Genomic DNA, 57,046 nt, shown 5'->3' on the forward strand with positions numbered 1-57,046 from the left:
GACCATCTCGTGCCCGAGGACGGAGAGGCTGCCGCCGCTGGCCCTGGTCAGGCCCGCAATCGCGCGTCCGATCGTCGTCTTGCCCGACCCCGACTCACCGACGAGCCCGTAGACTTCGCCGGCCTTGATATCGAGGCTGACCTTCTTCACCGCGTGGAAGTCCGGCTTGCCGATCCCGCCCGGATAGACGATATCGAGCTCGCGCGCGGTCACGATCGATTCGCGTGCGTCCCCGTCCTTCGCCGAGGCGGCTCCCTCCTTCGCCGAGGCACCCCCGTCCGACGTCTCCCCCGCCGAGGCGACCCCACCCGAGGCCTCCCCCGTCGAGTCAGTGCGCGCTGAGGCGGCGGCCGCCTTGCGGCTTCCGGCCACGGTCGACCCGATCCGCGGCACCGCGGCGAGGAGTTCGCGCGTGTACTGCTCCTGCGGATCGTTGAAGAGCTGCTCGACGGTCGAGACTTCGACGAGGTCGCCGCGCAGCATCACGGCCACTCGATCGGCGAGGTCGGCGACGACGCCCATGTTGTGGGTGATGAGAACGATGGCAGTGCCCGTCTCGTCTCGCAGATCGCGCAGCAGGTCGAGGATCTCTGCCTGCACGGTGACGTCGAGTGCGGTGGTGGGCTCGTCGGCGACGATGAGCTTCGCCCCGAGAGCGAGGGCCATGGCGATGACGATGCGCTGCTTCTGCCCGCCCGAGAACTGGTGCGGGTAGTAGTCGAAACGGCTTTCGGCATCGGGGATCCCGACCTGCCGCATGGCCTTGACTACGCGCGCCTTGAGGTCGGCCTTGTTCGCCTTCCTATCGTGCGCGCGCAGACCTTCGGCAATCTGCCACCCGACCGTGAAGACGGGGTTGAGCGCCGTCGACGGCTCCTGGAAGACCATCGCCACATCCCGGCCGCGCATGGCCCGCAGCTCATCGGCGGAGACGCTGAGCACGTTCGCACCGGAGATGACGATGGCCCCGGTTCGCTGCGCCGTCTCGGGCAGCAGACCGAGGATGGATCGGGCGGTCACGGTCTTGCCGGACCCCGACTCACCCACAATCGCCAGCACCTCACCGGGCGAGACGCTCAGCGACACGTCCTTGACCGCGTGGACGTCCCCGCCGTCGGTGGAGAAGGTGACGTCGAGACTGTCGACATCGAGGATGCTGCCCGTCGCCGAGGCGGTCCGCTCGTGTTTCTGCTTGCTCATGCCGTGACCTCCGCGGGCTTGACGTTCTTGACCTTGGCTTTGCGTCGCACGCGCAGACGCGGGTCGTTGAGGTCGTTCATCGACTCACCGACCAAGGTGATTCCCAGCACCGTGAGCACGATGGCCACGCCCGGGAACACCGCCGTCCACCACACACCGGAGGTGACGTCCGGCAGTGCCTTGTTGAGGTCGTATCCCCATTCCGACGCCGAAGTGGGTTCGATTCCGAAGCCCAGGAACCCGAGTCCGGCCAAGGTCAGAATCGCCTCGGAGGAGTTGAGTGTGAAGATCAGCGGCAGGGTCCGAGTAGCATTGCGGAAGATGTGCTTGGAGATGATCCGCGTCTTCGAGGCGCCGAGGACGATCGCCGATTCGACGAACGGTTCGGCCTTCAGCCGCAGCGTCTCGGCACGGACGACGCGGAAGTACTGCGGGATGAAGACGACCGTGATCGAGAATGCGGCCGCGGCGATGCCGCCCCACGCACTCGACTGACCGCCGGAGATCGCAATCGACATGACCAGCGCCAGCAGCAGGGTCGGGAAGGCGTAGACGGCATCGGCGATGACGACGAGGATGCGGTCGAGCCATCCGCCGATGTAGCCGGAGACGAGACCGAGGATGACACCGGCGAAGATCGACATGACCACGGCCACGACGATGACGGCCACTGCGGTCTGGGCGCCCCAGACGACACGGGAGAAGACATCGTAGCCGCCGACGGTCGTGCCCCAGATATGGGTGCCGCCGGGTGGCAGCTTCGACCCGAAGTTGCCCTCGGAGGTGCCCAGCTGGTTGAAACCGTACGGGGCGATGAGCGGAGCGAAGATCGCGCAGATGAGCACGATTCCGCACAGCACGAGGCCGGTGATGAGCATTCCGCGCTGCAGCCCCACGGACTGGCGCAGATGCGAGATGATCGGCAGGCGGGAGAACCAGGACTTCTTGGCCCGGTCGTCGAACGCCACTGCCGGTACTCCGGAGCCGGGAGCCTCCTCGGCGAAGGTCTGGGCCCCTTCAGCCGGGCCCTGGTTCTGCGGGTTGTCTGGAGTAGACATCAGTACCTCACTCTCGGGTCGATGAACGCGGCGATGACGTCGACGAGGAAGTTCGTGACCGCGACGATGACGGCGAGGAACACGACGATTCCCTGCACTGCCACGAAGTCACGGGCGGTCAGGTACTCGGCGAGTTTGAAACCGAGTCCCTTCCACTCGAACGTCGTCTCGGTGAGCACGGCGCCGGCGAGCATGAGCGCGATCTGCATACCCATGACCGTGATGATCGGGATCAGCGCTGGACGGTACGCATGCTTGGTGACCAGGCGGTATTCGGAGATTCCGCGGGATCGACCGGAGTCGACGTACTGCTGCTCGAGCGTGCCGATGAGGTTCGTGCGCACGAGCCGGAGGAACACTCCGGCGGTGAGCACGCCGAGGGCGATCGCCGGCAGCACCGCATGGGCGAGCACATCGCCGAGGACCGAGAAGTTGCCGATGCGCAGGGCGTCGATGAGGTAGAACCTCGTCGGGCCGACGACACCGGACATGATGTATTCGGTCTCTGTGGTGCCGCGGCCGGCGACGGGCAGGATCGGCAGGAAGACGCCGAAGACGAGCTTGAGGATCATGCCCGCGAAGAACACCGGGGTCGCATAGCCGAGGATCGCGAGCACACGCAGTGCCGCGTCGGGCGCCTTGTCGCGGTGGTAGGCGGCGAGCATGCCCAGCGGGATGCCGAGGATGAACGCGACGATGAGCGCGTAGAAGACGAGTTCGACGGTCGCTGCTCCGTAGTTGAGCAGGATCGACGAGACCGGCTGCCCGTCGGAGACCGCTGTACCGAAGTCGCCCTTGAGCAGATTGCCCAAGTATTCGAAGTACTGGACGAGGATGGGCCGGTCGTAGCCGGCGGCGTGGACGCGCTCGGCCAGTTGGGCCTTCGTCAGGCGTCCTCCCAACGCTGCGGTGATCGGGTCACCGGTGATGCGCATGAGGAAGAACACCAGAGTGGTGAGAATGAAGATGGTGGGAATGATGAGCAGGAAGCGGATGAGGACATAACGTCCCAGACCGCCTCCCGAGGGCTTCTTGACCGCGACCGAAGTCTCGGCGGCCTCAGCCCCTGGTTCGCTGATGGCAGCAGACATGTGTTCCTTATGGGATGTGTTTCGATGCGCCAGCGGCAAGAGACAGCTCGGCGAGGGTCACTGCAGGTGTACGGACCTCGCCGCGGACGCGCCACGAGGTGCAGGCGGCCTGATCGGCTCACCTGCACCTCGTGTGGGTGATCACTTGCTCAGCAGTGCCAGACGGAACTGGAAAGCGGGGTCGAGGGTGTCGTCGACGCCCTTGACGTCCTTGCCGGACACGGCGATCTGGTTGCCCTGCAGCAGCGGCAGGGTCGGCAGTTCGTCGGCCAGCTCACCCTGGATCTTCTTCAGGGCATCTTCGCGCTTGCCCTTATCAGCGATCGAGGACTGAGCGTTGAGCTCCTTGTTCATCGCTTCGTCACGGTAGTGGTTGGCGAGGAACGACGGAGTCTCATCCGTGTCGTAGAAGAACGGCATGAGGTAGTTGTCGGCATCCGAGTAGTCCGGGAACCAACCCAGCTGGTACATCGGGTACACGTCGTCGGTGCGGTCCTTCGAGTACTGGACCCACTCGGTCGACTGCAGCTTGACGTTGAACAGCCCGGTCTTGTCCAGCTGGTCCTTCACCAGGGCGTACTCATCGCCTGAGGAGGGGCCGTAGTGGTCAGGGTTGTACTGGAGCTTGAGCTCGACCGGGGTTTTGACTCCGGCGTCCTTGAGTGCCTTCTTCGCTTTCTCGACGTCGGCGCCGCCCTTGCCGTCGCCATATTCGGACTTCAGCGGTTCATCGGAGCCGGGAAGTCCGTCGGGCACGTGCGAGTACAGCGGAGTGAAGGTGTCCTTGTAGACCTGGCTGGCGATCGCCTGACGGTCGACTGAGTCGGCCATGGCCTGGCGGACAGCGAGCGCCTTCTTCTCGTCGGCGTCATCGGTCTTCGCACCGAAGGGCATCGTGTCGTAGTTGAACACGATGTAGCGGATCTCGCCGCCGGGTCCCTTGTGGACCTTGAGGTCCTCGTTCTTGCCGAGGTCCTCGACGTCGGTGGCCGAGAGCGAACGCCACGCGACGTCGATGGTGTTCTCCTGGACGTCGAGCTTCATGTTGTTCGCGTCCGAGTAGTACTTCATCTGCACGGTCTCGGTCTTCGCCGGCTCGATGAAGCCCTTGTAGTCCGGGTTCGCCTTGTAGGTGATCAGCTCGTTGAACTTGAAGCCGTCGATCGTGTACGGGCCGGCGAAGGCCTTGCCGTCGACGATCTCCTGGTCCTTCGTGACCTTGTCGGCCGAGAATACGTCTTCATCGACGATCGGGCCGGCGGCGCTGGCCAGGACTCCGGGCCAGGTCTGGTCGTTCTTGCGCTTGAGGTTGAAGACGACGGTCTTCTCATCCGGGGTCTCCACGGACTTCAGGCCGCCGAGCAGCGAAGAGGGCCCGTTGGGATCCTGGATCTTCAGCTGACGATCGAAGGAGAACTTCACGTCCGAGGAGGTCAGTTCGTTGCCGTTGGCGTACTTGAGTCCGTCCTTGAGCTTGACCTCGTACTTCGTCGGCTCGGTGAAGTCAGCGGACTCGGCGATCGAAGGGTTGAGCTCGGCCGTACCCGGCTTGTAGGCGAGGATGTACGGGTAGATCTGCTGCTCGACGAGGGAGCTTCCGTTGTCGTACGCGGCGGCCGGATCCAACGCCACAACCTTGTCCGTGGTTCCGACCGTGAGCATTCCGCCTTTGTCGTCCCCGCCGCCGCCTCCGGTCGTCGAGGTCGAGCAGGCGGAGAGGAGCAGAGCGCCGGCCGCGGCGATGGCCACGGCCTTTGCGCCAGTTCGTCGTTTCATGGTGTTCCTGTCTTTCACAAGTGCTCTTCGTGTCTTCTTTGCTCGAAGAGATCCGCACCACATCTTACGGTTCCCGTCCCAAATAGTGAACTGACGCACATGAAGTGATCCAGTTCGCAACGACTTCGCAACAATTCGCCGAGGCGGCTCTGCTCGCCACAGCGAAACTTCCCTTGCCGGGACAGCCGGGGCACTCCCCGCCGTCACCCCACATCACGCCCACAACCGCCGCGAACCGCTCCCAGCCGTAGCCCATCCAACGGCCGCGACTTCGGCGGCGCAACGGGGAGCCGCCTCGGCGAATTCGATTTGCGTCACCGATGACAATCGGTTTGACTTATGAGGTGCATCACAGAGAAGACACAGGTCCTTCACTGTTTCGATGCTCAGAAACCCCTGCCCCCCTCTGATTGGAAAAGCGTGTCCGCAGTCCTTGATTGGCTCAACGGAATCATCTGGTCCTCCGCCCTCGTGTACCTCTGCCTCGGTGCCGGCGTGTACTTCACGATCCGCTCCCGAGCCGTCCAGATCCGACAGATCAAAGCGATCTTCACGCAGATGTTCCGCGGGAAGAGCTCGAACGAGGGCGTCTCCTCCTTCCAAGCTCTCGCGATGTCGTTGGCCGGTCGCGTCGGCGTGGGCAACATCGCCGGTGTCGCCACCGCAATCGGCTTCGGCGGACCTGGCGCGGTGGTGTGGATGTGGATCTCCGCGCTGCTCGGAGCCTCAACGTCTTATGTCGAGTCGACTCTCGGCCAGGTCTTCAAGGAACAGGACCCCAAGAGCGGCGAATACCGCGGCGGACCGGCTTTCTACATCGAGAAGGCCTACCGGCACACGAAGGCCAAGGGCCTGTTCAAGGTCTACGGTCTCGTCTTCGCCGCTGTCACGGTCCTCGCGATGAGCTTCATGCTCCCGGGCATCCAGTCGAACGCGATCTCCGGTGCGGTCGAGAACGCGTGGGGAACTCCGACATGGATCACCGCGGTCATCCTCGCGGTCATCATGGGCTTCATCGTCATCGGCGGAGTCAAGCGCATCGCCCACTTCGCCTCACTCGCGGTGCCCTTCATGGCCGTCATCTACATCATTGCGGCGATCGCTGTCACACTCGTCAACGCCGACCAGATCATCCCCGTCTTCCAGCTCGTCTTCACCTCCGCATTCGGCGTCGACGCAGGACCGGACGCGGCCTTCGGCGGCATTCTCGGCATGGCTGTTCAGTGGGGCGTCCAGCGCGGGATCTACTCGAACGAGGCCGGACAGGGCACCGGCCCGCACGCTGCCGCTGCCGCCGAGGTCTCGCACCCGTCGAAGCAGGGACTCGTGCAGGCCGGTTCGATCTACATCGACACCCTCTTCGTGTGCTCAGCGACTGCTTTCATGATCCTCTCCACCGGTATGTACAAGGTCTTCGATGCCGACGGCGAGACCATCATCGGCACAGGACGCGGTCAGATGGCCGAAGCCATCGCTGCAACACCCGGTGAGAAGTGGCCTCAGGCCGGACTCGACACGATGATCTCCGGCTTCGGTGCGGGCTTCATCGCGATCTCGATCTTCCTCTTCGCCCTGACGACGATCGTCGCCTACTACTACATGGCGGAGACGAACCTCGTCTACCTGCTCGGCAAGGCCAAGAGCACATTGGCCCTGACGATCGGCACTCGTGTGCTGCAGGTAGTCATCGTCATCGCGGTGGCCGTGGGCGCGATGTCGACCTCGGGCAGCGCCTGGGCGCTCGGCGACATCGGAGTGGGCCTCATGGCCTGGCTGAATGTGATCGCGATCCTCATCCTCCAGCAGCCGGCGTTCAAGCTCCTGCGCGACTTCGAACGCCAGACCAAGCTCGGCCTGGATCCGGTGTTCGAGCCCGAGAAGATCGGCGTGCGCAATGCCGACTTCTGGGATCAGCGCGTGGCTCGCCTCAAGGCCGGCGAGGCGGTGCCGGAAGGCTGATGCCCCACGCGGTCGGCTGCCTGCCACCCGGCAGGCCGCCGATCGGCAGGAAGGCCATTCGGCAGACTACTCGTCCGCCGATGCGAGGGACAGATTGCGAGGTCCGGGACAATGGCGTCCCGGGCCTCGTGCCATTCACAGTGGAATCTCGCCGAGAAACGGGCTGAGTGTCGAGACACGGGTGTGCGCGTGCGTTTCTCGACACTCAGCCCGTTTCTCGACGGTTCAGCATGCGCAGCACCCCCACAAAGCGGCCGCCGCCCTGAATCGGGCGACGGCCGCTGTCGGTTCACGGGGCAGACTCTGTTGCCCTCCGGCTCACCAGCCGAGCTGGCCGCGCTGGCTAAGCTGGCTAAGCCGACCGTGCTGGCCCAGCCGACTGAGCCGGCTCACTTCTTCAGGCTGGTGCCTGCCGAGCCGAGGTTCTGGCAGGCTTCGACGATGCGCTCGGCCATGCCCTTCTCTGCGGCCTTGCCGTAGGAGCGCGGGTCGTAGAGCTTCTTGTCGCCGACCTCGCCGTCGATCTTGAGCACTCCGTCGTAGTTGCGGAACATGTGCTCGACGACGGGGCGGGTGAAGGCGTACTGGGTATCCGTGTCGATGTTCATCTTCACGACTCCGTGGCGGACCGCCTCGGCGATCTCTTCTGCACTCGAACCCGAGCCGCCGTGGAAGACAAGGTCGAAGGGAGCCTTCTTGCCGACCTCGGCCCCGACCTTCTCCTGGATCTCACCGAGGAGTTCGGGACGCAGCTTCACATTGCCGGGCTTGTACACGCCGTGGACGTTTCCGAAGGTCAGAGCCGTGAGGTAGCGGCCCTTCTCGCCGGTACCCAGCGCTCGTGCGGTGGCCAGCCCGTCCTCGACGGTGGTGTAGAGCTTGTCGTTGATCTCGTTCTCGACGCCGTCCTCTTCGCCGCCGACGACGCCGACCTCGATCTCGAGGATCGAGTGCGCTGCCGTCGAGAGCTCGAGCAGCTCCTCAGCGAGAGTGAGGTTCTCGTCGAGCGGAACGGCGGAACCGTCCCACATATGCGACTGGAAGTAGGGATCGCCGCCGTTCTTCACGCGCTCGGTCGACGCGGCCAGCAGGGGCTTGACCCAGGCTTCGACGGCGTCCTTCGGGGCGTGGTCGGTGTGCAGCGCGATGTTGACGTCGTAGCTCTTGGCCACTTCGGCGGCGAAGACGGAGAACGCGATGGCGCCCCGCACGCGGTCCTTGACCGTCGGGCCGGACATGTATTCGGCACCGCCCGTGGAGATCTGCACGATGCCGTCGGATCCGGCCTCGGCGAACCCGCGGATGGCGGCGTTGATCGTCTGCGAGGAGGTGCAGTTGATCGCGGGGTAGGCGAAGCCCTGGGTCTTCGCGCGGTCGATCATCTCGGCATACACTTCGGGGCTGGCGATGGGCATACATGCTCCTTGGTCGGGGTCGGCCGTTTCTGCTGCCACCAGCCTACTCGTTCCGCCCCGCCCATGGCAGGAGGTCCCAACGGCGGCCTCACCGAGGATGCTCTCTCCTGGCACCGATCGTGGACGAATCCGGGAACGCAATTTCGGATCCTGCTGCCGAGGAGGCCCGACCCTAGCTCAGACCTCGCTTCGGACGCTGCATTCAGTACAGTGGCCTCATGGCCTCGACGCTGACTCCGCCCGGTTCGGACAATCGCCTGCGCATCTTCAATTGGGCTCTGTGGGACTGGGGCTCGGCGTCCTTCAACGCCGTGATCATCACCTTCGTCTTCGCCCCGTATCTGACGAAGTCCGTCGCCGCCACCGAGGAGGCCGGATCCTCGGCATTGGGCTGGTCGATGGCTGCGGCCGGTTTCGTCATCGCTGTCGTCGCCCCGGCCGCCGGCACCCGGGCCGACGCCGGGGGTCGGCATCGCCTGTGGCTGGGCGTGCACACCGCGATCGTCGTGCTCACGATGTTCGGACTGTTCTTCGTCCGCGACTCCCCCGACTATCTGTGGCTGGGCCTTCTGCTCTTGGCCGTCGGCAGCGTCTTCTTCGAATTCGCCGAGGTGTCCTACAACGGCATCATGGTCCGCATCACCACACCCGACAACGTCGGCAGGGTTTCCGGATTCGGCTGGGGAATGGGATACGTCGGAGGGCTGGTTCTCCTCGTCATCCTCCTCGTCCTCGTCATCCAACCCGCGGTCGGCTTCCTCGGCGCCAGCGACGAGGAGGGACTGCGGTTCCGCATCGTCGCGGTCCTGTCCGCCGTGTGGTTTGCGATCTTCGCGATCCCCGCTCTGTTCTCGGCACCAGGGGCGAAGGTCAAGGGCACTTCGGGTGGGCACCCGATCCGAGCATTCATCGCCGACTACGCCGCACTCGTGCGCCGTCTGATCCGGATGTGGTCGACCGAGCATCAGACGCTGCGGTTCTTCATCGCCTCGGCGGTCTTCCGGGACGGTCTGGCCGCGATCTTCTCGTTCGCGGGCGTCCTCGCCGCCGGCAGCTACGGGTTCTCCGCCTCCCAGATCATCATCCTCGGCGTGGCCGCGAACGTCGCCGCCGGTGCCGGGGCGATGATCGCCGGGTGGTTCGATGATCGGCTCGGACCGAAACCCGTCATCATCGCCGGTCTCATCGTCATCATCCTCGGCGGACTGCCGATCCTCTTCAGCGCCGAGGCGGCCGTGTTCTGGGTCTGTGCCCTGATCTTGAGCTTCTGCGTCGGTCCGGTTCAGGCGTCGAGTCGGTCGTTCCTGGCCCGCATCACTCCGCCGGAGTCGGCCGGGGAGAACTTCGGACTCTACGCCACGACAGGCCGGGCCGTGAGCTTCCTGGGCCCGGCGATGTTCGCCCTGGCGATCCAGATCTTCGGCTTCCAGCGGGCAGGAACGCTGGGCATCCTCATCGTCCTGGCGGTCGGCCTGGCGCTCATCATTCCCGTCCGACCCGACGCCCCGGCGCACTCCATGCAGGCCCGCGAGGAAAGCTGAAGCATTGCGGAGAGGCCGGGCGCCGGCCGCACCGGCTCACTGCCGGGCGAGCAGATCGTCGATCTGGTTGATCGCTCCGGTCGAGCCTTCGATGACACCCATCTCCAACACGGTGCGCAGTCCCTCAGCCGAGTCGAAGACCGATTCGTAGGTGGCACGAGTCCCGGTCTCGGTCGCTTCGAAGCGGTAGATGCAGCTGCTTCCCGGCATCGATTCGACGACGCTGAAGTCCTCATCGGCGAAGTAGTCGCGGAACTCCAGGCGCGTGGGACGGTCGACGGCGGTCAGTTCCCACAGTCCGCAGAACTTCTCGCCCTCCGGGCTCGTCATAAAGTATGTGACTCTGCCGCCGGGCTCGAGCGAATGGTCGACGACCGTGGCCGGATACGTCGGCGGACCCCAAATCTGCTCGAGCTGGCGGGGATCGGCATAAACTTCCCACACCCGTTCGCGCGGCGCCGCGAACTCGGCGACGATCGTCAGCGTCTGTGTCTCTTCGTCATGAAATGTGTCGATGACCGGCATGGCTGCTCCTTAAGCATTGCGGTGGTTTGCCTCACGACCCGGCCTGTTCGTCCCCGGACAGAAGGTCGTCGATTCTCTGCACTCGGTCGACCCACTGGTCTTCGAGTTCGGCGAGCATGCTCCTGATGGTGCGAAGCGGACCCACCTCTGCGTGAGCGATCTGCTGCTTTCCGACTCGTCGCTTCGTCACCAGTCCTGCACGTTCGAGGACCGCGACGTGCTTCTGCACTGCGGCGAAGCTCATGTCGTAGTCGGCGGCCAGATCGGTCACCGAAAGCCCTTCTCCTGCGACTCGGCGTACGATATCGCGCCGGGTGCGGTCGGCCAATGCTTGGAACAGCGCATCCGCCTCGTCATCGAGAAGTCCTTTCATGCGATCAATCATACAACCGAATGGTTGTATGTAAATAGGTGCAGGCAAAGATTCTCGCGACCCGTTGACATTCGACATTGAACACGCGTTTAATATTAAACATGCGTTCAACGAACCCCGATTCCAACTCGCGCCGCTCTCCCAACGCCTCCCCGGAGACTGCCGAGAAGATCCTCTCTGCCGCCGTCGCCGAGTTCGCCCGCCACGGGTTCACGAAGACGACTGTCCGCGGCATCGCCGCGGCCGCCGAGGTCTCCCCCGGCCTGGTCATCCACCATTTCGGTTCCAAGGACGGGCTGCGCAGCGCATGTGATGAACACGTATTCGAGCGAATCGCTGAGTCGAAGGCGGCGAACGCCGGCTACGCCACCATGGCAGTGCAGATGATGTTCGACGACCCCGAGATGTCCACTGCTGTGGACTACCTCGTCAAGTCCCTGCTCGACCCCAGCGAGCATGGCCAGCGCTACTTCGACCACTACGTCGACCTCGTCGAGTCCTATATCACCGAAGGATTCGCCGGCTACACCTTTCGACAGAGCGAGGATTCTCGTGGACAGGCGGCGACCATCGCGGTCATGGCCCTGGCCCCCTCCCTGCTCGAGCACCGCCTGCATTCGGTCCTCGGCACCGATGACACCACCGCAATGATGACCCGACTCGCCCCGCATCTGCTCGACCTCTACCTGCACGGTGCCCTCGAGTCAGTCCCCGACAACTCTCAACCAGGAGATGAGGAACCATGAGCACATTGACCCGTCCCCGCCGCACCGACGACGGCCGCGCATCCGCCTCGGCGGCGATCTCGATGCGGGAGGTCGTGAAGTCATACGGACGCGTCCGCGCCCTGGACAGCCTCGACCTCGAGGTCGCCCATGGTGAGGTCCACGGCTTCCTCGGCCCCAACGGCGCCGGCAAGTCGACGACGATCCGGATCCTGCTCGGAATCCTGCGACACAACTCGGGCACGGTGCGCCTCCTCGGCGAGGATCCCTGGGCGAAGGCGGTGCCCCTGCACCGCCGCCTGGCCTACGTCCCCGGCGATGTGGAGCTGTGGCCGGGGCTGACCGGTGGTGAGGCGATCGACCTGTTCGCCCGGTTGCGCGGAGGGGTGGACAGACGTCGTCGCGATGAGCTCATCGAGCGGTTCGACCTCGACCCGCGGAAGAAGGGCCGGACCTATTCGAAAGGCAACCGGCAGAAGGTCGCGCTCATCTCCGCCCTGGCCTCGGACGTCGAACTGCTGCTCCTCGACGAGCCGACGGCCGGACTCGACCCGCTCATGGAAGCGGTGTTCCAGGACTGCATCCGCGAGGCGAAGGACGCCGGTCGCACGGTGCTGCTCTCCAGTCACATCCTCGCCCAGGTCGAGGCCCTGGCCGATCGGGTGTCGATCATCCGCTCGGGTCGCATCGTCGAGACGGGGACCCTGTCCGAGCTGCGTCACCTGTCGCGGACGACGATCACCGTCGGACTCGAACACGATGTGCCCGCTCTGTCCGAGATGACCGGAGTCCACGACCTCGTCCGCGAAGGTTCGCGACTGCATTTCAGCGCCGATACGGCGCAGCTGCCCCTTATCATGCGGGCGCTCGGCGAACACGATGTCGAATCGCTCACCGCGACCCCGCCGACCCTCGAGCAGCTGCTGCTGCGTCACTACGGCAAGGAGGAGTCATGAATCTGCTGGCCGCATACACGGACGACGGGGATCGCACAGTCCACGGAGTTCCGGGGAGGGCACCGCGGACCGGGCATCATCATGGTGCACATGAACGTGTTCGGCGTGGCCGCCTCGGCGAGGGAAACCTGGCAGGGTTGGGTCACCTGCTGAAGTTCATGCTGCGGCGGGACCGCCTGTGGCTGCCGATCTGGGTGCTTGCTCTCTCTGCGCTCACCGCGTACTTCGCTAATGCGATCGCCGTGGTCATGGATTCGGATTCGCTGCAGGCGATGACGGCGTTCGCGAAGAATCCGGTGATGGCGCTCATCACGGGGCCAGGTTACGGGCTCGACCAGGTGACGATCCCGCGGTTCATCGTCGGCATGTACGGGGTGTTCCTCATGATCGGGGCGGCTCTGATGTCGATCCTCACCATCTCCCGCCACACGCGCGCCGAGGAGCAGACGGGGCGGGCCGAACTCGTTCGCGCCGGCGTCACCGGTCGGCACACTCAGCTCATCGCCGCCCTTGCGCTCACGGTGTTCATGAATCTCCTGCTCAGCGCGGGCATGGCTGCGGCGTTCGGATTCTCTCAGGCCGAACCGGATTCGTGGTCGGCGACGATGCTATTCACGGTTGGAATCGGCGCGGTGAGCTGTGTCTTCGCCGCCGTCACCGCGGTCACTGTGCAGCTGAGCGCGTTCGCCAGGGCCGCCTCGTCGATGGCCGGAGCGGTGCTCGCACTCAGCTTCGTCCTCCGCGGGATCGGTGATATGTCGCACGTGTCCGGGGGTGGCCTCGATTGGCTGTCGTGGCTCTCGCCCTTGGGGTGGGCGCAGCAGACGGCACCGTTCACCCTCGACCGCTGGTGGCCGCTGCTGTACTCGGCTGGTCTGTTCACGGTCCTCGTCGTCGCGGCCGCGATGCTGCAGTCTCGTCGTGACCTGGGTGCCGGAATCGTCGCAGAACGGCTGGGCCGGTCGCAGGCGGGACCGCTGCTGTCGACGCCGCTGGGTCTGGCGCTGCGCCTGCAGGCCTCGAGCCTGATCTGGTGGTCGATGAGCATGCTGGTCATGGGTGTGGTGTTCGGATCGTTCACCGGGCCAATGGACGAAGGAGCGGCGGGGATGCCGCCGGAGATCCTGACGATCATGGGCGGTCGGTCCGGAATCGTCGACGGCTACCTCGGATACATGGCCCTGTACTTCGCCATCATCGTCGCCGCGTATGCGGTCATCGCCGCTGGTGGGCTGCGGTCGGAGGAGTCCTCTTTCCACACCGAACCGGTGCTCGCGACCGCGGTCTCCCGCAGCGGATGGTTGGCTTCCTGGGCAATGGTGACTCTGGTCGGGGCCGGTTGGCTGATGGGCATGGCCGGCCTCGGTGAAGGGGTGGGTGCCGCGATGTCGATGGACGATTGGTCCCTGGTGTGGCCGACCTTGCTCGGGCATCTCGCGCAGGCGCCGTCGATCTGGGTGCTGCTCGGATTCGCCTACCTGCTCTACGGCCTCGCCCCGCGGCTGATGAGCCTGAGCTGGATCGTCTTCGGCGCCTCGGCGGTGCTCGCCCTCTTCGGCGGGCTGATGCAGCTCGACGACGCGGTCCTCGATCTGTCCTTGTTCACCCATATCGGCCAGTATCCGGCCCAGGATCTCTCCGCCGAGGCGGTGCTGTGGTTGGCAGGGATCGCTGTGGTCCTCGTCGGGGCTGGGATCCTCGGATTCCGAAGGCGGGACCTCGTCACGGCGTGAGGTACCCCAAGGACCGGGCGCGGCTGAGGACGTCCGCCCGGTTCGAAACTCCGAATTTGCGGTAGAGAGCGGAGAGACGGTTCTTCACGGTTCCGGTGACCTGCTGCAGTTCGCCGGCGATCTCAGCCACGGACAGGCCACGTGCCAGCAGGTCGATGAGTTGGGCTTCGCCGACGTTGAGCTGCGGCGCTTCTGCCAGGTCCACGGAGACCGAGCCGATATGGCGCAGCCGCTCCATCAGCTGCGCCGGTGAAGCGAAGGTCACGGAGAACTCATTCGCAGCTTCCGCCCATACGGGCGAGTCAGCCGTGAGGTCGACGAGTCGACTGCGATCGGTCAGCGGCAATAGTGCAAGCGGCAGAAGCGAGCCCACCCAGGTCGAAAGACTCACAGCCATCGTGAAATCAGTCTGCGCTGCAGCCTCGTCCCCAGTGCGCAGTTTGGCTGCTGCTCTGATGGCGGCGAGTTCTGCGCGGCTGCGCGGACTGAGCGAACGATGATAGAACCAGGTGTCGGCGCACGCGATCGCATCGTCGTTGCGCCCGGCCACGAGCTTTGAGCGGACGTCGAGGACGATGCGCGCATCACACGCCGGTGAGAGCCTCTCTCGGTCGAGCTCGGCCCATCGCAGCTGGCCGAGTGCGATGAAGGCCATGCTGCGTCCGAACGCAAGCAGATCCTTCTCGGCTGCGGATAGGACTCCGGAATCGCGATACCGCTCGGCATCATCGTTGACGAAGAGCAACCCGGATTCGGACTTTGCGGACAGCACTGCCAAGGTCCGAGCGATGAGAGGCAGATAGACCCACAGCGTTCGCAGCTCGGGATATGCGGACAACGCATCGAATTCCGTCTGAGCGCGTTGCAGGTCGAGACGGTCGAGGGCCCGCAGCGCCGCGGCGATACGCAGCGGCGGAGTGACGAGCTCGTCGATGATGACGCTCGGCCGTGTCGCTGAACGACCTGCGACAGAGCCGCTTCCGGCACCGACTCGGCTGAGCTCGGACGACTCTGTTGCCAACGCGAGATGGATATCGGCTCGTTCACAGTCGCCGCTGACGGCCGAGATGAGAGCCGTCCACGCGATGATTGCCGGCAGCAGGAAGTCGCCGTCGATGTGTCCGGCCCGAGCGGGCCCCTCGATCTCATTGAGCAGGGACAGTGCCCGGCGAGACTTGGCTGCATGGTGGAGTGCGATCGCAGTGAGGAGTCGGACGACGGAACGCCCACGCACACTGGGCATCTTCGCCGCGGCACGGATGCCCAATTCTGCGGCATCACCGTGTCGGCCGGAATCGCCGAGACCGATCAGCTGACGAACGGTGTCGATGACATCCACCGGCAATCCGTCCAGCAGGACTTCTCCGCTCTCATCTTCTCCCGGTGCCGAGGCGCCGAGGAACGCCGGCAGTCGTGGCCTCAGCAGTCCCGGGCCGGTATGCCTGATCGCGGCGGCACGGATGCGCGCCGGATCGGCGGCAGCGGAATCAGCGTCGATATCCTCGGCGAGTGTTCCGAAGAATTCAAGTCCGGGCCAGTTCGCACGAGTCTTGGGCGGCAGAAGACGAAACGCGGTGCAGGCGGTCCGAGGAGTGAGCAGGAACATCGGTATGCCCACCGCCTCGGTCACTCGCAGCAGCTGGGGCCAGTAGCCGCCGTGTCGGGCCAAGAGCAGCACGTCGCTGAGTAGTTCGGGCTCGACGGTGCCTGCCGATTCCATATGTTCGATGAGCACTTCGAGAAGTGAGACGACCACCGGCCCCGCACCGGGTGTGGCAGTGAGGTCATATCGCAGCTTGGCCGCGATGAGGGTTGGAACTCGCAGCAGCGATCCCCGCACCGAATCCTCAACGCGAGTGAGTATCCCGCTGGAGTGGAGTCGGTTCAGGACTCCTTCAGGATCGTTGACCCCAGTACCGCCGAGGAGGTCATCAGCCACCGCGGTCAGCGCCCGCACGGCGGTCGTCTCTGACACAGCACTGAGTTGAGCGAGCACCGAGGCTGCCGCCGTGTCACCGGGTCCCAGCTCTAGGGACAGCCGTGGACACAGTTCGACGACCCAATCGGCAAAGGAAACGGATTCGGGGACCACCGTGACCCCTGCGGTGGCTGCGGCACGGAGGACCGCCTCGGCGAAGTGAGCACGACCGGCGCATTCCGTCCACAGCAGGTGGCAGAGCTCGGTGTCGACCAGGCTTACGCCTGAGGATTCGAGTTCGACGATGAAGTCTCCCAGGCTGAGGCGAGGATCCTGCGTGGTCCCTTCAGCATTCGAGCTCATGGTCGCCCATCCTTCATCTCGGCGGATCACACCCGCGTCACGCTCATCGACGTACACGTGAGCTCCTCCTTCCCTGTCCGGTCTTCACCGGCCGACCCTGTCAGCACGCAGCTCTCGAGCCTGCCCGGACTCCCAATGTGCCCGTATACCGGGTGCTTTTGTGCTCCACCGCGAGTGGTCTGCGGTAGTCCGCCAAGGGAATGCGGATACACGAACGGACCGGAGGACAGCTCCTCCTCAGCGGGAGTTCGTCTGACCTGTTCACCCGCCCCGGATACTGGCCGTCGTTCAGCTCGCCGCGTCGATTTCCGACCGTCCTCGTGCAAACTGGCGGACAGCTGCAGGCGGGAGGCCAGCGTACAGAATCGGCAGAGAGACGAAGAAGATCGTGAAGAGTGTGCCCACGAGGCCGACAGTGAAGAAGGAGACGCTTTCGACGCAGGACAGACCCATGACCCCAACCGCCGAGGCGTAGAGGACATGTCGACGTCCGACGTCGAGGTGTGATTGGACGACCCTGCGCCAGGCCAACCCGAGGATCAGCAGCATCAGGATCAGCTCGACCAATCCTCCGCCGACCAACGATTCGACGAAGAAGCTGTGGAATTCCTCATAGGGCATTCCCCTCTCCTGAGCGATCATGACGCCGCGGAAGCTTCCGCTGCCGAGCAGGATCCCGCGCTCTCGCCAGATGTCGAGTCCGATCGACCAGACGACGTCGCGGCCCGCCAACGCGGCGTCCGGTCTCAGAATGAGTTCTTCGAGTTTGTCTCCGACTCCGGTGGTGACTACGACCGCGGCACCGATTCCGCCGACGGCGAGGAAAGAAGCGAAGTACTTCGGTTTGGTCCGGAGCCTGAGCACGGCGAAGACGGTGAGGAAGATGAGTGAGGCGGCAATCGATCCCCGCGACATGGTCAGAAGCAGCGAGGCGATCTGCAGGGCGAAGAGACCGATGTTGTGCGCGCGACAGCGTCGGCCATGGAGGTACAGCATATGGGCGACGAGGCCGAGGAACAGGAAGTATCCGAACTGATTGCGGTTGGCGAAGAAGCTGGCGAACTCGAACTGGTAACTCGAGTCGGCGCTGAACATCAGAGGAATGTCGGATGCGTGCTGCACGAAGTTGACGATGATGGCGATGAACGTGAGCCACAGAAATCCGCCGAGAAAGGTGTGCAAGTCGTGCTCACTCGGGTGCAGCGCCTGGACCAGGCCGGCGAAGACAAGGATTCCGATGATCCCAGCGGCCGCTCCGAGCAGGTCCAGAACGTCATAGGTTCCGTACCTCATGCCAACAGATACCAGGGTGGTCGCCTGCATGATTCCGTAGACGATGGCAATCGCGATCCACGGATCCCTTGGCTGAACTCGCCGGTGGAAGGCCGCGACGACGATGACCAGCAACTGCAGCATATAGCCGAAGCCCACCGCTACCATGAACGGCACCGGGACTCCGAATGCCACCACCACAGCCACCGGCACGATTGCGACCAGGAGAAGTATGAGCAGAAGCCCGCCGACTCCGCTTCGAGTCGAACTCATGCGGTGAGCAGCTGCTGACTCAGGTCGCATCGAGGACCACCCCGCCGAGGCGTTCATAGGTCACCGCCCGATCGAAGCGCTCCTCGGCCATCCGTCGTGACCCCATACCGCGTTCCACCAGATTTCGGTCTTGGGCCAGTTCCACCAGCGCTGCGGCGACGGCTTCCGCCGTCGGTTCACAACTGATTCCTGCTCCGTAGGCGACGAGCAGGTCCCGATACTCGGGGCATTCCTGAGAGTTGACGACCGGCAGCCCTGCCGCAGCGTAGTCGCCGATCTTGTTGGTGATGGACTGTGCGGCTCCCGCAACGATGGGATTGACCGCAATATCGCACCCCCGCAGACGTGCGACCATATCCGGATACTCGAGTCTGCCGTAGAAGATGACCTCTTCGAGCAGATCGGCAGTTTCCCCGCGCCATTGGTTCTCGAACGGTCCCGTGCCCATCACATGCAGGCGCATGCGCTTTCCTGCACGCTTCAGTATGCGAAGTGCTTCGAATACCGTCGGCAGGTCGTAGCTGTGCCCCAGGGTGCCGACGTATGCAAGTTCGATGTATCCGTCGTCGGTCGGTCGGTTCGCGCCGAAACTGTCGAAGCGCTGCAGGTCGGTGCCGAGATAGACGGTCGTCACCCCGGCCGCGTCCCCGCGAGCCTCAGCAACGCGATTCGAGTAGGTCTCGGAGACAGTGACCACTGAGTCTGCAGCACGATAGATCCGTTCCGCTGTTCTGCGCAGCGGTGCGAGCACGGAACGTCCGGCCCAATGTGGTCTGAGCACGAGTTCGAAGGCTTCGGGCCACAGATCCTGCACATCGAGGATGAGTCGCACACCGTTTCTTGCGGCGAATTCGGTCGCAGCGTGCGCGGCTTCGAGCGAGGGCACGGCGCAGTAGACGACGTCGGGCACCCGTCGGTGCCGCAGATATTCCTTGAGGTTCCGACCGAGGGCCCGGTGGCTGAGAAGACGACGCATGGAGACGTTGGTCCGATAGGCAGGTTCAGAGACGTAGGTGGTCACGAAGAGCTGAGTCTCCCTGTCGGAAGGGTCCCGATGCTTCTTGGACAGATGGTGGAACGACGAAGTGACCAGCTCGACCTCGGCTCCCCGACGGGCGAGAATGCCGGCCAAGGTGTCGAACCTGTCATCCGGCCGTCTTCCGCCGCCGGTGAAGTGGGCGATCATCAATACGTCCATGGGGTCACTTCCTCGTTGTGTCTGAGTGTCGATGGATGGCGTCGCTCATGGCTGTGTCGGCCATGGCCGTCACATCCGCTTCCGCGGCCGATCGTGGATCGCTGTTCTTCGCATCCTCGGCGAGCCCGTCGCAAGCCCAAGATTCGGGTCTGCTCTTGAGCACTCGGATGAGTGCGTACGCACCTGCTGCGGCACAGACGGAGTACCCGATGATCGACCCGTAGGCTGCACCGAGCATGCCGTAGGGCGGAATCAGCGTGAGATAGGCGAGCACCGAGGCGGCCGTACCGACGATTTCGACGATCGAGACCCGTCCCGGCGCGTCCAAGGCAATGAGCAGACCCTGCTGGACGCGAGTCAGTCCGAATACGACAGCTGAGGCCGCCAAGGGAACGATCACTGCGGTCGCCGGCCGATAGGACTCGGGAAGCACGAAGATGATCATGGCGAAGGCCGCGCCCGCCAGCACTGCCGCGAAGACGATCAGCAGAAGGACGCTTCGGACGATGACACGGAGGACTGGGAGCGGGCCCGATGAGAACGACTTCGACCAGCTGCGCAGAGAAGCGTCAACCCACTGCTGCACCGGCCACGTCGCCATCTCGAGAACTGTGGCGACGGTGACATACAGGCCGAGCTCCGCCGAACTGCTCAGCATGGGAAGCAGCAGTCGGTCCGAGCGCAGCATCGCGGTGTTGCTGAAGTCTGAGGGGAGCAGAACCCAGCCGCGGCGGCGCAGCCCCCGGCTCTCCGCCCGGGAGGGTGCCGACTGCTTCCACGAGCGCGGCGCGAGGAACAGAAGAGCGACGGCAGGAAGCGCCGATGCGGCATATGCCCACATCCACACCACCGGGTCGTCCACACGCAGCAGCACCAGCAATGCGGCACCGACCACGATGATCACCTGGGTGGCGACCGCGTTGACGGTGAACCACTTCCATTCCCGGCTGCAGACATAGGCGACGCGCAGCGCACGCACCAGCGAATTGAGTGCAACATATCCTGCGATTGCGATGACGCCCATCCACAGCCATGTGGTGCTGAACGGTGACACCATCGCTGCGAGGACCACGATCGGAAGGATGCAGAGAGTCCCCGGCGTCACCATTCGGGCGAAGACTCGGTATTCGCTGCCGAAGCCTCCGGACCGAGCGGCGATGAAGGGCCGCTCGAGACCCATGATCGCGAACACGGAGAGGAAGTACGCGAGCTGCAGGGCAAAGGCGAGATCTCCGCGTCCCGACGGGCTCAGCACGAAGGCTGCCAGCAGGTTCACCGCCACCGCTCCACCTGCAGCGACCATCTGCGCGCTGACCAGGACAACGGCCGCGAGCTTCGCTCCCCCGAGTCTGCTACGAATCTCCATTGCCCGCGTCCCTCTCTCCGGTGAACGTGGGCATCGTGTCGAAGCCGCCCTTGCTGATGCCCTGCCGTCCGAGCACGGTCTGCACTGTCTGCAGGAGAATGAGCAGGTCGAGTCTCAGACACCGGGTGTCGACGTATTCCACATCGAGTCGGAATTTGTCGTCCCAGTCGAGGTCGTTGCGGCCACGAACCTGCGCCAGACCGGTGATTCCGGGCAGCGCCTCGTGTCGCCGAGACTGTTCAGGAGTGTACCGGGCAAGATACTCCACCCGCAGCGGTCGCGGTCCGACGAGACTCATCTCGCCGCAGGCGACGTTCCACAGCGAAGGCAGTTCGTCGAGGCTCGACGCCCGCAGGAACCGGCCGAGCCGGGTCAGTCGCTGTCCATCGGTGATGTGGTCGGCGTCCGGATGCAGCATGGTTCGGAACTTCAGGATGTCGAACACCTTCCCTCCGCGCCCGGGACGAGGCTGCCTGAAGAGCACGGGCCCGCCATGGACGACGAGCACGACAACGGCGACGACCGCTTGCAGGGGTGCTGTGATGATCAGCCCGAATACGCTGAGGCAGACATCGATCCCTCGTTTCACGGTGTCGTAAGGGCGTCGTTGCGTACGGGTATTCATTCGGCGCGCGCGAGTGGCTGCCGGCTGTTGCTCGATCTCGTCCATCATTCCTCCTCACCGAGGTTGAGTGCCCTCTGGAACAGGACTGCCACGCCTTCGACCGCTGGGGCGAGCTGCAGAGCCGCGAGCGCATAGATGTCCCGATCGCACCCATACGGGTCGATCACGTCATCATCTGTGGGAAGATCCGGTGCGCGTCTGCGACTGCGCCGTCGCACCGCCGCTCCGACCGCGGCCCGCAGACGCGTCGCCCGGTCCGCTGACGGAAGAGCGCCCTCGCTGACGATCTCGTCGTCGCGAGTCACCGCCGCGAGACTTGCGAGTTCGCGGATCGTGAAGGTCCGCCGAACGATGCGCGGGTTGAGTTCGACGACTGCGCGTCGGTGCTCGCGTGTCATGACGAGCACGAGGTCAGCCGCGCTGAGCGAATCCTCACTGACCTGCCGCGCCCGCTGGGCCCGGATGTTGATCACCCCCATGAACCCCGCAACTTCCCGGGCTTCTTCGGGCATCATTCGCCCCGGTGCGGCACGGGTGCCGGCCGAGCGCAGGCGGATCTCGGAGACGTCGGCGAACCTCTGGGCCAGCACCAGCTCTGCAAGACGCGAGCGGCAGAGGTTTCCGGTGCACACCGTGAGCACGGTGAAGCTCTGAGACATCAGCTTTAATCCGCTCTCTGCGGCTTCGCATTACCGGGAACCGCGCCCACCCGGGGCAGCTCTGCGGTCTGCGGTTCCTCGAAGCCCGTGTCATCGGCCGGAGCGCATCGGTGATCGGCGAGTCTGCTCCGACTGGGGATCGGCCAGAACTTCGGGGCGGAGAGATGCTTCGATCCGAAAGGTGCCGCTGGATGACGATCGACCGCCGTGTCGATGCCGTCGTCTGCGGGACCCTGTACATGACTTCGATCCGGTCGGAACATCCAGCTCGGGCCGGTATCGGCCGACAGTCGTTCGGTCTCGGTCGGGGGCCTGCCATAAGCCTCCGCTGCACCGTAGGTGTACAGATCCTCGCCGTTCGGCGGCAGCATCGTGACGACTATCCCGGCGACACGGGCGCCCACGGCCAGGTGGGTGCGGATCGACTCGGTGAAGGCGCGCTTCTTAGTGTTGCTCGCCGCGGAGACCATGATGATGCCTGCCGCCTTCGTCCCGACCACTGCGGAATCTGTAACAGCCAGGGTCGGTGGTGCGTCGAGGATGACATAGTCGAAGTCTTCGCCGAGCTCGTGCAGTACAGCGTCCATCGCTTGGGAACCCAGCAGCTCACTCGGATTCGGTGGGATATGCCCTGCCGGCAGGGCACTGAGCCCGTGTTCGCCCCATGGTTGGAGGACGTCGGAGATCTCCACCCGACCGACGAGGACGTCACTGAGCCCCGCCGCGCCTTCGATGCCCAAATATTCGGCGACTTTGGGCCGACGAAGGTCACAGTCGACGAGAGCCACCCGCAGCCCCGATTCGGCGAGGATGATCGACAGATTCGCTGCCGTGATCGATTTGCCCTCACCGAGACTCGGCGAAGTGATGGCGAAGACTCGGCGCTTGGAGCCGACTCCGAGGAATTCGAGGTTGGTGCGCAGTGCCCGAAACGCCTCTGCCGTGGGACCGTATTTGAAGGCTCGAACCACCAACGGATCGTCGGCGACAGCGGAGTCTCGGGGGATTCTTCCGATCACGGGGGTCTCGGTGAGCTGCCTGATATCCTGCACCGATCGCACCCGAGTGTCGAAGACCGCGGTGAGGATGGCGATTCCGATCCCGCACAGCAGCCCCAGCAGCAGTCCGGCGGGCACGAGCAGACTTGCCCGTGGACTCACCGGTGCATCTGCGGTCTGAGCTTCCTGCGTGGTAGTCAGGCTGATCGAACTCCGCCCGTCCGCACGTTTGGGTTCGAGCCGATTCTGCACTGCCTGAGTCAGGCTTCGGCTGATCGCCGCGGCGATCCGCTCAGCCTGCTGAGGATCCGAATCGGCGACGGTGATGTCGATGAGGACCGAGCCGTCGGGGGTGCTCGCTTTCACATCATCGCGCAGTTCGGCCACCGTGGTGTTGAGTCCGAGTTCGGAGATCACCGGGTCGAGGACGACGCTGGACCCGACGATGTCTGTATAGCTGCTGACGACTTCTTTTGCGAAGCTGTTTCCCTGCACCAGGTCACCGGTTCCTCCCGCATCAGATTGGACCGACACGTAGAGCTGGGTGTGCGCTTCATATGTGGGCGTCATGAGCGCGACGGGCACGGCACCTGCGACGATTCCGAGCACCGTCGCTGCTGTGACGAGCAGCCATCTGCGTCGAAGGATCCTCACGTAGTCGCGCAGGTCCATGCCCGCGCCGTTGGGTGCCGATTCTGTCATGCCCATGTCTGTGTCCTTCCGAACTGCGTAACTGCTGCGCGTAGAACCGATGCCGATGATTGCGACCGGTGATGTCGGCGAGCGCCCTTGGACTCCTCTGCGCCGCTCTGACCTTTGCTGACAGCTCGGCGAATCGGACTTCACGCTACATTCGCAGGCCGTCGTCGAACGCGGTCTGCGACAGAGCCTGCGGTGATCCGCAGTGGCCCTGTGGAAAGCCGCCCGAACGCGTGTGGACCGAGTCATACCCTGGTTCGGCCCCAATGATGCGGATATGCTTTCAGTGCCGAGCCGATGAAGGCCGGTCAGTGGCGTCAGCCGTTATTCGAACCGAGAAGTCCCATGCGTGAATCAAAGAATCCGCTGGGTGACTGCAGGAGGACCACATGACGTCGATTCCAGCCACAGTCGTGATCGGCTCGGCCGGTCGACGCCTGTATCTCATCGACTGGTTCCGCAAGGCCTTCGAGACTCTCGGCGTCGAGGGGCGCGTAGTCGTCACCGAGAACGACGAGACGAGTTCGTCCGCGACTTATGGCGACATCGGCAGAATCATGCCGAAGTACTCGGACCCTGCTTATGAGACCGCCCTGTTGGACCTCATCGCCGACCTCGAACCGCAGCTGTTCATCTCCGTCAACGACTATGAACTCCTTCATCTCCATGTGAATACGGACCTCGCGGACCGAATGCGACAGTTGGGAGTGCTCGTCCCCGGTGTGTCCGCCGAATGGCAGCGCGGCTGCGTCGACAAGTTGCGGATGGCGCAGATGCTCACCGCGATCGGCGTGCGAACTGCGCCGACGGTCACCGGCGGAGACGGCGCAGGACTGTCGGCACTTGCAGCGTATACCGATGACGTTGTCGTCAAACACCGGTTCGGCAGCGGTTCGTCGGGTCTCGCGATCGTGTCCGCTGCTCGGGCAGAAGAAGCTGTGGCCGAATCACTGCTCTCCGCACCTGCGCAATCGGGCGGTGAGCCGACTGCCGACGATGTCGTGATCCAACCCAAACTCTCCGGCACCGAACACGGTGTCGATATCGTCGGTGCACTCCATGCCCCCAGTGACCTCGCCGCTGTCCTTGCCCGACGCAAGCTGCGGATGCGAGCGGGCGAGACGGACAAAGCGGTTACGGTGGATCCTGCCCCGTTCGTGGCGAATTCGGCTCTCATCGCGAAAGCGGCTGGGCTCACCGGACTCATCGATGTCGACATGTTCCTCGACGGAGAGGGACGCAGCACTGTCATCGACATCAATCCGCGCTTCGGCGGCGGATATCCATTCGTGCATCTCGCGGGAGCCGATGTCCCGCTGTACTACCTGGCCCAGGCCATGGGCAGAGATGACGGGTTCGAGTGGAGTCGTTATGAGCCCGGCGTTGTCTCCGCGAAATACGAAAGTATTCGAGTCGCCGGAAGAGTGCCGGTGACTCCTACCAGTTCAGTTGAGTGATCGGGACCTGAACAGACTTTCTGGATCGGGAATCTCGTTGACGAAGCTCTGACGTTTACCGGACCCGACGACGAGGTGCTGCGAATCATAGGTGAAGTCACAGCGCACGATGTCCCCGACGCAGTCGTCGAGGATACTGCGAAGACGGAGCTCGAGGGCTGCGGATCGGGGCGCGTTGAGCACCCACGTAAACTTCCCGATATCGTTCTGACGAAGCTGGAACTGTCGGATCTCCTGGAGCTGGTCAGCAAGTTCCATCATTCCCATATGCAGTATCCTCTGAGGCACCTCTGCGGTACCGCCGATGCAGAAATCCCGGTTGCGCCCACTGAGCTCCTGCAATATGCCGGGAATCGGCGCACCGGCGTCGTCGACAGCGAACCGCCCGACGTCCCCTGTGTCGTATCGGATATAGGGCGAAGCACGATTGAACAGGTCTGTGACCACAATTCGTCCGATTCCGCCCGGCGGAGCTGGGCGGTCCGAGTCCAGGTCCAGGATCTCGAAATGGAAGGTCGCAGTGTTGAGCCTGTAACGGGTCAGCGCGCCGTCCGAGATTCCGAAGATCCCATTCTCGGTATTGGAGTACCTCATAGCGAGATCAACTCCTGCTTGGGCCCGGATGAGTTCGTTCAATGAGCTGGTAGCGGGCTCACCGATTCCAAGCACTGCACCGATGACTCCTTCTGCGAACTCGATGTCGTACCTGCGAAAGCCCTCGAAGAGCGCATCCAGATAAGAGCACAGCGCAACGACGATTGTGCCGTGTCGGCGCCTCAGCCATCGAGCGATCGCCCGAATACTCTGCTCATCGTGCTCTCCGCTGTACATCCGCTTGCCTTGTAGGAAATACACCAGCTTGGATTTGACCGAAACGTCGAACCATGTCGTGCCGTGGAGGGTCGGGGCAAACGGGTCGGCGCCGAGGAACCGAAAAGCAGCTACCATTTCGGCCCTGTGATGAGAGATCCGGTCGGCGTCGAAGTAGGAATCGTAGAGTACACCAGAAGTCCCAGACGAATATCTGCTGGCAAGGTTGTCAGAATTCACCCGCTCATCGAAGAACTGCGAACGGTCCGCCACCATCATCGGTTTCGTGACCACCGGCAGTGACTCGAAACCCTCGCCCTTCAAGTTCTGGTAGAAGGGCACATGAGTGCGAGCATGCCGCGCGATCTGTTCCAATGCGGCAGAGGATGAACGGGATGCGGGGTTGTTCAGCGTCGAATAGACCTCTTCGACGACTGACGGTGAGACTCCATTCGGCAGCATCTGAGCCGCGAATCGGCGGGCAGTGGACAACATGAAGTTTCCCTTCTCCTCTTCCGAGTATCTGTGTCAGGTTGCGTTGGCGCGTTGGGGAATTCGAGTATGGGACCGTCTGCCACGGGACTGGGTCACGGCGCAGCTCCATCGACGGCTGCGCCTCGAAGCTCGAAGTACGCAGTCGCAATGACAATGACATGTTCGATGTCGGCATCGGTCATCTTCGATCCGCTCGGCAGGTTGAGGCCGGTGGAGAAGATGCGTTCGGAGACTTCTCCGCCGTATATCGGCGCCTCGGCGAAGACCGGCTGCAAGTGCATCGGCTTCCACAGCGGTCGGGTTTCGATATCGTGTTCAGCCAGCCAGGCTCCCAACTCGGCCGCACTGAATCCAGTCCGATGCTCGTCCACGAGGATCGCAGTCAGCCAGGCATTGTCGCAGTGGTCGTTGTCGTTGCCGAACACAGAAACCCCCTGCACCGAGGCGATTGTGTCGCTGTAGCGTCGACGGATCTCCCGGCGACGGTCGACCATCGCGTCGAGCCGGGTCAGCTGCGCCCGTCCGATAGAGGCGAGCAGATTGCTCAGCCGATAGTTGAACCCAATCTCCCGGTGTTCGTAGTGGGCCACCGGCTCCCGGGCCTGGGTCGACAGGAAACGGGCGTACTCTGCCAGTCGGGAATCGTCGGTGAGCAGTGCTCCACCGCCCGAGGTGGTCATGATCTTGTTGCCGTTGAATGACACGACCGCGGCGTCGCCGAAGCTGCCGCAGGTGACAGCTCCATAGCGGGATCCCAGCGATTCGGCGGCGTCGACGAGGACGGGGACTTCGAATTCGGCCGCAATCGGCAAGATCCGGTCGTAGTCGGCGGGCCGTCCGAGCAGGTCGACCGGGACGATTGCCGCCGGCTTCTTCTTACCTCGGATCGAGTTCTTCAAAGCCCGGTGCAGCTGTACCGGATCCATGTTTCCGTCCGAGGAGCAGTCGACGAATACAGGTTCGGCTCCGCAATAGGTGATGGCGTTCGCCGTTGCGGCGAAAGTCATCGTCGACGTAATCACCAGGTCTCCCGGCCGCACTCCGAGACCGAGAAGGCCGAGGTGGAGAGCCGCCGTGCCGGATGAGAGCCCAACTGCATAAGAGACTCCGACTTTTGCCGCAAGCTCGGTCTCGAACGCTTCGAGGTCCGGACCGACAGGTGCTATCCAGCCGCTGCGAAACGCGCGCAACAGGAATTCCTCTTCGAGCTCCCCGACGTCGGGGCCCGACAGGAGGATCCGGCTAGCGGCCGGGACAGGCTGAGGCTCCGGTGCGGTCTCCGGTTTCGTCGGTGCCGCGTCCGAGATCGTCATGGCCTGACCTCATCCGAAATCAACGTGGTCGGCACCGGCAGGTGGACAGCTCCGCCGGCGGGTTCTCGGCGGCCCACTTGATGACCGAGTTCCGGTTGGGGGCGGCAGCTGCGGTCACAGAACTCGTCGATGACGCCTCGCTCAGCCATCACGACCGGCAGATCGGCAGGTGAGAGCTCAGGTGCCTCAACACGGCTGATCTTGTCGTGGATGCGGATGACGGTGCCTTCGTAGTCACCGAAGAGCTCCTCGTCGAGCTTCTCACCCTCGCGCAGGCCGGTATAGACGATCTCGGTATTCTGATTCGACATCGCAACCAGACTCCGGGCGATGTCGACGATGCGCACGGGTTCACCCATGTCGAGAACCATGACGTAGCCGTCCTCGCCGATCGTCGCCGCCTGCAGCACCAGCTGGCATGCCTCCGGGATCGTCATGAAGAAGCGTCGGACCTCCGGATCGGTGACCGTGATCGGACCGCCCTGTCTGATCTGTTCCTGGAAGGACAGGAGCACCGATCCGCGGGAGCCCAGAACATTGCCGAAGCGAACCGAGAGGTAGGTGCCTGGCGACTTCGCTGCGAATCCGCTGACGAGTCTTTCGGCGATCCGTTTGCTCCGGCCGAGCTCGCTCGTCGGTGCGGCGGCCTTGTCCGTCGAGATGTTGACGAAGGTTTCGACTCCGACTGCGCGTGCTGCTTCGAGGACGTTGAGGGTGCCGTGGACATTCGTCTTCCACGCCTCCTCGGGGAACCGCTGCAGCATCGGCAGATGTTTGAGCGCCGCCGCGTGGAAGACGATCTGCGGCTTCGCCTCGGCGAAGACATGATGAAGTGCAGCCCGGTCTCGGATGTCGGCAAGCACGGTGTTCGGCGACATCAGCAGCGCCGAGCCGTAGAGCGTGAGTTCGACTCCGTGCAGCGCCGTCTCATCGCGATCGAGCATGACGAGGCTCTCCGGATGGAGAGCGAACAGCTGCCGGCAGAGTTCGCTGCCGATCGATCCACCCGCTCCCGTGACGAGAACCCGTTTGCCGGCTACCTTCTTGGCGATCTCTGCCAGATCGGTGTGCACCGGAGCGCGGCCGATGAGGTCTTCGACCTTGATATCGCGGATATCGCCGATCTCGACCTTGCGATTGACCATCTCGGCCAGCGGCGGGATCGTCCTCAGCCATTTCCCTGTCGGCTCCAGACGCTCGCGACATTTCTGCAGGAATTCCGCGTCGGAATCAGCGATCGCGACGATGACTCCAGCTGCATTCAGCCACTCGGCCGCCTCGGCGATGTCCTTACTCGTCCCACGGACCCGAACCCCGTGGATGCTCAGATGACGTTTGTGCGGATCATCATCGATGAGCCCGACGGGCAGATACTCACCGTCAGGGTTCGAGAGCATCTGGCGGATCAGGGATTCAGCCGCGTCGCCGGCGCCGACGACGAGTACTCGCTCACCCTGCAGTGGACGGGTCACGATCTGGTGGGACCAGCGGATGAGGTAACGGCTGCCGGTCATGAAGATGACTGCGGAGGAGACAGTGAGCAGGACAAACGGCGAATCCCCCAAGGTGACGGCCATCAGACCGCACGCGCTGATCAGTGCGATGATCGCGATGCCGCCGTATTCGGCGAAGCTGCCGTAGTGGTAGCGACTGCGGTAGAGCCCGGTGAGCAGGCCGAGGAGCACTTGCAGAACCACTGCCGCCCCAAGCGCGGAAACGAGTTCGACTCCACTGACGACTCCTGAACCCATGACCGTCGAGGCGAGCAGGCCGGCAGCCGTCCAAGCGACGAGATCGAGGACGAGCTGGAACCTGGTCTTGCCCTTCCAGATCCGCGTTGTCAGCCGTGCCGGCCACGTCGATCCAGAAGTCGCTGAAGGTGGCGAAGCCACACCGCCGGCCCTCCCCCGGATGAGTGGATTCGGATGTTCTGACACAGTCATCGTGATCTCCCATGTTCGACTCTCCCGGCCCCGTCACTGTGGCGGCCGGGCATCGTCGGTGAGAGCCGACGATGCTGCGATTCCAACTGCGGAATGCGTCGACTTCACGCTATGAGTGCGATGACTCTGTTCTGGTGCTTGCGGAGGGGAGACTGCGGTCATCCGCGACTGCGGTGCGGGTCTCCGCGGGGCGTTCTGCCGCAGACGGCGCGAACCGTCTGCGGCTCATGTTCACCAAGGATGGCGGCTCAGACCGCGGCGAGACGCGGGTTGCCCGCGAGCCTGGATACGAGCTCTGTGCGAGACCCGACGTCGAGCTTGCGGTAGACAGCGGTGAGGCGGAGTTCGACGGTGCGCAGGGAGACGAAGATCCGTTCGGAGATCTCCCGGTTCTTCATTCCCGCACGAACCAGTTCGACGACCTTGAGCTCCTCGTCGCTGAGTTCGCCGAGGCGCGGCAGCTCAGGCATCGTCGGCGCCTTCGGCTCTTCGACGATCTGCCCGGTGCGGAGATGGTCGGCGAGACGACCGGCCCCGACTTCGCGAAACAGCGCCGCAGCGGCGAGTCTCTGTTCACGTGCTCTCAGGTTCGAACCGTTGTCGGTCAGGCGAGAGGCGAACGCCGCATGCGTGACCGCCTTCTCGAAGACGAACTCTGAGGTGCTGGACTGCCGCAGCACTCGCCCGAACAGGTCGGTGGCAGTCTCCCCGGCGGCCAGAAGCGCTTCGCTCCGACTGACGGACAGATCGGTCCACCGAGAAGGGCATGCCTTCGCGCGGTCACGCAGCTTCTGAAGCAGAAGAGTCGCATGCTCTCTTCTGCCGATACCCACCAAGGCTTCAATGAGGTCGCCCTCGAAACGACGCACGTTCGGGTTGGTCTCGTCCGCGGACAGCTGTTCGCAGCGCCGAAGGTGTCCGATCGCTTCGGCCGCGCAGTCGGCGCGCAGGAGGTATCTGCCCTGGAGCGCATTCAGCTCGGCCAGCAGACGGTGGTTGTTCGTCGCCGAAGCCCGGACCGCGGCCTGTTCCTCGACGAGCCCCGCTTCACCGGCGCGTCCGGTCAGCAGCATCTTCCAGGCGTGCAGCAGCAGGATCCGATCCTGCCGGACGACGACGAGTCCTCTGCGCTTGTCGGCCTCAGATTCCGCGATGAGCCTGTCGATGACGTCGACGGCCTGGCTGACTCGGCCGAGGCGCATTTCCAGATCAGCGCGGACACAGTCCACCTGCCGCTTCCAGACCCTGGTCGCGGCACAGGTCTCACCGATGTGGTCGAGCACAGCCGAGGCGGCTTCATAATGCTCGGTGAGCACCAGTCCCTGGGCGACGGCGAGTCCGAAGCTCGGCCTGATCGCCTCCTGGTGTTCCTGCAGGCTCGCGAAACCGGCGAGCGCCGCCCCGTCCTTTCCGCAGTTGCTGTCAAGCAGGATGCGCACGGCCTGGACAAGCTGTGCCTCGCTGTCGCGAAACTGCTCATCGGCGGCTTCGGCAAGTGCCAGAAGCTCCTGCGCTCGAGCGAATTCGCCTCGTTCACAGTGGCAGAGCGCCAGCGTCAGCTGCAGGCGTGCCACCTCGGCGGGTGCCTGCTCCGATTCGACCCTGCTCCACGACGTGAACAGTGAGGACGGCAGCGTCTGCGTCTCGAGGAAGACATTGCGGACTTCGAGAGTCCGAGCGCGGACCACGACCGCGGCCCGGTTCGACCGAGAGGCGATCTGCACATAGCGGCGGGAGAAGGCGAACTGCCCGTGATCGGACAGCGTCTCGGCGATCTCGACCAGCTGACCGCGCAGCTCCTCGAGATCGTTGCAGACCCGGATGGCCCGTTCGGCGAATTCGGCCCCTCCGGCAGTGAGTCCGCGTCGCACCAGTCCGAGAGCGTGTGCCGCCAGCTGCTGTGCGGTCTCCTCACCCGGGTCGATGAACGAGACGTGCCAGGCTTCGACCTGCGGCCACGTGTCGGCGCAGTCTTCGGCCAGGACGAGGTGGGTTCGACGTCGCTCGCGCGCCCCCATCGACTGCTGCACCATGGCACGGACGAATCCGTGGGGTATCCGCAGAAAGGCCCCTCGACGTTCGATCGTCCCGCGCGATTCGAGTTCGTCGACGGCTTCCCAGAATCCGGGCAGCCTCCTGGCCAGAGGCCGCAGCGGCGTCAGTGGGGACAGAGACAGACATCCGAGCAGCGCTTCGGCATTGGCCGTCAGCCCTTCGACATAGTCGGCGATCATCGGACGGCTGGCCGGTCCCACTCTGACCGGGATCGACAGCGCGATCTCCCCGCGCATCTCACTGGGCGCCATCTCCTCGAGGATATGGCTGACGGCCAAGGGACGACCCGCGGCGGCGTGGGCAGCGACCTGGGCTGCCTCCTCGGCGATCCTCGTGTGTCCGAAGCGGGCCAAGGCGAGGTCCCGGGCGAGCTCGATGAGCTCGGCGATGCTGAGATCCGCAAGTTCGATCTCCGGCACCGAGGCGAACGGACCGTCATCGTCGATCGACCGAACCGTGATGACGATGTGCAGACGTCCTGACTTCAACCGGCGCAGCGCCTGACCGAGCACCCGCTGCGAGTCCATGTCCATCTCGTCGGCATTGGGCACGAGGATGAGCGTGTCCTCGTCTCCTGGAATCGATCGGAGAGCCGTCATCATGTTCGGCACGATCTCATCATCGGCGAGCTCCGCCGGATCGGAGGGGCCGTGCACGGATGCGCTGACTGCGGCGAGCAGACCGCCTATCCCGGACCAGGGCGTGTCCTCATCGAGCGGACTCGATGCGACCCTGATCACCGTTCCATCCCACTCCGACTCGAGTGCCGACAAGATCGATCGCCGCCCGGACCCGAAGCCGCCGGTGAGGGCTGCGGCACGGTGCCGCGAGAGGAGGGAGCGGAGCTCGCCGACTTCCTTGCGGCGAATCACCTGACGCATGATCCGCCTCCCGTCGTCGAGTCCGGGGAACTCGTTCGGAGAAGGATTTCCGGCCCGGAGACGGACGCCGCCGTTCGCACGGCGCGGGGGTCGGTTCGATGAGGAGGCTGAGGAGACTGAGGAGGCTGAGGCGTGATGTCCATACTCAGATACTGCTCGCCGGCAGCCGTCTCGGACCAGGTGGTCGATACTGGAGTCGCCTTCGGGTCACTACTCAGTCACCACCAGGTCACCACCGGAGCACCGCAGTGAGTACTCACCCGAGTCCGAAATCCCGCAGTCGGTGATACTCGGCTCACGCTCAGGCGCGCAGTCGGCCTTCGGCATCCCGCATCGCCTCGGCGACCTGGTCCCTGCGTTCGACACCGAGCTTGCGGAACAGCCGGTACGTGTGGCCCTCGACCGTTCGCACCCGCACTCCCAGTTCCAGCGCGATCTCCGCATTCGATCGGCCCGCGACGATGAGCGCGCTGATCTGCTTCTCCCGGGCGGTCAGTCCTATGTTCTGCCTGCCCGGGCCGTTGCTCTGACCAGCTCCGAATCGCGCGGCCAGAGCGATGCACTTACCCGCCAGGTCAGGCATAGACGCTCCGTATTCCTCCGCAAGAGACGTCAAGGCTGCACGATCATGATCACGCAGTGCAGCGCCGAGGCGGCTGACAATGTCGAACTCACGCCCGGTTCCGTGCGCGGCCGCTTCACACATCGCCTCAGGTGCGATCTCGTCGAAGTGCAGGAAGAGGTGCAGGCGGATGAGTACGACGATCGCGGCTGCCCCATCGGCTTCGGCTTCGTCCATCATCCGGCGCAGCTCGTGCTCGTACCGGGTCTCACCGGTGCGTATCGCCCGCGCGGTGGTTCGCAGTACGAGGGCTCGACGATATTCGTGGTAGAGGGCTGTGACGGGCAGCTCGTCGAAGCGGGCGTGCAGCTCGTCGGCGTCAGCAGCGGTTCCGACACGAGAGACCGCATATTCGGCCTCCGCCAACGCGATGGCCAGCTGCGTGCCCAAGTTCCAATAGGTGAGCGATTCGATCGCGGCGCGAAGCGCCTTCATCGCCCCCGGCAGATTGCCCTCGAGCAGGTGAGTCTGCGCCCACAGCAGGTCGATCGGCCCGGACCGAGCTGACAGGTACGCGATGTCATGCGTCGCCAGTGTCGTCATCAGCTCTCTCGCCTCAGCGGTTCGTCCCAGCTGCAGAAGTGTGCGCCCCTGCAGCATGGTCAGGTGAAGTGCCCCTGTGCTTTCGTTGCTGAAATCGGCTTGAGCGGATTCGAGGAGCGCGAGCGCTTCCAAGGTGCGTCCCGAGTCGAGCATGTCGGTCGCGTGCAGCATCGTGTCGAGCAGATGGAAGCTGCCCGTTGCCCCGCCCTCGGGTGTGAGTCCGTCGAAGACGTCCACGGTGATCGGTCGTTCTTCGGCCACGACGGCGGCGACACGGTCGAGGAATTCGAGTCCGAACGCTGCGTCCACTCCCCCTCCGGGGTGTCCGTCACCTTCCTCGTGCAGCCGATTGAGAGCGGTGCGGAAGTCCGCAAGCCGCAGGGCCGGAGACATGGAGGCGGAAGAGCGGTTCATCCAGACCACGAGCGCATCGACGACCAGCGGAGCACAGCATGCGGTGCGAACCGCATGGGCCAAGATGTCGAGTCCGAGGGGAATCTTATTGCAGCCGCAATAGAGCAGAGCGACCGAGAGCAGCTCGTGTGGGCTCAACTTCTCCGTCGGGATCTCCGCGATCAGCCGCATGGCCCGATGCCAGTCTCCGAGGCGAGCGGCGATGAGTGCGGCGTCGATGGTCCTCGACTCGCCGACTTCCGCTCCGCAGATCAGTCCCCACTCGGCCCTGACCACCTGCGACCACTCCGCAGGTGCATCTCCGCTGGAGTCGATGAAGTCGAACCACTCTCGACTCCGACCGGTCGGGGTCGTGTACCTGATCGTGTCCGAGGTGTGGTTCTCCACTGCCTCATAGACATGGGGTCTCTGCGCGTCGATCTTCAGTTCACCGGCGGCCACGAGGGCATCCGCGGCTTCCCCGAGCCCCGCCTCGAGCAGTGTCGCCAGCTCCACCTCCCCCGCGAGGACGACCAACTCGAGGGCCTCCGTCTCCTGGGGCGAGTGGTCGGCAAGACCGATCCGTGCGTAGTCGCGGGCACGCGCATCATAGTCGGTGTCGTGTCCGTCGAGGATCCACACTCCTCGGCGCAGGAGGAAGCGCGACCGTCGTGCGGTGTATTCGAGGAGTTCGATGAGCTTTCCCGGATTGCGTTTCGAATGGAAGTCGACGATGTCGACCACTGCTTGGGACACGATGTGACCGAGGCGGTGTTCGATCATCGACCGATAGTCCTCACGCGGCAGAGGACCGAGGACGAGATGCTGGAGCACACGGTCTTCGACCAGAGTCGAGAACGGCATGACCCCACTCTCGGGGTTGGACCGCGACATCGCGACGAGCCTGATCGAGCCGGCGCTGGCCAAGTCGGTCAGGACCTCCTGCGAACGGGAATCGAGCAGGTGGGCATCGTCGACAAAGACCGCCTGCGAGGTTCGAGTCGAGGTGAGCCGGGACACGATTCGCCCCAGCAGCGTGGACGGGTCGCCGTCGAGGTCGACGAGCAGACCGAAGACGCCGAACTCGGTGTTCTGGTGCACGCGGTCCCCGCGGATCCAGATTCCGTCGCTCCCGTCCTCGAAGGCCGTTCTCGCCAGAAGGGTCTTGCCGACGCCGATCTCGCCTTCGATGAGGATGCCGGAGCATTCCGAGCAGCGCAGCGACTGACGAATCAGTTCGAGTTCGCCCTTGCGCCCGAAGATCGTCGTGCCGTCCTGGATGCTCTCGCCCGATGATGTGGTCAGCTCTTCAGCCATTCCGTCACCACCTCTCGCAGCTCCTGCCGATTGGCCACATGCACTCGGCGGTAGAGACGTCCGAGGTGCCATTCGACGGTTCGGGCCGAAAGGTGCAGCTCTTCTCCGATCTCTGCGCTCGTTCGACCCTCGACGATGCCCGTGATGATCGAGTGCTCGAGCTCGCCCAGATTCGCGTGGAACCGTTTGCCGTCGGCATCGAAGTCGAGCACGCGCCGGCTCCGGCCCAGCAGGATCCGGGCTTCCTTGGTGGCGGCAGCATTGCCTGAGGCAACGGCGCGTTTTCGGGCCTCGCCGGACAGCTGGGCGCAGAGCACGACCGCGCCGAAGATCAGCGCCTCACGGGCCGCGGTGATGAGCGCCTGCAGATCGTCAGTGCTGAAGGCATGTGCCACGGCGCGCAGCAGGCGACCGAGGGAGCCGTCGACCCTGCCGGACGACGCGGACAATCCGCCGATGGCCTGTTCGTGCCCGAGTCGACCGGCCTCGAGCCAGGCCAGGCAGGCAAGGGTGTGCGCACCGTGTTCTTCTGCCCAGGCCCCGAGCTCATAGAGTTGCGGGGCTGCCGGCCCCGGCGACGTCTGCGCCAGTGCCTGCAGGTCGAAGAGTCTGGCTTCGAATGAAGCCCACCACGAATGCCGACTGGCATCGGCCTCCTCGTCGACAGCGATCGAGACGACCTCCGTCCGCTGGTCTGTCAGCACAGCGGAGAGAGACAGTGCCGACCTGGCCATTCCAGCGATATCGACGATGTCGCAGGGGTCGGCACCGAGATTGAGTTCGCCGAGGATGCAGTGGGCCTTCGCCGCGTTTCCGGTGCGCAGGTCGATGAGCGCGTTCGTCAGCCTGGTCAGCCGCCGACTGGAGGTCAGTTCATCCATTGCCGTCCGCGCCTCGGCCCAGTTGCCGGCGATGAAATTCGCCACGAAGAACTGCGGGATGGCATCTTCCCGTTCGAACGATTCGGGCCCGGGAAGTCCGAACATCAGCCGGGCCTGCGCGATATAGCTCAGTCCCAGTTCGATCCGTCCGGACATCACTTCTGCCACGCCGAGGAACGCACATGCGCGCAGACGGTGGCGCACCGAGCTCGCATGGTTGAGATAGACGCTCTCGGCCAAGGCACAGGCAGCGGCGATACGACCTCCTTTGAGGTCGAACCTGGCGCGCGTCGCATCGAGCCGACCGACGTCGATCGGCAGCGAAAGCGTGTCCCGGACCCAGTCCAGCCGCAGATCCTCGGGCTTCCTTGGGTCCATCAGCCTCAGTTCCATCGAGGCGAGGCGGGACAGATACTCCTGTGCTGAGGTGTCCGGATTCAGACACGCCTCGGAGACAAGCGGGTCGACGATCTCCCGGGCCTGGCGGAGCCTACCGGCTCCCCATTCGCTGCGGGCGTGCTCGAGGTCGAGTTCGGGACCGCGATAGCCGCTGGTGCGGATGATCTCTGCGGCTTCGCGGTATCTGCCCCGCGCGTTTGCCCAACCGGCGGCATCCAGAACCTGTTTGGGAGTCGGCACCCGGCCCAAGGAGATCGACCACGCGGCGTAGCCGAAGAGCGTTCTGCCGTGAAGTGCCGAAAGATCCGCTCCGGCATCGAACCTGGTGAGCAGTTCGAGGCTGCGAGAGGGAGGGACCATGGCTCGGACGTTCTCAGCCGTGACGGGTTCGTGCATGCTCACCGTTCCCCCTCGACCCTTCGAAATCGAGAGCAGACCGTCCTCCGCCAAAGAGTCGATCGTCTGTGGACTGGTGAACCCGACGAGCACGTCATAGGGCACCGCTTCGATGAGAGCGACGGTTTCGATGACCTCGCGGCTGGACTGATCGACCCGGGCGATCGCGGTTTCGACCCCGCTGGTCCGGCTCCGCCCGAACAGCAGCCTCTCGAGCAGCCGCGGATTGCCGTGGGCGAGTGCAGTCAGCTCCGAGACCGATCTCGTCTCGGTCTCCGAGAGTCCGATGCTGTTGATCATCGCAGCCGCATCCGCCTCGTCGATACCGTCCAGATCGATCCTGACAATGCTTCCCGACAGCCACAGCCCGGCGATGAGATCGACCGGCGAACGCGCCGATTCGGCGGCGATGACGAGTTTGATCCTGCGTGCATCCGTCAGCTGAGCCAACACTGCGAGGGAATGATCGTCGACGAGATCGGCATTGTCGACGACGACCAGAGAGCGACCGCCTTCGGCTCTGCGCTCGAACAGATCACCGATCACCGACAGCGCACGCCCGGGCGGAAGGTCAGTGTCGATGCCCTCCCACGACAGCAGGATTTCGAAGATTCCGAGGTTCCGGACCCGCGCGTTCTCCGAGCCGCGCAGGCGGGTGACCGCAAGATCGGGGTCGAGACGAGAGAGCGCAGCATTCACCAGCGCGGTCTTCCCGATGCCCGCCGCGCCGATGATGAGAGCGCCCAGATGCCCCTGCCCGGAGATCGCGCCGACGACCGTCGAGAGCTCGGACTCATAGCCGAAGAGCCGACGCGACGGTGCGACCGGGGGGATATGCGTGGTCCTGCCTGACACGTCACTCAGCTTTCCGTACCCCTGGGGATCTTCTGCAGCGGGGAATGCGGAGCCCAGCGGCGCGGGGTTCAATCCGGAGAAGCTCACGTCTCGGAATCACCATTGGAATTCCTGGATCAGTATTACCACTTGGGATAGGTGTAGTAATACATCTCTGAAATAAAGTTAGGCGATTGTGACATCAACATCCGATCCCACCGGAGGGCCGCCTCGGCGAGGGTCTTCGCCGTCTCCCACTTGTGAGCCCGAACACCGAACCGTACCATTGGAGGAAAGTTACTGAACGATCTATAAGGAGTTCGCATGGACACCCTACTGAATGCAGAAGAGCGCGAGTTCGCGCAGCAGATGCGTCAGTTCTACCGCACGGAGATCCCCGAGGAACTCCGCTTCAAGGTCGCCACCGGCCAGGAGCTGAGCAAGGAAGACATGGTCACCTCGCAGCGGATCCTCAACCAGCACGGCTACGCCGTGCCGAACTGGCCGGTCGAATGGGGCGGCCAGGACTGGACCCCCGTGCAGCGTCACATCTGGCTCGAAGAGATGCAGCTGGCCTGCGTTCCGCAGCCGCTGCCGTTCAACGTGTCCATGGTCGGACCCGTCATCGCCACCTTCGGCTCGCAGGAGATCAAGGAACGTTTCCTGCCCGCCACCGCGAACATCGACATCTGGTGGTCGCAGGGATTCTCCGAACCCAACGCCGGCTCGGACCTCGCCTCGCTCAAGACCACCGCGGTGCGCCAGGGCGACAAGTACATCGTCAACGGCCAGAAGACCTGGACGACCCTGGGCCAGTACGGCGACTGGATCTTCAACCTCGTGCGCACCGACCCTGACGTGAAGAAGCAGGCAGGCATCTCCTTCCTGCTCATCGACATGAAGACCCCCGGCGTCACCGTCCGTCCGATCCAGCTCATCGACGGCGGACACGAGGTCAACGAAGTCTTCTTCGACAATGTCGAGGTCCCCGTCGAAAACCTCGTCGGCGAAGAGAACAAGGGCTGGACCTACGCGAAGTTCCTGCTCGGCAACGAGCGCACCGGAATCGCCCGCATCGGCGGTTCGAAGGTCAACCTCGCCCGTGCCAAGGCCTACGCCGCGGTGACGAAGACCGCTCGCGGCACTCTGTTGGATGACCCCCTGTTCTCCGCTCGTCTGACGAAGATCGAAGCCGAACTCACCGCGCTCGAGATGACCCAGCTGCGGATCCTCTCGACCCAGGCCGCCGGGTCCGACAAGCCGGATCCACGCTCCTCGGTGCTCAAGCTCAAGGGCTCCCAGCTGCAGGAGGACATCTCCGAACTCCTCGTCGACGTACTCGGTCCGCAGGGTCTCGACTTCGTCTCCGACCGCGTGCAGGGCCAGGGTCTGTCCGACCTGCCCAACGGCGCTGTCGATGCTCTGCCCGGCTACTTCAACACCCGCAAGGTCACCATCTACGGCGGTTCGTCCGAGGTGCAGCGCGGAATCATCTCGAAGGCACTGCTCGGTCTCTGAGATACCGACGCTCACTCGATCTCCCAAGAAGGACAACAATGGATCTTGAACTCAACGACATTCAGCAAGAACTCGCCAGCACACTGAACAAGTACCTGCGCAGCGAGTACGACATCGCCAAGCGCGAAGAGATCCTTCGCAGCGACGAGGGCATCTCCCGCGAGAAGTGGCAGGCCTTCGCCGAGATGGGTCTGCTCGGACTTGCGATTCCCGAGTCCTACGGCGGCGCGGACATGACCTTCAACGAGGTGGCCGTGGTCGCCGAGGCGTTCGGTCGCTCACTCGTCCTCGAACCGTTTCTGGCTACCGCAGTCCTCGGTGCCAATGCCGTTCTACTCGGCGGCAGCGAGGAGCAGAAACAGGCCATCCTGCCCGGTGTGGCAGAGGGCCAGACCTTCCTCGCTCTCGCAGCACTCGAGCCCGGACTGCGCTACGCGATCGACGCTCCGCAGACTCAGGTCTCCGGTGCAGACGGCAGCTTCACCCTCACCGGTGAGAAGAACAACGTGCTCGGCGGGGACGTGGCCGACCACTTCGTCGTCACCGCCACGCAGAACGGCGAACTGGGCCTCTACCTCGTCGCCGCCGATGCCGAGGGTCTGAGCCGTGTGGCTCAGCGCCAGGCCGATGGTCTGGGCAGCGCGAACCTCAAGCTCGAGGGTGTCGCCGCCCAGCGCCTCGACGCCGCCGATGCCAACGCCGTGCTGTCCGAAGTCCTCGACCTGGGCAACGCCGCAATCATGGCTGAGGCCGTCGGTGCGCTCGAAGCCTCGCTGACGATGACTGCCGAGTACCTGAAGACCCGCGAGCAGTTCGGTGCACCGATCGGTGCGAACCAGGCTCTGCAGCACCGCGCCGCCGACCTCTACGCCGAACTCGAGTACGCGCGCAGCATGGCTCTGTACTCTCGCCTGGCCGTGACCTCCGAGGTCCCCGGGGCTGAGAAGGACCGTCACCGCGACGTCATCGCCGCGAAGATCATCGTCGACCGGGCTGCTCGCAACATCAGCCAGGAGTCGATCCAGATGCACGGCGGCATCGGCATGACCATGGAGTACCCTATCGGTCACTACGCCAAGCGCCTGACGGTCATGACCCGCACGTTCGACGACTCGGATTCGCTGACCGCAGAGCTCGCCGAACTCGGCGGACTCATCGAACCCCACGCCGCCGACCTCAGCTGAGGCACCGGCACTTCAGCGCCGCACGTTCGACCCCGAGCGTGCGGCGCTGCGTCGTCGGGGCCTATCAACGCCCACCGAGGCGGCCGGATCCCGGCAGCACGGAAGCGCCGAGGCGACACGACGTTGGTCGTGCCGCCTCGGCGCTTCTTCGTCTCTGTATGCCGGTCGGCAACCTCCGTGGCGGCGACTCGGTCCACCGCACTCCAACAGAGTTGGATTGTTGGGGCGATCCACGGTGATCTGAGCGCGAATAACCCCGTGGATCGACCAAACAATGCCGTCAACCGCACCTGCGCAAGGAGGACAGGGCCTCCTCGGCGGGACCACGGCCTTGTGGACGAGGAGGACGGGATTTCCTCAGGGAGACCAAGTCCTCCGCTGCGAGGCCTGCGCTGCCGGCAGCGAACTCAGCTCACGGGCTGGTCGTACACGTGCCGGCGGATCCACGAATGCATGGTGATCGCGGCGGCTGCTGCGGCGTTCATCGACCGTGTCGAACCGTACTGCGCGATCGAGAGCACGTCGCGGCTCGCCTGGTGCGCTTCCTCGCTCAGTCCCGGTCCTTCCTGACCGAACAGCAGCAGGCAGCGCTTGGGCAGGTCGTAGGTCTCCAGCGGCACGGAATCCGGGAAGTTGTCGATGCCCAGCAGCGGCACGTCGTTCTCGGCGCACCAGCTGAGCAGGTCGTCCACGCTCGGATGGTGGATGACGTGCTGGTATTTGTCCGTGACCATCGCCCCGCGCCGGTTCCAGCGGCGTTTGCCGACGATGTGCACGGCTGCGGCGTTGAACGCGTTGGCGGTGCGCACGACCGAACCGATGTTGAGGTCATGCTGCCAGTTCTCGACTCCGACATGGAAGTCGTGCCGCGAGGCATCGAGGTCGGCCACGATCGCATCGTGCTTCCAATACCGATACCGATCGACGACATTGCGCCGGTCGCCCTCAGCCAGCAGCTCCGGATCGAAGTGCTCTTCCACAGGCCAGGGGCCGGTCCACGGACCGACCCCCACCTGCGGTTCAGCGCTTTCGGTCACTTGTCGTCGCGGGAATCATCCGCCGACTTCGCGTCCTTCTCGTCTTCTCCGCCGGACTTCACGTCCGACTTCTTCGTGCCGGATTCCTTCGCCGAGGCGGCCGCCGACTTCGCGTCCTTGTCCGCGTCCACGTCGTCCGTGTCGTCCGAATCGGCATCATCCGCGTCGTCAGCGCTCGAGTCCGACTTCGCGGCGCCCTTCGCCGAGGTGGCGGCACCGACCTTCTGCGCGCGCTTGCTCATCTTCACGGTCTTGCCGCCGCGACCGCCACCGGACAGCACCGAGCGCACGTACGCGCCCGAGGCCAGAGCGTGGAGGATGACGGCGAGGACCAGCGCGATGCCGGCGGCGACGAGGCCTTCCCACCACTCGGCCTGACCGGCGAAGGAACGACCGGCGATGCCCAGCGGCGATGTGAACGGCGTCCACGACAGCACCTTCGCGACGGTGCCCGAGGGTCCGATGATGACCGGAGCGAAGAAGCCCGCCACGGTGATGACGCCGATGATCGTGAGGAAGGTGGCGCGCGCCTTGGAGCCGACGACGGTCGACGCCCAGACGAGCAGCGCGAACACCGACCAGGCGGTGAGCAGCAGGGCCAGCGCGAACCAGCCCAGTCCCGGCAGCATGGCGAATGCCAGGGACGTCTTGCCCGACAGCGAGAGTCCGAGCTCGGTGATGACGGCGGCCGCAACGAGGTGGACGACGACGAGGGTCAGCATGCCCGTCACTCGCCCCGAGGCCGAGGCACGCGGCGGAATCGTGGCTGCGATGATCTCGGTGATCCGGTTTCGCTTCTCCAGGCGCAGGTTCTGGTACAGCGCAGTGCCCAGTGTGGCGACGACGAGCAGCGACAGCGCGACCATGCCCCACAGCAGCGGGGTGGCCACGGCACCGTCGACGGCCGGGGTCTCGAGCAGCGTCGCCTCGGTCTTCGGTGCGAGCTTCTCGAGCAGGGCATCGGGCTGCTTGTCGAGGGCGATGATCGTCGGCTGCCCCTGACCGCTCGGGTCCTGGATGAATGCGGCGTCGACCTTGCCCTCACGCACGAGCTTCTCGGCGGCGGGGGCGTCCTTGGCGTCGGTGATCTTCACACCCAGCTGTTGCTCATACATCGCCGCCTGCTCGCCGACTCCGACCATCGCCATGGTCGGGGTGCCCGAGTCCTTCTGCACGTCGGCGACGATTCCGGAGATGATCGCGGCCAGCACGCCGAGGATGATCACGGCGGCCGTGACCAGGAAGTAGGGGCTGCGCATGGCCGTGGTGGACTCACGATTCGACACGAGCCACGCGGCCTGGCGGTTGCCGACATCGACGAACTCCGAGACCAGTCCGGTCTCCGGCAGTTCGTCGGGGTCTGGGGTGTCCTCGGCGAGTTCGAAGGGAACGTCGTCGAGGCCGGCGGTGGCGCCGGACTCGTCCGCTTCCTTCGCGTCGGAGGCCTTCGCGGCTGGGTCCTTCGCCTCGGTGCCCTTCTTCGCCGAGGCGGCCGATCCAGTGGTCGCACCGGCGTCGGTCGCCTCGTCGACCGAGTCGGCCTCCTCGGCGGTGGTCTCGTCTTCGATCACATCGTCATCGACGGGCACACCGAGGTCGTCGATGCCTTCGCCGGCCGTGCCCTTGGACACGAGCGGTTCCGGGGACTCGTCATTCGCACCATTGTCTTTGCGCGCCATTACAGAGCCTCCTTGTACTGCTCGGCCAGTGTCGGGCGGACACTTTCGAAGTTCTTCACATTCTTCAGCTCGGCCACGGCAGCGGCGGCTGACTTCGCATCATTCGCGCGGAAGCTCACGCCCTCGCGTCCGACGGTCTTCACATCGCTGATTCCCGTTCGGGATTTCAGTGCCGAGGCGGCCGCCTCGGTGTCCGTCGTCTCGACGCGATAGTGCTGGTCACCGAGCAGCTTCTCGACGCTGCCCGAGGCGGTCACCTTGCCCTGGTTCAGAACGATGACATCATCGGCGAACTCCTGTGCGGCCTCCCAGTCGTCGGTGGCCAGGATGACAGGCACTCCCGAGGATGCATGGGCCCGCAGCAGGGACGTGACCAGGCGCAGCGAGGCGGCGTCGAGGCCGGCGAAGGCATCGTCGATGACGACGACGTCCGGGTCCGCGGCCAGGGTCGCGGCGATGTCGACGCGGGCGATCTCGGCGCCGGAGAGGTTCTTCAGCGGTGCGTAGCCGCGGTCGGCGAGCTCGAGATGGCCGAGCAGGGTCAGCGCATTCCGTTCGGCCGCACCCAGGGTGATCCCGTGCAGGCGGGCGAGGTAGACGATCTGGTCGAGCACGCGCATGTTCGGGTATCCGCCGCGCTCGGCGGGCAGATAGCCGAAGTTCTGCCGGTCGCCGAAGTCGAGTTCGAAGTCCTCGAGTTCGATGGTGCCCTCATCAGCGGCGATGAGGCCCATGATGATGCGCACCAATTCGGTGCGGCCCGCCGAGCGGGTTCCCACGATTGCGGTGATCCGGCCCGCCTCGGCGGTGAAACTCACCTCGTCCAGATATGTCCGCTTCCCTTTGCGCAGGGAAACCTCTTTCAGTGTGAGCACGCGTCATCCTTTACATCAAACAGTTCTTGGGGAGTGTCTCATCTATCGTGTTGAAATAAGAGACTTGTTTCAAACCACGTCCTCGATTTCGACAGAATTGCCAGTCGAGTCCCAGGTCGTGATCGGTGAGTCGAGTTCGCCGAGGGGGCACCGTTTCGCCCCACTTCGCCGAGGCGGGCCTCAGTCGAGTCCGAGATCCGCGGTCGTCAGCGCGGTCAGGTACGGAATTCCCGTGGCTTCGACCCGTTCCTTGGCGCCGGTGTCGCGATCCATGACCACCGCCACGGCGACCACCTCGGCGCCGGCTTCTTTGAGCGCTTCGACGGCGGTGAGCACGGAACCGCCCGTGGTCGACGTGTCCTCGACGGCGACGACGCGCTTGCCGGCGACGTCGGGGCCTTCGACACGACGGGACATTCCGTGCTTCTTCGCCTCTTTGCGCACGACGAAGGAGTCGAGCGGGGTGCCGCGCACCACCGACCGGTGCATGACGGCGGTGCCGACCGGGTCGGCGCCCATCGTCAGTCCGCCGACGGCATCGACCTTGTCGAGCAGATCATGAGCCTCGAGGAGATCAAGGACGACATCGCCGACGAGCGGTGCCGAACGGTGATCGAGGGTGACCCGACGCAGATCGAGGTAGTAGTCGGCCTCCTTGCCGGAGGAGAGGGTCACCCTGCCGCGCACCACGGCGAGTTCGTCGATGAGGTCGAGCAGTTGTCGGCGAGTGTCAGCGCTGTCGGTCATGAACTCCAGTCTACTGGGCGGTCGGACCACGCCCGTTCAGCCCCGTCTCAGTGACCAGGCGCCCTCCCTTTCAGTGTCCAGAAGGCCTCCCGCAGGCCTCCCGCCTCAGAGCCCAGCTGCCCTTTTGCCGCGGCCCGCTGACATCGGATGTGAGTATCCTCGTGAGGATCCGGCTGGTCGTGCTGACACCGGGCGTGAGGATCCGGCTGGCTCTGCGTCTGTATAGATGTCATAAAGGATCAACAAGACTTGGCACTTACCCTGCGTTTCGGTTGTACAGTGGCAACAGCACCGTGCAACCCGGCCGGTCAACTGTCTCAGAAGGGACGTGAGCAACATGGGTTTCATCGCATACCTCATCCTCGGACTCATCGCCGGAGCCATCGCTAAGGCGATCCTGCCCGGCAAACAGGGCGGCGGCTTCTTCGCCACGCTCATCCTCGGCGTCATCGGAGCCATGCTGGGCGGCTGGCTCGGCGGCATGATCTTCGGCGCCCAGATGGATAAGTTCTTCTCACTGTCGTCCTGGCTGTGCGCGATCGGCGGCTCGCTGATCGTGCTCATCATCTGGGGCCTCATCACCGGACGCTCGAAGAGCAAGGCCGACTGAGGGACTGCAGCCATCTAGAGAGCCACTGCCCGGCGGCACCCCGTTGCGGCCAAACACAGCCGCAGACGGCAGCGTCGGCAACAGCCCAGAAAAAGGTGGACAGCCCAAGTTTGAAACTGGGCTATCCACCTTTTTCTGTGCCGTTCGCGTCTTGGGTGCCGCCCGCCGCACGACCTCAGCGGCTGCGGCTGACGATGTGCACGTCGATGTCGATCTCCCCGATGGGCCCGTCGACCGCCGCCTGCAGGTCGACGGCGATGACGGCGAAGAGCTCGTCTACGATCTCGGTCACGGGCCGGCTGTCATCGAGATGCGCATCGATCCGGATGCCGAGATCCTCGCCTGTGCGCCAGACCTCGACGCGCAGCGGTTCGGATCCGGTTCGGCGCATCACTTGAGCGGCCGCGTTGGCGATCATGCCGCGCAGCCCCGGTGCCAGGCCGGTGACGCCGTCGACTCCGGTGACGGATTCGGTCAGGCGGGCCGAGACCGCCGCCTCGTCGAATCCGCGTGAGGTCCCGCTTTCGACCCTCGGCTTCACAACCCTCGGCTTCTCAGTCATCGCCGGCCTCCTCATCGACGAAGGCGTCCTCGAGGGTGACGTCGATTCGCAGTGCGGGGATCCCCACCTGCGCGATCAGGGCACTGGCTACGCTGCGGCGGACATCCTCGGCGGCGGAGACGAAGGCCGTCCCCACGCTCATCATCACAGTCAGCGCCACCTCGACGGCACTGCCCTCCGGCTCGCCCGCGGGGGTCAGATTCACGCTGCGGGCGCGGATCCCGGGAACTGCGTCGACGGCCTCGCGGATGATGCCGCGCACCTCGGCCGTCGATATCCGGAAGGGGTTGCCGCGTTCGGTCGTCAGCTTCGTGGCCGGCGCCAGGGCCGCGTCCTCGCGCACGATCTGGAGGATGCGTTCGCGCAGGCCGACGGTCTCCTCGGGGTCGGGTTCGAAGGCCCCCATGTATTCGTCGATGATGCCGCGCAGGTGAGCGTCCGTGGCATCGACGGACTCGTCGCTCATACCCATCCTTCCATGCCCTCGGCGATGGCAGTCCGGGCGCGGTGGATGCGTCCGCGCACGCTGCCTTCGCTGATTCCCAAGGTCTCGGCGACCTCGACGTAGCTGAGACCTTCCATCTGATGGAGCACCCACGTTACACGCTGTTCCGAAGACAGAGTCTTCAGGACCTCGGTGAAATGCTCGAGTGCCGTGCGCGCCTCGACGGACCGTTCGACCGAGGCGGCGCCGTCGACGTGGTGGCCCAGCTCCTCGGGATCCGATGCATCCGCGGGCCGGGCGGTGCGACGGCGCAGCACGTCGGTGCAGCGATTCGAGGCCATCCGGTAGATCCACGTGCCGAAGGCAGCGGGTTCGGACAGTGCGTCCAGCGACCTCCAGGCCTTGACGAGCGTGTCCTGAACGACGTCCTCGGCATCCTGTCGATCCCCGAGCGTACGCCAGGCGAAACGCAGCAGCTTCCGCTCGTACTCGTCGACGAGGGCCTCGAACGAGGCGATGTCGCCCTCGCGAGCGCGCACGACCAAGGTGACGATGTCGAAACGATCATCTCCCCTTGTCATATCCCCATCGTAGGCCACGAGGCCGCGGAACCGGCTTGCCGCCTCGGCGAAAAATCCGCTCCGGCGAAAAATTTCTGCGAACACTGCGTGAGGATTGCATCGAGGCTGCGTCTGTACCTGTGTAAGCATCCTTCAGACGAAGGACTTGCGAACCGCATGCCCCTCCAACGAAAAGGAAGAACGATGCCGGAACCCAAGCAGTCCGATTCGAACCAGAAGGCCCAGACCACCCAGAACGATGACGTGCGCAGCCCGCTCGTCACCGAGATGGGCACCACCACCATCGCCGAGAACGTCGTCGCCAAGCTCACCGGAATCGCCGCCCGCGAGGTCCCCGGCGTCTACGGAATGGGCAATGCCGCACGCCGCGCCTTCGACACCCTCACCGACCGCATCCCCGGCTCGCAGACCAACGTCTCGGGCGGAGTGTCCGTGGAGAAGGGTGAGAAGCAGACCGCCATCGACCTCACCATCGTCGTCGAATACGGCACCTCCATCGTCGACGTCGCCGAGGCGATCCGCCGCAACGTCGTGCGCGCCGTCGAACAGGGCACCGGACTCCAGGTCGTCGAGGTCAACATCGACGTCACCGACGTCCACCTGCCCGAGGACGACGAAGAGGCTCCGGCCAAGGATTCGCCGGAACTCAACTGACCCTCATCCGCTGCACCACCTCGGCAGAAGGAATGCCATGTCGAAAACACTCATCGGACTCCTCGTCGGCCTGACGCTGGGAATCGTCGCCTACTTCGGCGGTTTCCTCGCGTTCCTCGTCGTCGCCATCTGCGGCGGGCTCGGCCTGGTGGTCGGCCTCGTCCTCGACGGACGCCTCGACCTGTCCGCGCTGAGCTCACGCTCGACCACGCGGAGGTAGCGCCGTGGCCCCGATACTCGACGACGCTCCAGCTCGCCGAGGCGGCTTGACCATCGCGGACAAGGTCGTGGAGCGCACCGCCGGGCAGGTGCTGAAAGACCTGCCCGGCGTCGGCGGCACGAGCTCGGGTCTCTTCGGAATCGGAGCGAGTTCCAGCCTGGACACGCGCCCGTCCGTGGATGTCACCCTGTCCGGGCGCAGCTGCACGCTCGCCGTCCAGCTGGGCCTGGCCTACCCCACCCCCATCGTCGAGGCGACCGAACACGTCCGCTCCACCCTGAGTCACGAAGTCGAACGCCTCACCGGTGTCACCGTCCGTCAGGTCGACATCAGCGTGCGGTGGCTCGCCCCGGAGTCCTCCGGTGCGAATCGAGGAAGGAATCGCCTGCAATGAGCACACGCCTGCTGCGCAAGCGGCCCTCCCGCATCGGTCCGGCCGTGGTCGTCGCCCTCATCCTGCTGCTCCTCGCCGTGGGACTCGGCTGGGCCGGCATCGCCGCATTCGTGAGCTTCGGATCCGTCGCAGCCGCACTGATCGAGGCGCCGGATACCGCCATCGCCGAGGCGGCCGGGAACCTGCATTGGAATTCCGCGGTCGTCATCGCGGTCGGCATCGTCCTGGCTCTGCTCGGACTCATCGCCTTCATCCTCGGCATCTCTCCCGGAGCGCGCCGGATCCTCGGCGTGAGCGCCGCTGGGTCAGAACACATCGGTGATTTCGAGGTCGCCCTGCCCACCTCGGCGCTGTCGCAGATCGCGGCCGCGGCCGCCGATGGGGTCGACGGCGTCAGCGGGGTCAAGGCCTCTTCGAACGCGAGGTCGACGATCGTGACGTTCTCGACGCCGATCCGCGACGTTGAGCCGATCCGCGCCGAAGTCGAAGCCACCGTCAGGGAACGCTACGCCTCGATCTCATTCGACCGCACCCCCACGGTGAAGGTCCAGGCCAGAAGGAGTCAGTCATGAGACGCACGGCCGCCGCCGCCAACCGCACGGGACTGATCATCCTCGGCCTCATCGCGCTGATCATCGGATTGGCAGTGCTCGCCATCGGGTTCGGTCTCACCGCCCCGGTCGACCCTGCCCTGGAGGCGGGAGCGGATCTCGGTCCGGTCGCCTCGGTGCTGGCGCTGCCCTATTCGGCGCTCATCGCCGTGGTCGTGGCCCTCATCCTGGCGATCATCGGGCTCCGCTGGCTGAGCGTGCAGGTCCCGCGCAAGGACTTCGCGAAGCCCTTCCGGATGCAGGCCGATGCCCGCACGGGTATGACCACGGTGAATGCGGAGGTCATCGCCGAGGCGGTCGCCGCCGACCTCGAATCCACCGACGGAGTCTCCGACGCCACGGTGATTCTGCGCGGCACCGCGCGGAGTCCGGAGCTGCTCATCCACGTCGACGCCGATGAACGCGCCGACATCGATGCGATCATCGCCGACGTCGCCGAGCGCGCCGCCGGCAATGCGGCAATGGCACTCGGTGCTCCGCTGAGCGCGGTGGCCCTGGAGATCGGCATCGCCCGCACTCGCTCGCGCCGCCAGCGCAGCGTCAGCGTCCAGTAGCGCCGCCATCCAAGAGCGCCGCAGTCGGCAGAAGCCGGCAGCTGCAGTTTCTGCTTCAGCAGCAGGCAGCGGCGAGGTCACCATCGGATGCAGCCACCGAATCCAGGTCACTATCGGATACTTTTCGCACGCAGAAGTATCCGATAGTGACCTAGATTCGAGTTCGGATGTCCGATAGTGACCTGAAGACAGGCAGGCGGTCGCGAAACACTGCTGTGAATGACAAGAACCCCGGGGCGCGTAATCGCGACATCCCGGGGTCCTCGCAGCACTCCCCTCGAGTACCCGGACGCATCCCCATACGTCCGTTATGTCCACCCGATCCCCACCGGGCGAACACATTAATTTGACCACACTTTCGTGTCGCTTGTAAAGAATCTCACGCTCCGTCTTGAATCCTGTCGGGCTCTATAGCACAGAAGCGATCAGAATAAAACCCCTGGTCACAGGCTCAGCCCCCGGTAGTTCAATCCTCAACTCAGTTGTGCCGCCCCTGCCGAAAATTGCATATAGGTCACATCCCGCGGCGAGCACACGACCACAGTTCGATGACCGCCGGCGCATCTCGCGAATCCCGACTCAGCGATCGCGGGTGCGGGCGACCACCGCTGGAGCATGTCATGCCGACGAGCGCACGTGTCGGATCCCGACTCAGCGATCGCGAGTGCGGGCGAAGGAGAATCCAGTCGATCCCCAGCGCATGAGCGGACGCGGCACCACGGGAGCCACGAGCGCGGCCAACCGATATCCCCACCCCGGAACCGAGACGACCTTTCCCGCCCGTGCATCACGCAGCGATTCCCGCACCACCTGATCGACGCTGAGCCAGATCAGACCAGGTCCGGGACGCTCCACGCCGAGGCGGCGGTGGAATTCCGTCCGGATGAATCCGGGCAGAACGGCCGTGACCGTCACCGGGCTGTCCCTGAGTTCGCCGGCGAGCGCCTCAGTGAAGATCAGAGTCGACGCCTTCGAAGCGGCGTACTGTCCCATCGTCGTCACCGCCGCCAGCGAGGAGACGTTGACGATTCCTCCGCGAACGCGGGACTGCATGCGCTTGGCCGAAGCCAGCGACAGCTCCCTCACCGCCCCGGTGAGCACCCGATCCTGTTCGTCGAGCTCGGCGATATCGGTGTCCAGCAACGTCCCGCGCAGACCGAAGCCGGCGTTGTTGATGAGCACATCGATCGGCTGCGTGGCGATGATCTCGACGACCGAGTCGATCCCGTCACGGTCGGACAGATCCGCCACGGCCACCTCGGCGTGGATATTCTGCGTGGTTCGCAGCTGCTCGGCCAGCTGATTCAGCCGGTCCTCGTCCCTGGCGACCAGGACGAGGTCGTAGCCTTCGGCGGCCAGGCTGCGGGCATAGCCGCGCCCCAGCCCGGAGCTCGCCCCGGTGATGAGGGCACGCGGCCGCGGATTCATACCGCGCCTTGACCTCGACGAACGGTCAGGGACTGAACTGCTGTGCCGATGGGTCCGTCGACGTCGCTGAGCACGCTCGTCGTCTGCCCCAGTCCGGTCGGCCCGAAGGCCACCTTGGTGTCGAAGCCGACCCAGCCGGCTTCGGGCACGCGAGTGAGGTGGATGGAGAGGTCGACGTTCGGGAAGAACGTCGTCTTCGGATCCTCACGGACGGCCAGACCGTTGGCGGTGTCGACGAACTTGACGAAGGCCGCGGTCGGCGGGTCGATCTCACCGTCGACGAGAGGATAGGGACTGCGCACCCAGGACCGTGCGTAGCCGGGGTGGGCGTCCGCTCCCTGGCGCCCCTCGAGGGACGCGATGTAACCGCCGCCCCAACGGTTGGTGAAAGGAATCTCGGGCACTTCGGACACGGGCGGCATCGCGGACCATTCGTCGCCTGCGACCGCCTCGGTGTCGGAGGCCTGCAGTCTCCACACCCGCGCGGTCACGCTGGTGCGCTCACCGTGGCGCATATGCGCTTCGACGAGTTCGATGGTGCGGCCGGGGCGGACGACGTCGACATCGATGGTGAACTCGCCGGAGTGGATGACGCCGAGGACGTCGAAGGTCACCCGGGAGATGAGCTTGTCGCTGGGCAGTCGACGTTCGATCTCGGCGAGCACTATCCCCGAGGCAGGCGCGAGGTGCTGCTCGCCGGGCTGCCAAGCGCCCTGGCTGTGCAGAGTCGAGACGAGGCGGTCCTCGGACAGCCGCACATAGTAGGAGTCCGGGTAGGCGGCACCGTCATGGCCGAGGTGTTCATTGGGAGCTTCAGGCATGGTCCCAGCTTATCGAGCCGAGAGGGTCCGCTCGACGCAGGGTCTGGGCACGCCCCCTTCCACACGGCTCCGGCATAAGCGGCTGTGTTGCTCCGGCATAAGCACGCCGAGGCGGCCCACCGGCAGCCGCACGCACCCCGCTTTCACCTCCGGCGCGGACGGCTTAGGGTGGGAGGGTGAGAATCGCTACGTGGAATGTGAACTCGATCCGTGCCCGCCACGACCGCATCGGGGCCTGGCTGGATCGTTCGGATGTCGATGTCCTGGCCATCCAGGAACTCAAGTGCAAGGATGCCCAGTTTCCCGAGGAGCTGTTCACCGAGCGCGGATACGAGGTCAGCTATCACGGCCTCAACCAGTGGAACGGGGTGGCCATCGCCTCGCGCGTCGGACTGGCCGACACCGAGATCGGGTTCACGGACATCCCTGCCTTCGGCTCGGAAGATCCCGTCGTCGAAGCCCGGGCGCTGTCGGTGACCTGCAACGATGTGCGTGTCTACTCGCTCTATGTGCCCAATGGCCGCGAACTCGACCACCCGCATTACGCGTACAAGCTCGACTGGTACAAGGCGCTGACGGCCGATATCGCCGCCCAGCTCAGTGCCGAACCGGAGAAGAAGCTCGTCCTCTGCGGTGACTTCAACGTCGCCCCGCTCGATGAGGACGTCTGGGATATGGCCGAGTTCGACGGCGCCACCCACGTCTCCGATGCCGAACGCGCCGCCTTCGACGAACTGCTTGGCGCGGGACTGTCCGAAGTCACTCGACAGTTCACGCCCGGCCCCGGCGTCTTTACCTTCTGGGACTACCAGAAGCTGCGGTTCCCGAAGAAGCAGGGCATGCGCATCGACTTCCAGCTCGCCTCACAGGCACTGGCGAAGACCGCGACCGCAGGCGAGATCGACCGCGAGGAGCGCAAGGGCAAGGGAGCGTCCGACCACGCTCCCGTCATCGTCGACTACGACGTCTGAGGCACCCTCGTCTCACCTTTCGACACCTCGCGGCAACTTCAGCGTCGAAGCCATAGACATCTCTCCTCTCTTCTGGTGAAGTTGAATCAGGAGCTAGGAAGGTGACGAGGATGTCAGCAACTGTCCGCGAATTGGTCGACGAAGCCTACGACCGGCGTGAGTCCACCTGGAGGGCCGCCCTCGAGACGGTCAACGACTGGGTCGAGTCCGTCCGCGCTCCTTCCGCTCTGCTCTCCGGGGATCGAGTGCGCGTCGTCGACGGTCGGATCAAGGATCGGATGCGCACAGGCGAGAAGCTGCGCCGCAAACTCGCCGATGCCAATGACGAGATCCACGAATCCGTCGAGGTCGAGAATCAGGTCATCGATGTCGTCGGTGCCCGTGTCATCTGCCGCACCGAACGCGAGCAGTCGGCCCTGTGGGATCTGCTCACCGCGGTGAGCGACGATACGAACCTCTCCATCGCCGAGGTGCGCGACTATTCCGCCACCCCGAAACCGTCGGGATACCGCGGCCGCCACCTCATCGTCGAGGTTCCCTTCGACTCCGAGCCCTCCGTCCTCGTCGAACTCCAGCTGCGCACGATCATGCAGGACGCATGGTGCGTGCTCGCCGAGGAGCACCTGTTCAAACCCGGCCAGGCGCTGAAATCCGATGCCCAGCAGGAACGGCTGTCGGTGATCCTCGCCGGGCTCATGGCACAGGCCGATTCCGTGGCCGCCTTCATCGCCGATGACGTCGGCGCGTATCTGGGCATGGGCAATTCCGCTCCGCCCAGAGCCTTCGCCGAGGCAGACGAACCGACCGATCCGGCCATCGAGGTCACGATCCGCGAACTCAACCACTCCTACGTCCTCGCCGCCGATGAGGTGGGCCGCCACGGCATCATCCGTCTGGAGACGCTCGGGCTGACTCCCGACAATCCGGAGCGCTCGGCCTTCCCTCACCCGGGCGACAAACTGCAGGTGCGCATGGACGAGTCGAACAACACGCGCTATTTCATCCCCGTCGGCTGGGAGAGCTGACCCCGACGGTCGAGAGAGCTGACCCCGTCGGCTGGGAGAGCTGACCCCGTCGGCCGGAAGAGCTGACCCCGACGTCGCTCGACCGACTGCGGACTGGGCAACCTTTCAGGCGCCACACCGACTAGACTTGCGTCCCATGGGAAAGAAGTCGAAGCGCTCCAAGGAAGAACTCATCGCCAAACGCCTCGCCAGGGCGCAGGCCACGGCATTCGTCGCGCGTCCGTTCGCGGACCTGCCGTTCGAAGCCGACCTCATCTGCCTGCGTGAACTCGTGCCCGCGGCCACCGCGACCGCGAAGCTCACAGAGGAATACGGCGGCCACGAGGTGACCATCACGTCCCTGCTGCCCGCCGCATGGCAGGCCTGGCGCCGCGACGACGGTGAGATCCTGGCCGGAATGCAGGTGCCCGTGTCCTCGACAGACGCCTCCCGCGACGTCGCCCGCGGCCTGCTGGCCGCCGTCGACGCCGAACCCGGCACCTCCATCGAGGCGACCACCGAACCCGGTGAGGGCCCGAGTCTGCAGGACATCCTCGACACCTCTCACCCGTTCGACGTCCGCGTGCTCGAGAACTTCGACTACTGGGCCCTGCCCGAAGCCGAGTCCGATGCCGACGTCGCCGCCGCCCTCCAGCAGGCCAACGACTCCGTGGCCCCGACCGAGAAGCTCGCCTCCGTCGACTCCGCCTACTGGACCGAGATGTCCGGCCGCACCTACGTCCGCTGGGCCCGCCCCGAAGGTGAGGACCGCGTCGTCGATGCGATGGCCCGCCTGCAGGCCGAGAACGCCAACGACCTCGGCGGAATCGGCACTTTCCTCGGCTACTTCCGCGCCCACGGCATCATCGTCCCCGTCTGGGAACTCGAGTTCGGCACCCAGGTCGACGACGTCGAAGAGCCCATCGCCGCGTTCGGAAAGCGCCTCGACGAAGCGCTGAACACGACCGAGCCGATGAGCACCGAGGCCCGCCGCGTCCGCTCGGGCATCGTGTCCCGCCAGCTGACCATCCACTGATATCCGTCACCACTCCATCACCGAGGCGGGACCCGAAAAAGGGTGTCCCGCCTCGGTGCCGGTGACGGACAGGAGAACCGACATGAGCACACAGCCGCACCCCGCCCCCGAGGCGGTCGCCGCCATCATCCCCGCGATGAACGAATCCCAGCGGATCGGTGCCACCGTCGCTGCGGCCAAGCAGATCCCCGGGGTCGACATGGTCCTCGTCGTCGACGACGGATCGGCTGACGACACGGGGACTCGGGCCCGCCGGGCCGGCGCCGAGGTCATCACCCACCCGAAGAACAAAGGCAAGGCTGCGGCCATGATGACCGGAGCCTTCGCCCTGCGCAATCGGGAGATCTCCGACGCCGATCCGGGTGCCGATCCGCACCACCGTGCGCTGCTGTTCATCGACGGCGACCTCGAGGACTCCGCGATCAATACCGCTCCCCTGGCCGCCCCGGTGCTCGCAGGGGAAGCCGATATGACGATCGCGATCCTGCCCGCCCAGAAGCGCAAGGGCGGCGGCTTCGGCTTCGTCGTCGGATTGGCGAAGAAAGGTATCGCCGAGCTCTCCGGGTTCGACGCCACCCAACCCCTGTCGGGAATGCGCTGCCTGTCGCGGGAGGCCTTCGACGCGGCCCTGCCGTTCGCCGCCGGATGGGGCGTCGAGGCGGCCATGACCATCGACGTTGTCAACGCCGGACTGCGCGTCGAAGAGGTCGAGTGCGACCTCCACCACCGCGTCACCGGTCGCGATCTGAAAGCGCAGCTGCACCGCGCCGCCCAGTACCGCGATGTCGCCCGCGCCATCCTCGTCCGCCGCCTCCGCGCGAAGCGGAATGGCGATAACCACAAGGAGACCGGCAAGTGAGCCTCAACCGTTTCGCGTATCTCGGCCCCGAGGCCACCTTCACCGAGGCGGCCCTGCTCAGCTTCCTCGACTCCCGGAACCTGCGTGCCGACGCCTCGACGCACCCGATGCGCAATGCGCCCTCGGCACTCGATTCGGTGCTCGAGGGCGACTGCGATGCCGCGGTCGTGCCGATCGAGAACTCCCTCGAAGGCGGAGTGCCGGCCACGATCGATGCGCTGACGGAGAACGGACGCCTGCAGATCATCGCCGAGGTGGTCGTGCCCGTCCGCTTCGTCCTCGCCGTCAAGCCCGGCACCACCAAGGAGGAGATCTCCTCCTTCGGCTCCCACCCGCACGGCGAGGCACAGGTGCGCGCGTTCATGAACGAGCACTTCCCCGAAGCCGTCTACCTGCCGACGTCCTCGACTGCCGCGGCCGCCAGGGATCTGGCCAATGACGCCGGCGACCATATGGCCGCGGTCTGCCCGGCTCTGGCCGCGCAGCGGTATGGACTCGAAGTCGTCGCCGAGGACATCGGCGACCGCAAGGATGCCGTCACCCGATTCGTCGTGGTCACACGACCGGGTCCTCTGCCCGCTCCGACCGGGGCCGATAAGACGACCATCGTCGCGGCGCTGCGTTCGGACCGTGCGGGTTCGCTGCTCGAACTGCTCGAACAGTTCTCCAGCCGCGGGATCAATATGTCCCGCATCGAATCCCGTCCGACCGGTGACGGGCTGGGCCTCTACCAGTTCTCCATCGACCTGCTCGGACACATCTATGAGGCACGGATGGCCGAGGCCCTGCAGGGCGTTCACCGGGCGGCTCTCACACTGCACTTCCTCGGCAGCTACCCGAGTTCCGACGGAGCCGTGGTGCCGATCGACCCGACGACGACGGACGAGTCCTTCGCCGCGGCCGCCGACTGGCTGGAGAGGACTCTGGAAGGCTGAATTCGTCCCAGTTCGCTCCCAGCTCGCCGCCGAATCTGCAATACTGAAACCTACTGGTAGGTAAGTGTGCGCAGATTGCCGGAAACTGGTCTGTTTCGGGCAATCTGCGCACACTTAACGTCGGTTCACCCGCCGACGAATGCGACAGATGCGACAGAGGAGTCGACGATGAGTTCTTTCGGCAGCACACCCGCAAACAGGGGCCGCCCCTCCCCCGACGCGATCATCGTCGGAGCCGGACTCGCCGGGCTCGTCGCCG

49 protein-coding genes (2 of these 49 running past the window's edge) are annotated in these 57,046 nt (G+C 64.8%); 20 read left to right on the forward strand and 29 right to left on the reverse strand.

The annotated features are described in order from the left end of the window. The 4 genes from ACVZTU_RS16430 to ACVZTU_RS16445 form a co-directional block, all read right to left on the reverse strand. A protein-coding gene (locus ACVZTU_RS16430) for a dipeptide ABC transporter ATP-binding protein (protein ID WP_482400876.1) crosses the window boundary here: on the reverse strand, positions 1-1,200 show its 5' portion. 606 nt of this gene lie to the left of the window's left edge; the window shows 1,200 of its 1,806 coding nt (coding positions 1-1,200); it begins with the start codon at positions 1,198-1,200; its stop codon lies off the left edge, out of view. Beyond that, the gene (locus tag ACVZTU_RS16435; RefSeq protein WP_482400877.1) at positions 1,197-2,258 is read right to left on the reverse strand and encodes an ABC transporter permease; all 1,062 of its coding nucleotides are present in this window, start codon (positions 2,256-2,258) and stop codon (positions 1,197-1,199) included. Before ACVZTU_RS16435 ends, ACVZTU_RS16430 begins: the two co-directional genes overlap by 4 nt. Continuing rightward, entirely contained in the window at positions 2,258-3,349 is a 1,092-nt protein-coding gene (locus tag ACVZTU_RS16440) for an ABC transporter permease (RefSeq protein ID WP_139469086.1), read from the reverse strand. Before ACVZTU_RS16440 ends, ACVZTU_RS16435 begins: the two co-directional genes overlap by 1 nt. Before the next feature lie 141 nt (positions 3,350-3,490). Then, the gene (locus ACVZTU_RS16445; protein ID WP_139469085.1) at positions 3,491-5,125 is read right to left on the reverse strand and encodes an ABC transporter substrate-binding protein; all 1,635 of its coding nucleotides are present in this window, start codon (positions 5,123-5,125) and stop codon (positions 3,491-3,493) included. A 420-nt stretch (positions 5,126-5,545) separates the two neighbouring features. Between ACVZTU_RS16445 and ACVZTU_RS16450 the strand changes: the two genes are divergently transcribed. After that, entirely contained in the window at positions 5,546-7,084 is a 1,539-nt protein-coding gene (locus ACVZTU_RS16450) for an alanine/glycine:cation symporter family protein (protein ID WP_139469084.1), read from the forward strand. 389 nt (positions 7,085-7,473) lie between these two features. Here ACVZTU_RS16450 and fbaA read toward each other — a convergent pair whose 3' ends face one another. Next, positions 7,474-8,499: a class II fructose-bisphosphate aldolase gene (gene fbaA / locus ACVZTU_RS16455; RefSeq protein WP_139469083.1), complete on the reverse strand. Its 1,026-nt coding sequence runs from the start codon at positions 8,497-8,499 to the stop codon at positions 7,474-7,476. Positions 8,500-8,717: 218 nt separating this feature from the next. On the opposite strand from fbaA, the gene ACVZTU_RS16460 reads away from it, so the two are divergent. Further along, positions 8,718-10,040, forward strand: a complete 1,323-nt coding sequence (locus tag ACVZTU_RS16460) for an MFS transporter (RefSeq protein ID WP_139469082.1) — start codon at positions 8,718-8,720, stop codon at positions 10,038-10,040. Positions 10,041-10,076: 36 nt separating this feature from the next. Here the strand turns inward: ACVZTU_RS16460 and ACVZTU_RS16465 are convergent, their stop codons facing one another. Continuing rightward, positions 10,077-10,565, reverse strand: a complete 489-nt coding sequence (locus ACVZTU_RS16465) for an SRPBCC family protein (RefSeq protein WP_482400878.1) — start codon at positions 10,563-10,565, stop codon at positions 10,077-10,079. Positions 10,566-10,596: 31 nt separating this feature from the next. Further along, on the reverse strand, positions 10,597-10,938 hold the full coding sequence (locus ACVZTU_RS16470; RefSeq protein ID WP_139469080.1) for an ArsR/SmtB family transcription factor: 342 nt from the start codon (positions 10,936-10,938) through the stop codon (positions 10,597-10,599). Positions 10,939-11,039: 101 nt separating this feature from the next. Between ACVZTU_RS16470 and ACVZTU_RS16475 the strand changes: the two genes are divergently transcribed. Genes ACVZTU_RS16475 through ACVZTU_RS16485 form a run of 3 tightly spaced genes read left to right on the forward strand, consistent with a single transcriptional unit; the run spans position 11,040 to position 14,352 of the window. Further along, a complete protein-coding gene (locus tag ACVZTU_RS16475) occupies positions 11,040-11,684 on the forward strand; it encodes a TetR/AcrR family transcriptional regulator (RefSeq protein WP_139469079.1) in 645 nt (214 codons plus the stop codon). Then, positions 11,681-12,619, forward strand: coding sequence for an ABC transporter ATP-binding protein (locus ACVZTU_RS16480; protein WP_139469078.1), 939 nt, complete (start codon positions 11,681-11,683; stop codon positions 12,617-12,619). The genes ACVZTU_RS16475 and ACVZTU_RS16480 overlap by 4 nt, the downstream gene beginning before the upstream one ends. Beyond that, complete coding sequence (locus ACVZTU_RS16485; protein ID WP_482400879.1) at positions 12,616-14,352, forward strand: ABC transporter permease; 1,737 nt, start codon at positions 12,616-12,618, stop codon at positions 14,350-14,352. Before ACVZTU_RS16480 ends, ACVZTU_RS16485 begins: the two co-directional genes overlap by 4 nt. Here ACVZTU_RS16485 and ACVZTU_RS16490 read toward each other — a convergent pair. The 7 genes from ACVZTU_RS16490 to ACVZTU_RS16520 form a co-directional block, all read right to left on the reverse strand. Then, complete coding sequence (locus ACVZTU_RS16490; RefSeq protein ID WP_482400880.1) at positions 14,342-16,633, reverse strand: helix-turn-helix transcriptional regulator; 2,292 nt, start codon at positions 16,631-16,633, stop codon at positions 14,342-14,344. The genes ACVZTU_RS16485 and ACVZTU_RS16490 overlap by 11 nt on opposite strands. 288 nt (positions 16,634-16,921) lie before the next feature. Next, the gene (locus ACVZTU_RS16495) at positions 16,922-18,178 is read right to left on the reverse strand and encodes an O-antigen ligase family protein (RefSeq protein ID WP_482400881.1); all 1,257 of its coding nucleotides are present in this window, start codon (positions 18,176-18,178) and stop codon (positions 16,922-16,924) included. A 19-nt stretch (positions 18,179-18,197) separates the two neighbouring features. Beyond that, a complete protein-coding gene (locus tag ACVZTU_RS16500) occupies positions 18,198-19,376 on the reverse strand; it encodes a glycosyltransferase family 4 protein (protein ID WP_139469075.1) in 1,179 nt (392 codons plus the stop codon). Between the two features lie 4 nt (positions 19,377-19,380). Further along, positions 19,381-20,742: a lipopolysaccharide biosynthesis protein gene (locus ACVZTU_RS16505; RefSeq protein ID WP_139469074.1), complete on the reverse strand. Its 1,362-nt coding sequence runs from the start codon at positions 20,740-20,742 to the stop codon at positions 19,381-19,383. Further along, entirely contained in the window at positions 20,729-21,412 is a 684-nt protein-coding gene (locus ACVZTU_RS16510) for a sugar transferase (RefSeq protein WP_282433190.1), read from the reverse strand. The genes ACVZTU_RS16505 and ACVZTU_RS16510 overlap by 14 nt, the downstream gene beginning before the upstream one ends. Continuing rightward, positions 21,412-22,026 (reverse strand): arsenate reductase/protein-tyrosine-phosphatase family protein, encoded by a 615-nt coding sequence (locus ACVZTU_RS16515; RefSeq protein WP_139469073.1) that lies wholly within the window; start codon positions 22,024-22,026, stop codon positions 21,412-21,414. The genes ACVZTU_RS16510 and ACVZTU_RS16515 overlap by 1 nt, the downstream gene beginning before the upstream one ends. Positions 22,027-22,031: 5 nt before the next feature. Continuing rightward, positions 22,032-23,732, reverse strand: a complete 1,701-nt coding sequence (locus ACVZTU_RS16520) for a tyrosine-protein kinase domain-containing protein (RefSeq protein ID WP_482400882.1) — start codon at positions 23,730-23,732, stop codon at positions 22,032-22,034. Between the two features lie 380 nt (positions 23,733-24,112). On the opposite strand from ACVZTU_RS16520, the gene ACVZTU_RS16525 reads away from it, so the two are divergent. Further along, complete coding sequence (locus tag ACVZTU_RS16525; protein WP_482400883.1) at positions 24,113-25,180, forward strand: ATP-grasp domain-containing protein; 1,068 nt, start codon at positions 24,113-24,115, stop codon at positions 25,178-25,180. Here ACVZTU_RS16525 and ACVZTU_RS16530 read toward each other — a convergent pair. The 6 genes from ACVZTU_RS16530 to ACVZTU_RS16555 all read right to left on the reverse strand — a co-directional run bounded on the left by ACVZTU_RS16530 (position 25,169) and on the right by ACVZTU_RS16555 (position 36,286). Then, entirely contained in the window at positions 25,169-26,332 is a 1,164-nt protein-coding gene (locus tag ACVZTU_RS16530) for a phenylacetate--CoA ligase family protein (protein WP_139469070.1), read from the reverse strand. The genes ACVZTU_RS16525 and ACVZTU_RS16530 overlap by 12 nt on opposite strands. 245 nt (positions 26,333-26,577) lie before the next feature. Then, positions 26,578-27,798, reverse strand: a complete 1,221-nt coding sequence (locus ACVZTU_RS16535; RefSeq protein ID WP_139469069.1) for a DegT/DnrJ/EryC1/StrS family aminotransferase — start codon at positions 27,796-27,798, stop codon at positions 26,578-26,580. Then, positions 27,795-29,690: a polysaccharide biosynthesis protein gene (locus tag ACVZTU_RS16540; protein ID WP_482400884.1), complete on the reverse strand. Its 1,896-nt coding sequence runs from the start codon at positions 29,688-29,690 to the stop codon at positions 27,795-27,797. Before ACVZTU_RS16540 ends, ACVZTU_RS16535 begins: the two co-directional genes overlap by 4 nt. Positions 29,691-29,989: 299 nt before the next feature. Next, positions 29,990-32,677, reverse strand: a complete 2,688-nt coding sequence (locus ACVZTU_RS16545; protein WP_482400885.1) for a helix-turn-helix transcriptional regulator — start codon at positions 32,675-32,677, stop codon at positions 29,990-29,992. A 301-nt stretch (positions 32,678-32,978) separates the two neighbouring features. After that, positions 32,979-35,552, reverse strand: a complete 2,574-nt coding sequence (locus ACVZTU_RS16550) for a LuxR C-terminal-related transcriptional regulator (protein WP_482400886.1) — start codon at positions 35,550-35,552, stop codon at positions 32,979-32,981. Further along, positions 35,537-36,286 carry a helix-turn-helix transcriptional regulator gene (locus ACVZTU_RS16555; protein ID WP_427846182.1) on the reverse strand — a complete coding sequence of 250 codons (750 nt, stop codon included), beginning with the start codon at positions 36,284-36,286 and terminating at the stop codon, positions 35,537-35,539. The genes ACVZTU_RS16550 and ACVZTU_RS16555 overlap by 16 nt, the downstream gene beginning before the upstream one ends. A 2,100-nt stretch (positions 36,287-38,386) precedes the next feature. On the opposite strand from ACVZTU_RS16555, the gene ACVZTU_RS16560 reads away from it, so the two are divergent. Together ACVZTU_RS16560 and ACVZTU_RS16565 are read left to right on the forward strand one after the other, a co-directional pair. Then, on the forward strand, positions 38,387-39,580 hold the full coding sequence (locus tag ACVZTU_RS16560) for an acyl-CoA dehydrogenase family protein (RefSeq protein WP_139909269.1): 1,194 nt from the start codon (positions 38,387-38,389) through the stop codon (positions 39,578-39,580). A gap of 38 nt (positions 39,581-39,618) precedes the next feature. Next, entirely contained in the window at positions 39,619-40,764 is a 1,146-nt protein-coding gene (locus ACVZTU_RS16565) for an acyl-CoA dehydrogenase family protein (protein ID WP_139469063.1), read from the forward strand. Positions 40,765-41,171: 407 nt separating this feature from the next. Here the strand turns inward: ACVZTU_RS16565 and ACVZTU_RS16570 are convergent, their stop codons facing one another. The 4 genes from ACVZTU_RS16570 to pyrE all read right to left on the reverse strand — a co-directional run bounded on the left by ACVZTU_RS16570 (position 41,172) and on the right by pyrE (position 45,102). Next, positions 41,172-41,801, reverse strand: a complete 630-nt coding sequence (locus ACVZTU_RS16570; protein ID WP_482400887.1) for a TrmH family RNA methyltransferase — start codon at positions 41,799-41,801, stop codon at positions 41,172-41,174. Then, entirely contained in the window at positions 41,798-43,480 is a 1,683-nt protein-coding gene (locus ACVZTU_RS16575; RefSeq protein WP_248284013.1) for an ABC transporter permease, read from the reverse strand. Before ACVZTU_RS16575 ends, ACVZTU_RS16570 begins: the two co-directional genes overlap by 4 nt. Next, entirely contained in the window at positions 43,480-44,355 is an 876-nt protein-coding gene (locus ACVZTU_RS16580) for an ABC transporter ATP-binding protein (RefSeq protein WP_139469061.1), read from the reverse strand. Before ACVZTU_RS16580 ends, ACVZTU_RS16575 begins: the two co-directional genes overlap by 1 nt. A gap of 180 nt (positions 44,356-44,535) precedes the next feature. Then, positions 44,536-45,102, reverse strand: coding sequence for an orotate phosphoribosyltransferase (gene pyrE / locus ACVZTU_RS16585; protein ID WP_062862586.1), 567 nt, complete (start codon positions 45,100-45,102; stop codon positions 44,536-44,538). A gap of 337 nt (positions 45,103-45,439) precedes the next feature. On the opposite strand from pyrE, the gene ACVZTU_RS16590 reads away from it, so the two are divergent. Further along, the gene (locus ACVZTU_RS16590; protein WP_101547170.1) at positions 45,440-45,712 is read left to right on the forward strand and encodes a GlsB/YeaQ/YmgE family stress response membrane protein; all 273 of its coding nucleotides are present in this window, start codon (positions 45,440-45,442) and stop codon (positions 45,710-45,712) included. 175 nt (positions 45,713-45,887) lie between these two features. Here ACVZTU_RS16590 and ACVZTU_RS16595 read toward each other — a convergent pair whose 3' ends face one another. Genes ACVZTU_RS16595 through ACVZTU_RS16605 form a run of 3 tightly spaced genes read right to left on the reverse strand, consistent with a single transcriptional unit; the run spans position 45,888 to position 47,300 of the window. Continuing rightward, entirely contained in the window at positions 45,888-46,274 is a 387-nt protein-coding gene (locus ACVZTU_RS16595) for a hypothetical protein (RefSeq protein WP_482400888.1), read from the reverse strand. Further along, positions 46,267-46,740, reverse strand: a complete 474-nt coding sequence (locus ACVZTU_RS16600) for a hypothetical protein (protein ID WP_482400889.1) — start codon at positions 46,738-46,740, stop codon at positions 46,267-46,269. The genes ACVZTU_RS16595 and ACVZTU_RS16600 overlap by 8 nt, the downstream gene beginning before the upstream one ends. After that, positions 46,737-47,300: an RNA polymerase sigma factor gene (locus ACVZTU_RS16605; protein ID WP_482400890.1), complete on the reverse strand. Its 564-nt coding sequence runs from the start codon at positions 47,298-47,300 to the stop codon at positions 46,737-46,739. The genes ACVZTU_RS16600 and ACVZTU_RS16605 overlap by 4 nt, the downstream gene beginning before the upstream one ends. 183 nt (positions 47,301-47,483) lie before the next feature. Here ACVZTU_RS16605 and ACVZTU_RS16610 point away from each other — a divergent pair, with 183 nt between their 5' ends. The 5 genes from ACVZTU_RS16610 to ACVZTU_RS16630 are packed head-to-tail and all read left to right on the forward strand — an operon-like array spanning position 47,484 to position 49,733. Further along, positions 47,484-47,954 (forward strand): Asp23/Gls24 family envelope stress response protein, encoded by a 471-nt coding sequence (locus ACVZTU_RS16610; RefSeq protein ID WP_139469056.1) that lies wholly within the window; start codon positions 47,484-47,486, stop codon positions 47,952-47,954. Between the two features lie 37 nt (positions 47,955-47,991). Next, the gene (locus tag ACVZTU_RS16615) at positions 47,992-48,174 is read left to right on the forward strand and encodes a hypothetical protein (protein ID WP_062862592.1); all 183 of its coding nucleotides are present in this window, start codon (positions 47,992-47,994) and stop codon (positions 48,172-48,174) included. Positions 48,175-48,178: 4 nt separating this feature from the next. Beyond that, positions 48,179-48,568, forward strand: coding sequence for an Asp23/Gls24 family envelope stress response protein (locus tag ACVZTU_RS16620; RefSeq protein WP_229664069.1), 390 nt, complete (start codon positions 48,179-48,181; stop codon positions 48,566-48,568). Then, positions 48,565-49,140 (forward strand): DUF6286 domain-containing protein, encoded by a 576-nt coding sequence (locus ACVZTU_RS16625; protein ID WP_482400891.1) that lies wholly within the window; start codon positions 48,565-48,567, stop codon positions 49,138-49,140. The genes ACVZTU_RS16620 and ACVZTU_RS16625 overlap by 4 nt, the downstream gene beginning before the upstream one ends. Next, complete coding sequence (locus ACVZTU_RS16630; RefSeq protein ID WP_482400892.1) at positions 49,137-49,733, forward strand: alkaline shock response membrane anchor protein AmaP; 597 nt, start codon at positions 49,137-49,139, stop codon at positions 49,731-49,733. Before ACVZTU_RS16625 ends, ACVZTU_RS16630 begins: the two co-directional genes overlap by 4 nt. A gap of 651 nt (positions 49,734-50,384) precedes the next feature. Here the strand turns inward: ACVZTU_RS16630 and ACVZTU_RS16635 are convergent. Both ACVZTU_RS16635 and ACVZTU_RS16640 read right to left on the reverse strand, forming a co-directional pair. Continuing rightward, positions 50,385-51,161 (reverse strand): SDR family NAD(P)-dependent oxidoreductase, encoded by a 777-nt coding sequence (locus tag ACVZTU_RS16635; protein WP_482400893.1) that lies wholly within the window; start codon positions 51,159-51,161, stop codon positions 50,385-50,387. Beyond that, entirely contained in the window at positions 51,158-51,982 is an 825-nt protein-coding gene (locus ACVZTU_RS16640; RefSeq protein ID WP_482400894.1) for a thioesterase family protein, read from the reverse strand. Before ACVZTU_RS16640 ends, ACVZTU_RS16635 begins: the two co-directional genes overlap by 4 nt. Positions 51,983-52,158: 176 nt before the next feature. On the opposite strand from ACVZTU_RS16640, the gene ACVZTU_RS16645 reads away from it, so the two are divergent. The 6 genes from ACVZTU_RS16645 to ACVZTU_RS16670 form a co-directional block, all read left to right on the forward strand. Continuing rightward, positions 52,159-52,953, forward strand: coding sequence for an exodeoxyribonuclease III (locus tag ACVZTU_RS16645; RefSeq protein ID WP_482400895.1), 795 nt, complete (start codon positions 52,159-52,161; stop codon positions 52,951-52,953). A 110-nt stretch (positions 52,954-53,063) separates the two neighbouring features. After that, complete coding sequence (locus ACVZTU_RS16650; RefSeq protein ID WP_482400896.1) at positions 53,064-53,978, forward strand: GTP pyrophosphokinase; 915 nt, start codon at positions 53,064-53,066, stop codon at positions 53,976-53,978. A gap of 136 nt (positions 53,979-54,114) precedes the next feature. Then, a complete protein-coding gene (locus ACVZTU_RS16655; protein WP_434592101.1) occupies positions 54,115-54,993 on the forward strand; it encodes a DUF5926 family protein in 879 nt (292 codons plus the stop codon). A gap of 82 nt (positions 54,994-55,075) precedes the next feature. Beyond that, positions 55,076-55,852, forward strand: coding sequence for a glycosyltransferase family 2 protein (locus ACVZTU_RS16660; protein ID WP_482400897.1), 777 nt, complete (start codon positions 55,076-55,078; stop codon positions 55,850-55,852). Continuing rightward, on the forward strand, positions 55,849-56,787 hold the full coding sequence (gene pheA / locus ACVZTU_RS16665) for a prephenate dehydratase (RefSeq protein WP_062240732.1): 939 nt from the start codon (positions 55,849-55,851) through the stop codon (positions 56,785-56,787). The genes ACVZTU_RS16660 and pheA overlap by 4 nt, the downstream gene beginning before the upstream one ends. 168 nt (positions 56,788-56,955) lie before the next feature. Further along, positions 56,956-57,046 carry the beginning of an FAD-binding dehydrogenase gene (locus ACVZTU_RS16670; protein ID WP_482400898.1) on the forward strand. 1,691 nt of this gene lie beyond the right edge of the window, so 91 of the gene's 1,782 nt are visible here — the first part of the coding sequence; the start codon lies at positions 56,956-56,958; the stop codon falls past the right edge of the window.

It is taken from the genome of Brevibacterium sp. OS20 (assembly GCF_056837565.1).

Bases quoted from the DNA above. Each gene is read 5' to 3' on its own strand.
- ACVZTU_RS16465 (WP_482400878.1), bottom strand. From the start codon at position 10,565: ATGCCGGTCATCGACACATTTCATGACGAAGAGACACAGACGCTGACG.
- ACVZTU_RS16490 (WP_482400880.1), bottom strand. From the start codon at position 16,633: ATGAGCTCGAATGCTGAAGGGACCACGCAGGATCCTCGCCTCAGCCTG.
- ACVZTU_RS16485 (WP_482400879.1), top strand. From the start codon at position 12,616: ATGAATCTGCTGGCCGCATACACGGACGACGGGGATCGCACAGTCCAC.
- fbaA (WP_139469083.1), bottom strand. From the start codon at position 8,499: ATGCCCATCGCCAGCCCCGAAGTGTATGCCGAGATGATCGACCGCGCG.
- ACVZTU_RS16515 (WP_139469073.1), bottom strand. From the start codon at position 22,026: ATGTCTCAGAGCTTCACCGTGCTCACGGTGTGCACCGGAAACCTCTGC.
- ACVZTU_RS16660 (WP_482400897.1), top strand. From the start codon at position 55,076: ATGAGCACACAGCCGCACCCCGCCCCCGAGGCGGTCGCCGCCATCATC.
- ACVZTU_RS16550 (WP_482400886.1), bottom strand. From the start codon at position 35,552: ATGGCTGAAGAGCTGACCACATCATCGGGCGAGAGCATCCAGGACGGC.
- ACVZTU_RS16615 (WP_062862592.1), top strand. From the start codon at position 47,992: ATGTCGAAAACACTCATCGGACTCCTCGTCGGCCTGACGCTGGGAATC.
- ACVZTU_RS16445 (WP_139469085.1), bottom strand. From the start codon at position 5,125: ATGAAACGACGAACTGGCGCAAAGGCCGTGGCCATCGCCGCGGCCGGC.
- pyrE (WP_062862586.1), bottom strand. From the start codon at position 45,102: ATGACCGACAGCGCTGACACTCGCCGACAACTGCTCGACCTCATCGAC.
- ACVZTU_RS16590 (WP_101547170.1), top strand. From the start codon at position 45,440: ATGGGTTTCATCGCATACCTCATCCTCGGACTCATCGCCGGAGCCATC.
- ACVZTU_RS16535 (WP_139469069.1), bottom strand. From the start codon at position 27,798: ATGACGATCTCGGACGCGGCACCGACGAAACCGGAGACCGCACCGGAG.
- ACVZTU_RS16625 (WP_482400891.1), top strand. From the start codon at position 48,565: ATGAGCACACGCCTGCTGCGCAAGCGGCCCTCCCGCATCGGTCCGGCC.
- ACVZTU_RS16510 (WP_282433190.1), bottom strand. From the start codon at position 21,412: ATGGACGAGATCGAGCAACAGCCGGCAGCCACTCGCGCGCGCCGAATG.
- ACVZTU_RS16545 (WP_482400885.1), bottom strand. From the start codon at position 32,677: ATGCGTCAGGTGATTCGCCGCAAGGAAGTCGGCGAGCTCCGCTCCCTC.
- ACVZTU_RS16635 (WP_482400893.1), bottom strand. From the start codon at position 51,161: ATGAATCCGCGGCCGCGTGCCCTCATCACCGGGGCGAGCTCCGGGCTG.
- ACVZTU_RS16435 (WP_482400877.1), bottom strand. From the start codon at position 2,258: ATGTCTACTCCAGACAACCCGCAGAACCAGGGCCCGGCTGAAGGGGCC.
- ACVZTU_RS16650 (WP_482400896.1), top strand. From the start codon at position 53,064: ATGTCAGCAACTGTCCGCGAATTGGTCGACGAAGCCTACGACCGGCGT.
- ACVZTU_RS16460 (WP_139469082.1), top strand. From the start codon at position 8,718: ATGGCCTCGACGCTGACTCCGCCCGGTTCGGACAATCGCCTGCGCATC.
- ACVZTU_RS16525 (WP_482400883.1), top strand. From the start codon at position 24,113: ATGACGTCGATTCCAGCCACAGTCGTGATCGGCTCGGCCGGTCGACGC.
- ACVZTU_RS16630 (WP_482400892.1), top strand. From the start codon at position 49,137: ATGAGACGCACGGCCGCCGCCGCCAACCGCACGGGACTGATCATCCTC.
- ACVZTU_RS16555 (WP_427846182.1), bottom strand. From the start codon at position 36,286: ATGGCCAGGTCGGCACTGTCTCTCTCCGCTGTGCTGACAGACCAGCGG.
- ACVZTU_RS16560 (WP_139909269.1), top strand. From the start codon at position 38,387: ATGGACACCCTACTGAATGCAGAAGAGCGCGAGTTCGCGCAGCAGATG.
- ACVZTU_RS16475 (WP_139469079.1), top strand. From the start codon at position 11,040: ATGCGTTCAACGAACCCCGATTCCAACTCGCGCCGCTCTCCCAACGCC.
- ACVZTU_RS16495 (WP_482400881.1), bottom strand. From the start codon at position 18,178: ATGAGTTCGACTCGAAGCGGAGTCGGCGGGCTTCTGCTCATACTTCTC.
- ACVZTU_RS16605 (WP_482400890.1), bottom strand. From the start codon at position 47,300: ATGACAAGGGGAGATGATCGTTTCGACATCGTCACCTTGGTCGTGCGC.
- ACVZTU_RS16640 (WP_482400894.1), bottom strand. From the start codon at position 51,982: ATGCCTGAAGCTCCCAATGAACACCTCGGCCATGACGGTGCCGCCTAC.
- ACVZTU_RS16505 (WP_139469074.1), bottom strand. From the start codon at position 20,742: ATGGAGATTCGTAGCAGACTCGGGGGAGCGAAGCTCGCGGCCGTTGTC.
- ACVZTU_RS16470 (WP_139469080.1), bottom strand. From the start codon at position 10,938: ATGAAAGGACTTCTCGATGACGAGGCGGATGCGCTGTTCCAAGCATTG.
- ACVZTU_RS16480 (WP_139469078.1), top strand. From the start codon at position 11,681: ATGAGCACATTGACCCGTCCCCGCCGCACCGACGACGGCCGCGCATCC.
- ACVZTU_RS16575 (WP_248284013.1), bottom strand. From the start codon at position 43,480: ATGGCGCGCAAAGACAATGGTGCGAATGACGAGTCCCCGGAACCGCTC.
- ACVZTU_RS16655 (WP_434592101.1), top strand. From the start codon at position 54,115: ATGGGAAAGAAGTCGAAGCGCTCCAAGGAAGAACTCATCGCCAAACGC.
- ACVZTU_RS16500 (WP_139469075.1), bottom strand. From the start codon at position 19,376: ATGGACGTATTGATGATCGCCCACTTCACCGGCGGCGGAAGACGGCCG.
- ACVZTU_RS16595 (WP_482400888.1), bottom strand. From the start codon at position 46,274: ATGACTGAGAAGCCGAGGGTTGTGAAGCCGAGGGTCGAAAGCGGGACC.
- ACVZTU_RS16600 (WP_482400889.1), bottom strand. From the start codon at position 46,740: ATGAGCGACGAGTCCGTCGATGCCACGGACGCTCACCTGCGCGGCATC.
- ACVZTU_RS16520 (WP_482400882.1), bottom strand. From the start codon at position 23,732: ATGGGCATGACAGAATCGGCACCCAACGGCGCGGGCATGGACCTGCGC.
- ACVZTU_RS16610 (WP_139469056.1), top strand. From the start codon at position 47,484: ATGCCGGAACCCAAGCAGTCCGATTCGAACCAGAAGGCCCAGACCACC.
- ACVZTU_RS16565 (WP_139469063.1), top strand. From the start codon at position 39,619: ATGGATCTTGAACTCAACGACATTCAGCAAGAACTCGCCAGCACACTG.
- ACVZTU_RS16440 (WP_139469086.1), bottom strand. From the start codon at position 3,349: ATGTCTGCTGCCATCAGCGAACCAGGGGCTGAGGCCGCCGAGACTTCG.